Origin of the sequence: Agathobaculum sp. Marseille-P7918, from assembly GCF_964248325.1 — a bacterium.
Classification (GTDB): domain Bacteria; phylum Bacillota; class Clostridia; order Oscillospirales; family Butyricicoccaceae; genus Agathobaculum.
On record NZ_CAXTXI010000008.1, the window covers coordinates 115,007 to 157,192 of the forward strand.

Genomic DNA, 42,186 nt, shown 5'->3' on the forward strand with positions numbered 1-42,186 from the left:
TTGGCAGATGTTGTCTGGAAACTCCATTCTACCACAGAGGTAAATCACTATGGATTTTCTCTGTCCAACTTGATTTTACAATCAACCATATAAAATTTGTGTAGAAATAATACACAATACATATAGTGGTTCGAACGCGAACTGCGGCTGCTGATCGGGATTCGGGACAACTGCGAAAAGATCGTGCTGACCAACGGCCGGCTCACGCTCGGGAATTACAACGGCATCAAGGTTTAAGGCAACACCGCACAAAGGAAAAAATGTGATATAATAAAGCTATGGATAAGCAGATGAGTCTGTCGGGCCTGAGCGATGAATTGAGTCAGGTGCGGACAAAGAAGAAAGAATTCCTGAGTCAGATAGAGCGCATTGTCCCATGGGGAGAGTGGATCAAACTCATTCGGCCGCACTATTACAAAGGAGAGCGCGGCAATAAGCCCTACGATCTGGAACGGATGCTGCGGATTTATCTGGTGCAAAACCTGTATGATCTGTCGGACATGGCAACAGTAGCGGAAGTGATCGACAGCCGAGCATTCTCGGAATTCTGCGGAGTGGAATCGAGCAATCAGGTGCCGGACGGCGATACGCTGGGCCGGTTCCGGAATTTGCTGCTCCGCAGCGGGCTGCAGGAGAAGTTGTTTGCGCAGGTGGTATGCCTGCTGCAGGAAAAAGGCCTGCTGCTGAAGAAGGGAACCATAGTGGACTCTACCCTGATCGCAGCGCCGTCGTCGACAAAGAACAGGGAAAAGAAACGGGACCCGGAAGCGCACCCGGTGAAAAAGGGGAACAGCTGGCATTTTGGCTATAAAGCACACATCGGGGTGGATAAAAACAGCGGGCTGGCGCACACAGTAAAGGTCACCAGCGCCAACATCCACGATGTAACGATGGTGCCGGAGCTTTTGACCGGCGAAGAGGCCAGCGTATATGGAGACAGCGGCTACCTGGGCGCCGAAAAACGGGAAGACGCCATTCTTTTCAATAGCAAGGGGAAACGGGTCCGTTATAAAATCAACAGACGGCCCTCGCAGATCAAGCACGCAGACAATCGTTCCCTCGCACAAATCAAACGCCGTGAACGGGAGAAATCCTCCGTACGGGCCAAGGTAGAGCATGTCTTTGCTGTAGTAAAAGGCCAGCTTCGATACCGGAAAACAAGGTACCGGGGTCTGCGAAAACAGATCGCCAAACTGAATATCCTGTTCGCGCTGGCGAATCTGATCCTGGCTGACAGGCGGTCCTGCCTGACGGCTTAAATCAGTGCGCCTGCATCGCTGATGGAATGGCCTACTATGCCCTGCCGGATGGAATCTTCCCGCAGGGCTTTTCCTTTGGCGTGTTCTGCGGTGTTGCCTTAAAACCTGACGGCTGGCTAATGGAGGCGGTATAAAAATATCTGCGTGTAATTGCTCGATATGATGCGAGTCTGTCTCAAAACCTTCAAGTATTGCCACCGGTTGCAAAACGCAGCGTCATAAGCCATAATAGGGGTATCAAAACCTATATTCAAAACTCGCGGTGTCAAAACCGGGAAAACGGGGGAATTTACATGACATTCGGCTACGCGAGAGTCTCGACCAAGACGCAGGCGCGCGACGGCAACAGTCTGGACGCGCAGCAGACGGCGCTGACGGCGGCGGGCGCGGAAAAAATTTACACGGACACCTTCACCGGCACGAAGATCGAGCGTCCGGAGTTCGACAGGCTGCGGGCGCAGCTGCGAAAAGGCGATGTGCTCATCGTGACAAAGCTCGACCGCCTCGCGCGGTCGGTGTCGCAGGCGTCCGGCCTCATCACCGAGATGATCGACGAGGGCATCACCATCAACGTGCTCAACCTTGGCATCCTGTCTAACGACTCGGTCAACACGCTGCTGCGCAACGTGCTGCTGTCGTTCGCGCAGTTCGAGCGCGACATGATCGTCCAGCGCACGCAGGAGGGCAAGGCGGTCGCGCGCGCCACCGACCCGAATTTCCGTGAGGGCCGTCCGCCCAAGTTCGATGCCGAGCAGCTTGACCACGCGATGACCCTGCTCGAGGACCATTCCTACGCGCAGGTCGTCAAATTGACCGGCATCAGCAAGTCCACGCTCATCCGGGAGAGGAAGCGGCGCTGTCAGTTCGGCGAGCCGGAAAAATAAAGGAGCCTCCATCGCCGTGCGTGGAAGCTCCTTTTGGGTAAAGTAGGGTGATATGATTTTCAACAACTGAGATCTGGAAAACAAACAGGAGGAGTCGGATATTTGTTTATCCGGTCATGAAGATTGGGTAAATACACGCCGATCGCTGGAGCGGTTTCATACCTGCTGTCTCAGACAGTGTATTCACGCATCACAGACTTGCGGCAATATTCCAAATAACCTGCAGGGCATTCTTCACCGCGAGTAATACGTTTCGTACGTCCTCCTCTTTATCGCGATATGCCATGTCGCGACAATCCTTAATCGTTCCGTCGATGGGATCAAATCCCATCGTCCAGATGTCAGTATAAGGACTATCCACGGAAATTGACCTCTCAATGCCAACCTGATTCAGGCTGAAAAACTGATTGGGCGCCAGTGCTTTCATGCGTTCATATACACCGTATCCATTTGCACCGTTGGCTTCGGTAAACGTCAGGAGCAGCGTTGTCAGGGCATATTCCATCGTTGCTGCTGCACGTTCATTGCCCAGTTCACGCGCCCGTTTGTTCAATGGCTTAATCAGTGTCATGTACGGCAGCACGCTGCCGAGCAGCTCACCGCCATTCTCTTTGGCGATAGTCGGCAGATATTTCACCGCATATTCCAAAAGCGCATAAACTGCGTTTACATCCGCTTCCGTGCAGCCGAGGTTCTCCGCTTTTTCCAACAGAGATACCAGCAGAATCACCATAGATTTTACGCCGTTCTCCGGCAGAGTACCTGTCGACAGCACTGCAAGCGCCTTTGACGCTTCAACATCTTCCAGACTGGCGTTTTTTACGATCTCTCCCATGGACATCGTAAGTTGACAGGTGCCTGCGGCATCCCGGTATTGAATCCACTTTCCATTGCCATAAGCACAGGCGGCAATATCTCTCAGCTTGAACAGTCCGCTTTTCAGCGACTGCTCTGCTGTAATCGTGCGGGGCATTCGTTTCAGCATAATATTAACTGTGTCTCCTTTCCTGAGTTTACGGTTCTACATTCGTTCTGCGCAGTTCATCCTGCACTTCGTGAATATCTAATTCCAGCGGCTTTTTGTTCTGCGCAACACACATCGCGGCAACAATACCCATAGCATGCCCCATATTCATTACAATCGGCATTACGCGATAGCTGGAGTGTGCCTTATGCGTACCCGAAATATTGCGTCCGTTCAGCAGAATACCCTCCACCGTCTTTGGTACAAAGCAGCGCAGTGGGATCGTATACGGCTTCGGCTGCTTGAACGCCTTGTATTCACCATTGGCATCCAGCCCGGCGCCTTCTACATTGTGCAGATCAAAGAAGAAATTCGACTTGGTAACTACCCAGTCTTCAAAGGTACGAGCCTGCGCAATATCCTGCTCATTCAGCTGATAATTCGCCTCAAACCGGCGGGTTTCACGCACACCGATCACATCGGCGCTGTCGATCAGATAACAGCCCTCATATCCCGGCACATGGCGGCGCAGAAATGCAATAATCTCGGGAATCTGTTTTCTGCATACGTATTCAGCACGATTCAGATCTCTTGCATTTGTGCCGTCCACATCGGTCATATTGCTCATGTTGACCGTAACAATGCCTGGGAGCGACGAAGGATACAGCAGGATATGACCTGCCGGAGAGGGTAATTCCTGACGACCGAGTGTTTGCAGATCGCCTTCCGGCAGCTGGACCGTATCCTCAAAGCCCCAGAAGAACATGGCGCGATCCATATCTACGCCGGCAACCTTGAACATGATCGTCATCGGCTGCATACCGCCGTCCGTCGAACGTCCCTTTTCAAACGGAACGCCCGCACGTGCGGCCACGTCGCCGTCGCCGGTCGAATCGATCACCATTTTGCTCAGGATCGCTTCCCGGCCGGATTTGCTCTCTGTGATTACACCCGCAACGCGGTTTCCCTCCATAATGACATCGCTGAAGCCTGTGTACAGCTGTACATTAACGCCGGCCTCCATCAGCATATCCAGCATCAGAATACGCAGTTTTTCCGGATTGATGACCTGCTCTGCTTCACAGTCGCGTGCCTTTGCGCGCAGCTCTTCAAAGCAGCCGCCGTCCTGTCTGCCGGTCCAATGACTCATAATGCCCGTGGTTGCCACGCCGCCGATCGCGCCGTATTGCTCGATCAGCATCGTTTTTCGCCCCATCCGTGCCGCATGCAGCGCTGCACCGAAGCCTGCCGGGCCGCCGCCGACGACTAGCACCTCAGTCTCCGCCGAGATCGGGATCTCTCTGCTGGGTTCTGTGTAAAACTTCATTTGTCTCTACTCCTTGTTTTATTGTGCGTTTTCCTTCTTTTTTCTATCTTTAATCGCCTTGTAGAAGAACATACCGATCGAAAGCGCCGCCAGCGCAAGGAACAGCACACTGAACGGACGGGTGAAAAAGATTGACAACGAACCGTCCGACATAACCATCGAATTACGGAAATTGCTCTCGACCAGGTCGCCTAGCACCACGCCGAGGATGATTGGCACCACGCTAAAGCCCAGCTTGCGCAGAAGGAACGAGAATGCGCCGATAATCACAGCCAGAAGCACGTGGAAGGTGCTCGCCTCGCTCGAATACACGCCAGTGATGCAGTAGACAATGATGATAGCGCTCATCAGCTCATAGGGAATACGGGTGATGTTGGAATACAGCGGCGTGAAAACACGACCGATGACCAGCATTAGAATATTGACAACGACCAGACCGACCATAATGCCGTACAGAATGTCGCTGTGCTCTTTGAACATGGATGGACCGGGCACCATACCCTGTAGCATGAATGCGCCGAGAAGAATGGCCGTGCAGCCATCGCCGGGCACGCCGAGCGTGGTTAGCGGAATCAACGTCGAGCCGGTGGTTGCGTTGTTCGCGGATTCGGTTGCGGAGATACCCTCGATCTCGCCCTTGCCAAAATTATCTCTATATTTGGAGGTCTTTTTGGCCTGATCGTAGCTGATGAAGGCCGCGATACCACCGCCGGTGCCGGGGATCGCACCGATAATCGTACCGATGATAGAGGATACCGTCATCGTGCGAAGACAACGCTTAATTTCTGCCCAGGTCAGCTTTTCATGGTCGAGCTTGAGCTTTTGCTTGCGTGCTGGATCGGTGCGCGGATTGTAATCTGAGCGGCTGAGCAGCTCAGCGATTGCAAACAGGCCGACGAGTGTGACAATCAGCGGGATGCCTGCACCCAGTCTGCGCACACCGAAGGTAAAGCGCATACTGCCGCTCACCGAATCCTGACCAATCAGGGTGATGAAGATGCCAATGATGCCGCCCATAAGGCCTTTGACGATGTTATCGCCCGAAATGCTTGAGATGATCGACAAACCAAACACCGCGATGCAGAAATATTCCGGTGGGCCGAACATCTGCGTGAATTGCGAGATGGCCGGCGCAGCAAACAACAGCACAAGCGCACTGAACAGGCCGCCGAAAAACGAGGCATACAGCGCCATGGTCAGCGCTTTGAGCGGCTTTCCCTGCTTGGTGAACGGATAACCATCCAGTACGGTCGCAGCACTGGATGGTGTGCCGGGCGTGTTGATCAGAATAGCGGTGATCGAGCCTCCATAGGTACCACCGCAATACAAGCCGAGCAGCAGTAGCATTGCCGGTATGGGATCCATGCTATAGGTCAGTGGCAAGCAAAGAATGATCGCGATATCCGCGGTTAGGCCGGGAATCGCACCGATTACGATGCCGGCCAGCAGTCCAATCAGGATGGCGATAAAGCTTTCCAGCGACGCCATCAGAGACAGACCAGTCATAATATTATCAAACATAGCGTCACTTCCCCCTTATGGTAGCGTTACGCTCATCGCCGTAAAGGCGAAATAAGCAACGAAAACATTGGCACTGGCAACTGCATAAAACCACCATTTGCGTGCGCCGAAATACAGCAGGATGCAGTTGGAGAGCACCAGGGAAGAAATGATAAACCCTGCATACGGTAAAATAATTGCGTAGATCAACAGCATCAGAATGTAAATCAGCGGCTTGAGCTTGAGCAGTTTTTCTCGGCTGAACATCGCGCCCGAGATCATGTATTCGGTTTTCTGCTTGGACAACACACCTTGCGCCAGTAGTATTGCGCTGCAAAGGATCATTCCGCGGATCATCAGCGTTGGCACAGTTGCAGCAGTAACTGCACCGGTTTCAAAGGTTTTGATCTGTGATGGGATCATAATATGCAAGATGATCGAAATGATTAGAAACAGCGCACCGGTTATCATATTGGAATTGAGTTTGATTTTCAAAAGATTCACCTCTTTCCAGATGTATCGTATGCGCACGTAAAATATAGTTACGCTGCGCCTACATCATTGCTGTTAATTATGATTCGATCATATCGACATAGGCATCCATACTGGTCATCTGATCCTCAATGAACTGGGTGACCTCAGCGCCATCCGCATCCCAGAGCGGATAGCCCATTTCTTCCATATACGAGAGGAATTCCTCATCGGCATATACCTCATCGAGCATCGCGTTAAGCTTGTCGATGATCTCCTGCGGTACTTCCGAGCGGACTGCCAGACAGTCTACACCCATAAACTCCACATCGACATCCCAATTCTTGATGGATTCTACCGTGCCGTACGGGGTTTCTACTGCTTCCGGGTAGAAAGTGGCGACCGCCGTGATATTGCCCTCTTCCTGATGTGAGTAATAAGCCGGCGGCGTACCCAGGCCGCAGTCAACCTGTCCGGAAACTACCGCGTTGATGGATTCAGCCTCGCTGCTCATAACGACCGGCTCGGCTTCGATCCCCAGCGTTTCAAACATTGCAGACGCAACAACATATTGGTCGCCGCCCGGGCCAGACGAAGTAGAATACTTGATCTTGTTGGTCTTGCCGTACTCAATCAGATCCTCAAAAGTCTGAATGCCAGATTTGTTCGGATTGGTCAGGATCATTAGCGAAACCGTGCGGATGCCGCGCAGCATCGTGAAATCATCCAGATCATAATTGACATCGATGAATTTGGGAGTCAGCGAGAACAGCGGACCGTTGGTCACAACCATGGTATAGCCGTCCGCCTCGGCGTCCAGTGCATCAGACATACCAATAGTGCCTGAAGCGCCTGTGTGATTTTCTACAATGATCGGCTGATCAAAATAATTCTTGGCCACCTCCGAGATCTTGCGTGTGATGACGTCTGCACCGCCGCCAACACCCCACGGACAGATGACGGTCACTGGACCGTTCGGATAATCTTCCGTGCTGGCCGCGCTTTCGCCGCCATTGTTTGCGTTGCTGCAACCGAACAAGGCTGTGGTCATCATGACCCCCGCCATCAGCATTGCGGCGATTCTTCTCTTTTTCATTTGTACTCCTTCTTTCCTTTATATTTGCAACGCAAAATGCGTTTGCATACGTATTCATATACGGAGAAAATGAATTCTCCAATTTATTCGGGACAAAAAGTATCACGAATGATTAATTTGCTGCTCAGTACATGGCGATAGGAGTTTGGCAATCTGCCTTCTGTCATTGCCAGGATCCAACGAACCGTGAGTTCAATGATGCTGTCGTAGTCGATGCCCACCGTGGTCAGATTTGGCCGGAACCACTTTCCCATAGGAATATTATCCGATCCAATGATTGCAACATCCTCCGGTACACTAATACCGCACTGCCGCAACCCCTCCAACACGCCCAGAGCCATCATATCATTCTGCGCAAAGCAAGCTGTTCCCGGCTGGAACAGTTCGCGATGTGCCAACGTCACAGCGGTTGCTTCCTCTAAGTGGTAATTGGCACACAGAATATGGCTGTCAGGCAACCCGTGTCCATATTGATGCAGAACTTGGGTAAAGCCAGTGTGTTTGTGGATCACATCGATTCGATCCGATGGGCCGGTTAACTCCACAAAGCGGGTGTATCCCGCCTCGCAAAATGCGCGCCCAACCAAACTGCCAATCAGAGTATGACTCGGAGCGATCATAAAGGGTACATCGGACGATTCATTCGTGTCGTAGATAAAAATATAGGGGATTTTGGTTTCAACAAGCAGATTCTGCACGCGTTCGCTCACCTGCGGCCGATTGAAAATTAGGGCGTCAAACCGGCGGTTACTGATGCTCTTTTCGATAGCAAAGCGCTCACCAAACTTGCGATCATCAAACACCGGAACCAGATCCAGACCTTCTTTTGCAAGATGCATACGTATGCGATAGTAAATATCAGATTGAATATAATGGTTTGCAAAGCCGGTAAAGTCCTCAGAGAACACATATCCGATTAAGCCGGTGCGGTTGGTTTTTAACCCCCGTGCGTTAGTGTTAAACTGAAAGGAGTATTCTTCCGCCAGCTTTTTAACTCTTGCCTTGGTTTCTTCTGAAACCAGCGGACTGTCATTCAGGCAACGGGAAACCGTTGATTGCGACACACCAGCTAATTTGGCAAGTTCGACGGAAGTAATCGTTTTCAACTGTTTTCACCTCTTTGCATACGTATGAATTGCTTGTCTTATATATAGCATATTTGCAAAATAAACACAATAGCTAAGCGAACATTTGCAATTATTTCGTTAGTATTATCCAAATTCTCATAGCTGTTTTTAGTACTCGTGCTCGTACTGAAACCCGATCGGACCCTGTTCGAGCTTCAGAAGCACTTTTCCCTTACGGCAGCAAAAATCAAAAGATATGATATGCACCTACATAAATAATGTACCCCCCTGCGACAATGATTCTTGCGAAACAACCAATTTAGTCATTCCCGTTGCATTGCGCTCGTCCCAGGGGGGCACGATCTGTGTAGATACCCTACATTATTTGTGTAGGGTGTGTTTTGAGAGACCTCTTTTGAAAGGCATATTTTATTCGTGAAATATACTATTTTGTCGTATTCATTTATTTTGGCGATTGATAATATTCAGAATTATGTTTCGGATAAAAACAGGTATCTACACAAATAATGCATCCTGCCTGAACGAATGAGCTGTATCCAAACATAGCCGATGCCTTAAAGATTTCGGATATAATTCGTGATCGCGGTGTCCTCGCGGCTGTGGCCGAGCGCGATGCTGATGATGCCGACCGCACGGCGGTCAAGGCGTTTTCTGCGCTCACTGCCGCGGCAGATGTAGATCTCGGAGCGGTATTTCCCGTCGGAACAGCGTATCTTTTTGCGGTAATCCAGCTGCTCGATTGGCCGCGCGTACTGCTTATAAATAAACGTCGCGTATTCCGAACGATAGCCGTGAATGTCGCAGTTGGTGCTGACATACTGCCACACTTTTTCACTTGGCGGCGTCGCTTTCATGCGCCGCACGACCGCATCTTTGTGCGGCCCGACGATGGGAGATAAGCGCGTTTTACCGCCTTTGTCGCGGCGATGCAGGATGAAGTAATCCTGCTCCGGGAAGGTTTTCAAACCCACAAGCAGTGCTTCCGCGAGCGCTTCATTACCTGCTTCCTGCGCTTCAGCGAATGCCGTTTCGGCCTTTGCGCGGTCGTATAAGTCACTGCCCGTCAGCCGCTCCAGTACGCTGCGGCGGAAGCCGCAGGCCTTGCAGAAGTTGATGAGTTTCTCGTTTGCTTTCTCTGAAAAATGCGCGTCGCGCTTTTTTACTCCGCGGCTGCGCGTGATATTTTCCTTTAATCTTCTCGGCGGCTGAAAGCGATTTTCATCGTCCAATTTTATCTGGTACAACTTATTCAGCGCGGCCTCTTCGGTTTGAATCGTCCACGCGGAAAGGCCTTTGTCTACGCGGGTTTGCAGCCATTCCGGCACAAATTTTTCTGCTTTTTTCAGCGTTTTTACTTCGGGATGTTCTTTCTGAATCCATTTGATAAAATATTTTATGTGCTTGAAGTACGTCTGGTAGGTCGAAAAGCTGTAAATTTTTCGAGCAAAATCCTCTGGATTTTCGAGTTTATCAAGGCGTTTGCTGTTACCGAACGCCTGCATTTTTTGCAGTTTGTCATACGCTTGTTGATGCAATGTACGGTTATTCTTTCCGTCTTTTTTCTTGTGTCCCATAGTGAAATTCCCTTTATTTATCCCTGAATTTTTGTTAAAACTTTCGTCGCCCTTTGAATTTTCATCATCAGGCACGCACTCTTTTTTGCTCTTTGAGCGAGGTCTTATGCACGACCTCAAGGCACTCTTTTACGTCTTATGCACGACGTGAAGCTTCTTTTTTCCAGTGCTTCCAAACTGATCTGTTTTATTAAATTCTGACTGTTCTTTTTTGTGGTTTGATGAAGTTTTTACCTTAAAATTTTCGAATGTTGGCGGCATCATTTACGAAGATCGCAGCGATGGTGATGCTGAGCCAGACGACCATAAAAGCACAATTTCCGTTACTGGAGACGACAGTGCATTTTACAGTTATCAGGAATCGGACACCTCTGCAATGGGGATTGAAAAGTCTGAATCCGAATGGGATGAATCCGGTTCGATAGAAACCTTCTATGTTCTGAATATGAACATCGTGGATGCAGTCAAAGCCTATGGTATCAACGAAAAACTGTTCCCAACTTGGGTACCGGAGGGCTTCACGCTGGATTACGTTAAGGTCACCCGGGATTATTTTTATAACCAGACAGACTTTATGGCAAATTATCTGCATGAAGACGGCGTACGAGAATTCGCCGTCTCCTCCCGCACTTTGACCGAGGGCCAAGATGGTTCCATCATTGAAAAGGATGACCGACCAGTTGAAAAATATACTGTAAATAATGTAGATTGGTATGTCATGCACAATTTATCCCGCGTAAATGCAGCAGCTATGATTGGTAGCCGTGAAGTTAGTTTCTGGGGCGATGTATCAGTCGATGAGATGAAACAAATTATTGATTCAGTGTATGAAGGAGTATAAATAATGTATAGAAAAGTTAGGAAAATCATTTCTTTACTACTTTTAGCTGTGTTTGTGATGCCGCACTCTGCCTTTGCTGTAGATTCTGATATTCAGCCATATGCAAGCATCTCTTTTAAGATCAAAGATGCATCCTTAATTGAATCCAATGGAACATTAGCTATTGATTATTATGTTCAAGCCAATACAAGCGTCAGCAAAATCGGCGTCAGCTCTATTACCTTACATGATGCGACTGCAGGAACAGCCAAAAATTATAGTGGTATTACTACATCGGGTAAAATGACAAATGGACGTAAAGTTTTAGGTTCGGGAGTAAGTGGCCATCGGTATTATGCCACTGTTGTTCTTTGTGCATTTAACAGCAATGGAAGCGGCGCAACCTATACTGTTACGACAAACTACGTTACTGTATAAACTATAAAAAGCGGAATAGCTTTGACTATTCCGCTTTTTCTATTAAATTATCTTCCAGTTCCCATCAACCTGTCTTAGCTGCAACGCGAATTGTGACACCTGCGTCATCCCCGTCCGCTGGTCAAGATACTGCACCGCCACATTCGCCGTCACAGCATCGCCGTTCTTGGTAAAGACCGGATTCACCAGCCCCGCAAACACATAGCTATCGTTTCCAATCACCGGCAACGCATCGCCGCTGACATAGTAGGAAAGCTCCTGTTCGGTTGCCGCCGGATACAATGTGAAAAACGTGGTCAAAAACTCCGTGATCTCTGTGCTTTCCTGCGCGGATACTGTACCATCCGGCTCGGCGGCTTTGGGAACGTAGTCAGACTTTTGGGGCTTGCCCGTGATTGTCGGGCTTTGGATGATAACCATATCGCCGGTATCGTCTACATACACAGAAACCTCATAAACAGATGTTACAGTGCTGCTTTCCTCCCCGTTTATGACATTTTGCAACACAGAATAGACAATTTTATACACTTTATCCCCAGTTTCTTCCACAGACCAAATCTGCACGTCCTGTACAGTGGACGCCGTCGGCACATCACTGCGTACCGCGTCCGCATTCAGGGCTTGCAGTTCGTCCGTGAGATAATATTTCAGGTTTTCCGTCCGTTGCTCTATCGAATCCGCAGACTGTTCCCATGAGTAATACACCTTGGCGAAATTCGTGACAAAGCTCTCTATCGCGTTCGTGTCCGTGACTTCCTCCTGCACCACCGTCGTTTCATGGACGGTGTGCGTATCCACCGCTGTAAAATCCTTATACACCGCAAACGTAAACGCGCAGATGAGCAGCGCCCACAGCACAATCACCACCGGCCGCCGCGTCCCAATATTCAGGACGCGCGGCTTTTTCTGTTTCTCCTGCACTTGTTTCTTGTTATTGAACATGTTTAACCACCTTTCGTCATTCAATGTCCTACCCGTCCGGCGCAGACCAGATGCGCCTGCCAATAGGCACTGGTCAAGTCTGCGAACCCAATCGGGTTTCCAGCGTGGTACATCCGGTTATCACCCACATAAATCCCAACGTGCGTGATATAATCGCCGCAGTTATATGTCCCCTGAAAGAACACCAGATCGCCGGGCTGGGCATCCTCGAACGGGATATGCTGGGTCGCGTCGTACTGCGCCTGTGCGGTGCGCGGCAGCGTGATGCCCGCTGCGCCGTAGCACCATTGCGTCAGGCCGGAGCAGTCAAAGGAAGTAGTCGGGGACGCACCGCCGTAGACATATTCCCAGCCCTGGTATTTCAGTGCTTCGTTCATAATCGCCTGCACGGTCGCGTTGTCGTACTGCGCAGCATACAAATACTGCGATACCAGCCGGACATAGAACATATTGCCATAGTTGTAGCGCCAGCCGCCGTTTTCCGCGACTGAAATTTCGTTTTTATAAGGCACGCGCACACCGCCGGACCTTTCCTCTGCGAATGCCTGCGCCAGCTCGAAGCTGTATCTGCCGCCGTGCGACGTAACATAATCCAGAAAACCGCCGCCGTAGTTATATGCCTGTATCACGCTGCTCAGATCGCAGCCGAGCCGGTCTGCGTTGGCAAGCAGTTCCGAGAAATACTTGCAGCCCTGCGCAATAGATTGCTCCGTGCCGAGCGAGTTCGGCGGCAGCCCCATAGATTCCGAGGACTGCATTACGTCCTCCAGCGTGCCGCCGGATTCCACCTGCATGATCGCAAGTAGGACATTGACATACTCGGAAATGCCGTACTGCGCCGCGTACCGCTCCACCATTGGCTTGTGCGCCAGCACCGCCGCAGACAGGTTTGCACCACCATAGTAAATGCCACTCCCACCGCTGTCCTCATCGGATGCAAACAGGAGCGCAACCAGCAGGAGCAGGCAGAAAAAGGCAGCAAACAGCCCTGCAAGGGGCAGCGCAAGATATTTCAGCTTCATTTACTGCTGCCCCCATTCTGCTTGCCGCCCGCTTTGCCGGTATGCCCCATGCCATCGGGCTTGTTCCGCATCGTCACCGGCTGTTTGTGCTGCACCGCACGTTTATCGGCGGGTTTGGAAACCTGATTTTTCTTTTCCGGCTTCTTGGGCGCAGCAGTTTTCACGGCTGGGCGCACCGTATCCTGTTTGCCCTGCACCGCCGCAGTGTGCTTTACCTGTGTTGGTACAACCGGATTATCCGCCGCATTCTGCATGACCACTGGACGGTTTACCACATCCTGCCTGCGGCTTTCCGCATGGACGGGCTGTTTTGCCGCTGTGATATTCTGCCTGTCCGGTTGCTTCATACGTTCGCCTGCATCCGTATGAGCGACCGCCGGACGTTCATGCGGCTGGGCTGCCGGTTTGCGTGCTGTGCCGCTGGAAGCCTGTGCTATGCCCGCCACATCCACCGCCGCAGGCCGTCCCTGTCCGGCCGGAGCAGGCTGTTGTTTGGGTGTGACGCTCTGTACTTTCCCCTCCTTTGGCGCACTGGCCGCAATGACCGGCCTTTCATGTGCCTGCGGGACAGCAGGATGTTTTGTTTCCTCCTGTGCCGCTGCCGTTGCCGGACGGCTGTGCGCCGTGCTGCTAACCTTGGCAGTCTCCGCATTGGTCTTGTCCGCCGGAGCGGGAAGTACCACCGCCGGAGCATCATACCGGCCATCATGGGACGGCGAGTTACCCTCTTGCGGCGGTGTAGCGGTGCCGCTTCCTGAGCCGCCGCTGGGTAAGCCCCTTATAGGAGCTTCCGGCAAGCCGTGTACCGCTCCCGCCTGTGACGCCCCGTTGTCTGTGCTATTTGGCCGGGTATTGCGGTACCGATAGGCGCCGCCTGCCGTACTCGCCGAGCTACCGGAACGCCTACTTTGTTCACTTCCTGCGCTGTTCGGCCTGCTGGCCGCCGCGCGCATTGTCCGGTTGAGCCTGTGAAGCTGATGGTGCAGGAACATCCGCGGGCGGTGCATGATATACCGGCCCATGCCGCGTGCGCCGTCGTCATGGAGGGAGAACATGCTGAGCAGGTCACCCAGCTTGAAATAAATCCCCGCGAACACGACCACCTGCAAAAACGCAATGATAAAGAACGGATAGCCGCTGGAAATACGGTACAGAATGGTAGAAATGCTGAAAGCCACCGTGATAATAAGCGTAATGCCCGCCCGCGCCAGGATCGTATTGAACAGCTTGATTACCGCGCGCCTGCTGCTGCCCTCGAACGTCGGAACCATGCTGAGCACGAACGACACCGGCAGGAACATGGCATAGATGATGAAAAGCACCTGTGAGAAGATCATCATGCCAGTAAGCAGGAACACGAACACCGAAATGCCGATATTAAACAGGAACAGGAAAAACACTGTGCCGAGCCGGTTCACCGTTTTCGTGACCGTGAGGTTGGTATTCCCGTTGTCCTCGATCTCGGCCTTGACGGCGTTTTCCCGGTCCTCACCGTTGTTCCCGCTGGGACTGGCTGAAAGCAGGCTTTCAATACGGTCTGCGCCGATCGTGTCCGTGTCCGTATCCCCGAATTGCAGGAGCAGCCACGGCTGCTTTACCTGGATGGAAAACAGGCTGTCCCGGATGAGCGCAACACTGTTCCCGCCGCTGTTCTCCACATCCGGTAGGACGATCTTTGTCCCCACGCTCAAACTCGCTGTGCTGACATCCTCGGAAAACTCGTTCAGGCGCTTCACACAGTCCGGCGCATAGGCGATCAGCGCACCGGACAGCACGAAGATCAGCACCATGTTCATCACCGCACGCACGGCCTTTGTCGTTTCCCTTTTGATCAGCCCGACATAGGCCACATACGCGCCGACAATCAAGATGATAAGCAGGAGGAAGCCCGCATAAAACCCATCCGAGGAAAGCCCGCTGGGCGAAATGCCTGCGATAGACTGGATGTTCCGGCCGATCTCGTCCGCCGCATCCGAAATGAAATCCAGCCCGTATGCTTCCTGCACCAGATAACCGGACGCATTGGAAAGATACAGGTTGATTGTCCAGATAAAATTCGTGATGCAGTACAGGCCGTACATGACCTGCTTGCCGATGCCGTCTATCCAGTTCCACGGCAGCCAATCCCACCCATTATCAACATAAAAGTCAAGCTGGTAGTTTTCCAGCGGGTAGCGGCTGTACTCGTGCGCCGCATCCACCGTATCATCCACCAGCCCAACCGCGCCCGCAGACGAGCAGAACGCCAGAAACAGCAAAACGGCAATCACAAGGATACAAGCACCTGTGACTGCCGTCTTTTTAAACATAACCGTATTCACTTGTTTGTACGTCATACTGCCACCCCGGCTTTCATCGGCGGCTTTGTGTCAAAACCAAACAGGAAATCCGCAAACACCGGATGGAACTGCACGACGCCCACATGCCCATATAAGTCCTGCATCAGGCATTGGCCGTTTTCGAGGTTCCGCAGCCGCTTCTGGTTGTTTTCGTCCTCCGGGTCAAGGCCGAAAAACTCCAGCGTCTTTTTGATCTCAACAATATCCGTACTGCGGAACGCGAATTTCAGGCCGATGTTGTTTTTCAGGCTTTCGTCTGCGAGGTCTGCCGCGTTCTGCGTCACAAAGTAAACCGCCGCGTTCATGGCGCGGCCTGCGCGCACCAGCTTGTTTGCCAGCGTCTTGCCCTGCGCCACGTTCAGGAACGACCATGCTTCATCCAAATCAACGATCTTAAACACACTCCGGTCTGTGTGGATGAAGTCGAGCGCAAAGGTGCTGATGACAATGAGCATGGCGACAGACAAAAGCTCCATCGTCGTATATTCCTCAAAGCGCGTGCCTTTGTCCGGCAGCACAAGGTCGGCTACCTGTATGATGTTAAGCTGCTTTTCAAGACTGATGGACTTTTTGATGTTCCCATCCGAGAACAGCAGATGCGCGAAGTCGTAGTCCGTGAAACTCTCAATGTGGTCTGCGATCGCCGTTGCCGCCGCATTGTTTTCCTTGCGGAGTTCCTCTATCACACAGAGCAGGCCGCGCCGCTTGCCGTTCGTGACCGTGCGCACCGCCCGCCGCAGGATGGGGAACCGCTCGCCGTCCCGCGAGGAAATGCCGGTTAAAAACGTCAGAATATCTATCGCAAGGCTTTCCGCGTCCTTGGGGCGGCGCATGATGACATACGGGTCCAACATACCGCGGTTATCCTCGTCCGAGGTCAGGTTTACAATATTGATCTCGTCCGCGATCTCAGGGAAGTCACGCTTCCAGTTCCCGCGCTCGGCTTTCGGGTCTACGATGAGCGCCCGCGCGCCGTACAGTACCGCATAATACACCAGCAGGTTATTGGCAAAGCTCTTGCCGCCGCCGAGCGAGCCGAGGAACGCCGCAGACAGCGCGTTCGTGACCGAGCCTTTCACGCCTTGGCTCGCAAGCGCGGGCTGCAAGTAGACGTTCCTTCCTGTATCCACGCCATAGGCGAGATAGATACCGTCCTTTTCCCCGAGCATCTGCGCCGCGCCGAAACCGAGACCGGCAAGGAAATCGCTCGTGACGTACTGGATATAGTCGTTCATATACCGCTTACTTGCCGGGATAAACTCATGGTGCAGGCCGATCATATCGCCCACCGGACGCACCAGCTTGACGTTCATATCGTCATAGAAATCCCGTACTGCATTGCACCGCCGTTTGAGTGCTTCCTCGTCCGGCGCGGTGACACGCACCACATAGGACAGCTTGTACATGGCTTCCTTGCTTTGCCCCAGCTCGGTTTCCAGCTCATTCACGCTGTCCAGTGCTTCCGCGACCGATGTGCTGGTCTCGTCCCCACTCTCCCACGCATGGTTGTCCAAGTCCTTGAGTTCTTTCTTTTTGTTCCGTACCGTGGACAGGGCTTTCCTGTTGGTGATAATCTCAACATTCATGCTGGTATCGACCGGGAACGTGAATTGCTGCTGTTGATAATAGAAAATCTCGGACGACGGGAAATCCAATTCACCGACCACATCCGAGATCGTGAAATAAGCGGAATAGGTTTCCGTTTCCTCTTGTACAATGCGCAGATACCGCCCGTGTTCTTCCAGCAGACAGCGCGTGGGCTTAATCAGATCGTACCGCTTGACGATAGTTTCACCCTTTAATTTCTTTTTGGGTAAATGAAATTCATAATCCTCGTATGCTGTACCGGAACGCCCGTATAAGTGTTCCAGCAGATAGCCGAAATCGTTTTTATCCAGCTGCCGCACCTTGAAGCGGCGCGAAATCTTACTTTCCAGCAGCTTTTCCATCTTCTGATAGCGCAGTATCTCATCATTCGGCATTGACGCGAAATCGCCCATCAGGGTATGGTTCACATCCCGCAGGAAACCGGAAAACAGGTTTGCCGCCTGCCGCCCGATATTCCCGCTGTCCTGCTCGTTCAGCAGCAGCTTGAAGCCGATATGGAACCGGAAGTCCACCTGATTTTCCCCGATCATGGAGACAAGTGCTTCGGTCTGGCCGTCTATGCGGCGCAGCGCCGCTTCCCGCAGGTTTCCGGAAGCATACGCCTTGGACCGCTCCTGCGCCGCACGGATGCTGGATTCCGTGCTGATCTGCAGGGCGTGTATCTTACCGTCCCTGTTCTGGGCGATAAGCTGACGGAACGCATCGTGTACCGCTTCTTTCTGTTCCACACTTAAAAACGAGTAGTTGTATGGGATAAGCTCATAGTACGCGAAGCACTCCCCGTCATGGTTCCAGACAAGGTTGTTTTCGATATATTTAATCGGATACTGCATCTACTATCACGCTCCTAACCGCCGTAATGGGTTTTCCTGTTTTCTCTCTGCGAAATTTTACTGCCTTGCCTGCAAAGGTCTGTTTGGGGCGAAGCAAATAGGCCGTGTACGACTTGACAAAGCTGAACGGCTTTTTGCCGTCCCATGTCTTTTGGCTCATAAACCATGTGATACCGGCAGGGATGCCGAAATACTTGAGCAGCGCGCCGTCTATCATGGAGAGCGGCGGCAGTTCGCCCAGCGCCAGCACCGCAAACTCACAGGCGACAAACCATGCCATTTGCGAAAAGGTGATGGGGAACGGCAGGCGCATGTCGCTGATTGCGTAAATGACTTTCTCAACAGACCAAATACTGCTGTAACTTCGTATTTTCTTCAATATATCAACTCCTATTTGAATATATGGTAAGAGGGGGCGAGGAACGAGGCCCACGCCGCCTGCGTCTTTCCTCGCCCCCTGCGCCGGTTATGGATAACTGCCTTGCAGTTACCCACAGCCGGACGCACCCCCACACCATTCTCACAGCGGCGGGCGAAAGAGAAAACGGTTAAACTGCGATCTCAAACACTCCATTCCTCGTTTCAACAAACGTACCCTCATACGACAAATCACGCCCGTACGCTTCATAGTCTATATAATTTTGCAGGTGCACAGGAATTTCGCCCAGCGCGCCTTCTTCCACCATCTCACGAGCTACATCCGCCATGTCCTCACAGCCCGACCACAGGATAATATCGTCTGCGTGATCGCACAAGTCCTCAATACTGCTGAAATATCCTTGCAGTTCTTTCAGGTTGTCTTGAATATACTCCGGCAAATCCTCCACCATTTCACACAGGCGGTTGACTTCCTCAATAGGCGTGTACTCGTCTATATCAAAGGGCAGCTCGTAGTCGTGGATGGCATATTCCTCATAATATTCGTTCAGGCCGATGCACTCCGCCATTTCGTCATAGTCTATGGGCGGTTCAAACCACGCGCCCACCAGCTCGCCCTCGTTGTATTTGCCGAGGTTCGCTACATATACCCGCATTTCTTCCATAACAAAAATCACCCCCTGTCATGCAGGCATGAAAAAACGGCTGGTCTCACTTGAAAACCAACTGTTACATCAAACTCAAAAGCCCATAAGATAAGGAACGGACACACCGAAATACACCGCGAGCCTGTCCCATACTTCCTGATCTCTCGGCATACTGCTTCCATTTTCGTAGTTTGTAAGCATACTCTGTGATACACCTACCAGCGAAGCCAGTCTTTTCACCGTGATTCCACGCGCTCTGCGCAATGGTTTAATCCTGTTTTGACGATAGCGCACATCCATACCCCTTTCCTTACGCGCCGATAATCTGATTGAACAGGGTCAGGAGCACGTCCTTGACGCCCGCTGCATTGAATACAAGGCCGACCGCGATCAGCGACACGACAAGGAAGCCGATCAGCTTGGAAAACTCGCGCTTAAAGCCGAGATAAATGCCGATCACCACGATCGCCATGAGCACAAGCGACTGGGCATTTGTAAGAAACCAGTTGTACAGGTTTACACCGAAATTCATAGGTTACATTCCTCCATCCATAAAAAATGCAGCCCTTTACAAGAGCTGCATCCAAAGTTTATTCAAAGTAGTTTTTCATAATCCCGCCCGCCGTAGAAGAAACGCAAAATAAATACGGTTTTCAGGCCTTCGGCTATTTTGTAAATCATAACATAGTTTTTGATCGTAACACGTCGGTATCCGAGCGTTTTCAGCCGCATATCATGGCACCGCTCATACATTTGCGGCATTTTCGCCAAGTTCTCATAGCGAAGGCCTACTTCGTCCAAGAAGTCAGCCGCGGCAGATGGGTTATCCAATTCCTTTGCCATGTAGTTTAGAATTTCATCCAAATCTTGATTGGCAAGGGGTGTACTCTCGACCTTATAGTCCATATTTCGCCCTCAAATCCTTTAAGGCTTGACGCGCATCACCCGTCTTGCCCGCGCGGATTTCATCCTCGGCTTGCGCTAATTTTGTGTATACATCCATCATATACATTTTTTCTTCATACGCTTTCATGCTCATAATAACCATATCGCCATATCCATTTTTGGTGATATAAACCGGTTCAGTTGATTCATTGCACATTTTTGAAATTTCTGCGGTATTTTTCAAATCACGGATTGGTATAATACGCGGCATATAAACCAACTCCTTTCGTGCCATAATTATACCACACCGCATTTCCCGCTGCAAGCTCCTTACACAATAACCACCTCCCCGATTTCCTGAAGCTGCTGTTCAATGATCTTGCGGTGCTTATCTGCCAGCTCGGTTGCCGCAAGCATTTCTTCCATAATATTTGTCCCGCATTTGCGGTCTAACTCAAGCAGCATCTTCCATGACGGCGCGACCTGATGGGACAGCCAGTTCAGCGTTTTTTCAAGGCTGTACGGCTCAGGGTCGGTCGTCAGCTTGAGCCGGTCACGATGTTCCCCAATGAATACCGACCACATATGGTTCAGCGGCCAATCTTCACGCGGCTTGCGGTCATCCCTGTCCACGAACCGGACATACCGGTTGATGATGCCGAATGCAGTATCTTCGGGGCTTTCATTAGACACCAGATCATAAACCGCATAGAAAGCACGTTCGTTTTTCAGCCGTATCTCAAACCGGTTCTTGACTTCCGCATCTTCAACTGGGATGCCTTTTTTGACAAGCTGTTCATATGCTTTTTCATAGATACAGAAATACAGATCGGACTGCATCGAGCCGATATACAGCGTCGCACCCATGCTCTCTTTGTTTTCCTCCCGCAGATGTGCAAGCCCGCCCGTGCGGTACGCCTTGAAACTGCGGAATACCGAAATACATTCCCCGCGGTCGCACTTATCGCACAGATAGGGGATATCCAAAATCCCCGCCCTGTCATTGACCGCAAGGTCTATCCGCTTGAATACCGCATCTTCATCAAGGCATTGCCGGAAAAACTCGTACCAGCTTCTTTGCTGCCCATCCAGATAGGCTTCAAACTGGCGGCAGCCCTTACCCTTGAGTTCGAGCAGCACACCATTTTCCTCCTTTGGAGAAGTCATAACCACAACATCCCCCAGCATATACATACTGGAATAGGAGTAAAGCCCGTGATCTTCCTGCGCCATATATTTCATTTTGAGCCGCAGCACATCTTCGATAATATGCCTTGCATCCATCGTAGGGAAGCGCACCCGCACATAGTCGATCATCAGGTTAAGCGGGTCTGGGTACAGGGTCTTGAGCGCCGCGGTGAGCCGTTTCCTTGTCTTGTCTGTCACCGGCAGCTTTCCGGTTTCCAGGCGGCACAGGTATTCACGCGAAATGCCTGCAACAGCGGCAACCGCCTTGCGCGAAATACCATTGCGTTCCCGTTCTTCACGGAAATGCCAAATCCATTCGTTGTTTTCTATGAAAATTTCTCCTTTCTGTGCTCTGTGACATTGATGCCCGTTTTTGACATAGCTCTCAAAAGCCCAAAATCCAGACGGCATCAGGGTTTCTACTTTGTAAAGCGGCTGGCCATTGGCGATTTGTACCCCCCTGTTAGATACAGGGGGTTCAAGCACGCGGGCGCGGCTTCGCCGCGCCCGCCATCCGCCCTTGCTGCGCTGACGGCTTTCGCGCTACACGCCGCGCGCAGCAGGGCGGGGCGTACAGACAGAAACACCTACGCATGGTACGTCACTTGCAGAAGCATACCGGAAAAGGAAAACCCGACATTCTCATCCGCCGGACGGTAACTGTCCTTCATACAGAACTCCCATACCGCCGCATCCTCAAACCCCAGCCAGACCATTTCGGATACTTTTTTCTGCTCCGGATTATCCCGCAGCTTCGCTTCAAGGAAACGCACGGCAGCAGTGATATTGCTTTCAATCTTCTGCGTCCGTCCGTCTGCTTCCCGCATGGCCTGATTAAATTCCGGTACAGTCAGGTATGGCGCCATACCGTCTGCAAAGCGCAGTTCCCCCATCTCGTTTACATGGAACCATGTTGCAATCTCGTCCTCGTTACAGGGGAAAGTAACCATTTCCGTAATGTTTTCATCCCTACCCACAGTCGTAACCTGACGTTTCACAGGCATTGCCATTTATCTGTCCTCCATTCTTTCACCACTGCCGCTTATTCTTCTGCTCCCCGTAATATATAGTGAGCTCTCCACGATGGAACCATACCTTTGTTTTTTCGTCTACCGGCTGGTAATCGTCTTTCATACACCAGTTCCAGACCGTCGCATCTTCAAAATTGAGCGGCACACTTTCAGACGAGCCGCGCCACTCCGGATTCTGGTCCAACTTATCCATCAAGAAGCAGACCGCCGTGCCGATCATGCTGTTGATCTTCTCCGCACGCGCATCCGCTTCACGGATGATATGGTTAAACCGCGCGACTGACATACGGCTGTCCGGCCGGTCCACAAAATACAGCTCTTTCAGATCGTCTACTTGGAAGCGCTGTAAAACTTCTTCCTCATTGCAGGGGAAGGTCACCATCCCCATAATATTTTCATCTTTGTCCCGCGTAGATAAAGCCCGCTCAATCATATCTTTCATCGAAAATCACGTCCTCCGTATCGTCATTATCCATTGTCTTTCCATCCACTTCCATAATCGGCGCAAACCGCCGTCCAGCCGCCAGCGTGCCGATCTCCCGCAGGAAGTCATACCCTTTGGGAACGACCGGCGTATAGAACTCGGTAATGACGCCTTTTCCCGTATCCGCATAGCCGCGCCCCTTGACATTCTTGAAGAAAAATTCTTTCTTCACTTCGCCGAACATCATGCTGTATCCCAGCTCGGACATGCGCCCCAGCGCAACACGGAAGTTAAACTGGTCACGGATGCCGTCACCGAGATACTTTGCGTCTGGGCGCTGGCAGGCGAGGATCAAAAAATACCCCGCCTGCCGCCCCAGCATAACGATCTGCTTTAGCCTGTTCAGCACGTCCTCGCGCTCGCGCGTGTTCAGCATTTCCATGAACGCAACATATTCGTCGAATATCAGAAAGTGCGGTTCCAAGCCGATATAGGCGTAGTTTTCACCGGTCTTATAGCCCTGCATGGACTTCATGCTTTCGCTGCGCTGCATCATCCCGTCGCAAAAACGGCTGACGCAGGCGGCAATATCCTCCTTGCGGTAATACACCTCCGGCATCACGGCGGACAGGTCCGCCAAATCAGCATTTTTCGGGTCTAAGATGTGCAGAACGGCATCGGTCTGTAAAAGTGCCTGAATGATCGTTAGGATAAAATACGTCTTGCCGCCGCCCGTGCCGCCTGCGATCAGCATGTGCGGGAGCGTATCGTATTCCCACCAGACGTTCTTCATCAGGCGCAGGCGCCCGCCCTCGGCTTTCGCTTCGGCAATCGGGATACGGTTCGCCACCATATCATAAAGCAGGGTATATTCCACATACCCGTCCCGCAGCTCACGGCTGACCAGTTCGCAGTACAAACCGCTTTCCAGCTTGGTTTCCAGATGCAGCAGCGGCTCCTGATATTTCCCCATCGTGATTTCCACCTGAAAATGCAAAAGCCCGTTTTCCATGCGGTAATACATCCGTGGAAAACGGGCGATCTTCGGTTTTGTATCCGCTCTGGGTAAATCCTTAAAAAAGCCGTCCTGCTTTGTCCGTTCGGCCTGCTCGTACCATTGGTTTTCCAGTACCATACGCGCCAGCTTCTGGCGGTGCCTGAGCTGCCGCACAGTGTCCGGAAACAGACGGTATAGCAGGACGAGCACAGCCCCGGCAGCCACCGCCGCAACAATACCACTGAACATCAGATACCCCATGTTCAGATCAATGCCATCGACACCCAGCATGGACAGCCTGCGCCAGTCTGTTTGCAGGATGGATTTCAGGTTGAGCAAAGCGAAAACTGCAAGGGATACCGGCAGCGCCACACAGCAGGCAGACCGGAACATCAAATCCTTATCTGCCGGACGGATGCGCTTGCCGCGATACCGGAAATGCTTCATACCGCTTACGCTTTCTTATCCGGCTGGTTTTCCCTGCGTGGCTGGGCGGGCTGCCCGCTGTTCGGCGTAGAAGCCGGTTCCGGTTTCACCAGCACAATATCATCCGCTTTGAGGTACCAGTCTGCTTCCGCATTGTTGCCGAACGTGGCGTTTGCTACCGTGTTTGCCACAGGATTTACAATATCCACCTCAGCATTATATTCATAATCCCGCAGCGGGACGCTGGCTGGGATACTCACCTGGATCATACGCCGCTGGGTCTTGCTTTTCAGGTCGTAGGTGCGTTCCTTTACCACATCCGAGGGCGTGCCGTCCTCATTCTGCTCAAACACCTCGCGGCGCAGTGCGGAAAACCGCAGCCGTCCGAAAGTCGCCTGCTTGTCGATCACAATTCCATTTGCAAGTCTCATATATTACACCTGTCTTTCTTACGCTTTCACAATGTCGTCTGCATGGAGGATATAGTCCGTAAAGCCGCGGCCGTTCACCGCATAGCCCTCCACGGTGATTTTGGGATTTACCAGCTTGACCGGCTCCATATAATCAAACCGTTTTTCGCCCGCCTTGCCGGATACGACGACCTCAATATCATCCGCGCGCTGCACGTCCGAAAACAGCTTGTACCGCCGGTTCTTCACCACAATGCGGCCATTTTCTCGCTGGGTATCCCCGCGCCGTGCATCCACCTTGCCGCCAAATTCCAGATTGCCGAACGTCTTTTCCATGTTCGGGATTACATATCTCAGTTCCATAAAAATCCTCACTTTCCTGTGTCCAAATTGATAATTGTTTATTGCATAACTTCCGCTATGCCCGCCATGATATACTCCGCGCAGGGCAGCGCGATCGCGTTGCCGAGCGCAAAGCGGCGGGCATGGCCGCTGATAGGTTCATTCTTGCAGCCGTGTGCTGTCCAGCCCTCCGGCAGCCCCATGAGCCGTTCACATTCCAAGGGCGTAAGGTCACGGATAAAACCGTCCTGCTCTTTTCCCTCATGCCAGAATGCGAAGGGCTGGCCTACACTGGCAAGCAGAGTTGGGGAGGGTTCGCCGCTTCTGCCGAAGCACGCGCGGAAGCCTTTTTGATCGCCCTGCTTTGCCATTGACCGCATCCGCCGGAGCTGGAAGGGGCGCACGACGGGTACCTGCCGCCCTGCTTGAGCAGCAGGTATTCGATCTCTGTCGGCGGCGGGCAGCCTGCTTTCACCGCAAGGCGCAGGATACGGGAACACACTGCGGGGCTTAAATAATACTTCTGCGGCACGCTCGCCTGCAAAATCCGCCACGACGAACACCCGCCGCCTACGCTGCGAAAGGGTGGGTTCTCCCCAATACTGGGCGTCCAAGAGCCGCCAAGCGGTGTCAGCCCGTCCCCCTCGCACCATTCCGGCGTGCGCCCAGATACCACTATCAGGCATTGGAATTTCGGTATCTGTGAATGCGTGGAGCACGGCTGCAAAATCCAACCGGTCATTTGAAGAAAGACTTCCCATGACGTTCTCCCAGACAGCGAAAGCTGGATGCCGGTTATCTGTTGCATTCCTCATTTCCTCGATGATTCGCATGGCCTGATAAAACAGGCCGGATTTACTGCCTGCCAGACCGGTACGGTTGCCGATCGCAGACAGATTTTGACACGGTGAGCCGAACGTAATCACATCCACGGGCGGTATTTTGCCGCCGTCTATCTGCGTGATATCGCCCAGATGCAGCATATCCGGGAAATGCCGCCGGGTGACAGATACCGGCGCTCTGGCGATCTCGCTGGCCCACACGGGGACGATGCCACAGCGGGACGCGGCAAGAAGGAACACACCGATACCATCAAACAGGCTGCCGAGTTTAAGTGCGGGCACGACCAGACCTCTTGTGACCCCGCGCCCGCACACCGTCCATGCCGTTCCACTTTGGGGATTTCCCCCGGATGCGGGATAGGCAGTCACAGTGCTCGCCCGGGTCTAAATTCGCCCCGCAGTAGGGGCAGGTGTGATAGTACATAAGCTGTCCTCCTTTGGTTATTGGTTGATGACCCATGTAGATAGAGGAGGTGGTCTGGCACAATATACTCTTTTACTTCTACAAGTCGTCACACAAGTTATCTCATTACACATAATTATCCCGTCCTAAAAGACAAAAACGACTTTCCCATTGTAATGAGAAAGTCGTTCCATTTTGCAAAACGTAGCTTATAATGCACCATTTATAATATGGGTCTAAATTTACTTCTTCGGGCGCCATCGCTGCGCCCATGTTGTTTGCGTCCTTCACGCCCAGCTCAATCATCTTGCCGAACAGCACGTGCGTCACCCGGATGCGTCCCGTGCCCTGTGCGCTCAGTACGGCGGCGCCTGCGGCGGTTGCCGTCCACTGGGCGGTTGGCGTACGCTGACCGCCGTAGGCAAGCGGGAAGCGGTACTGCCGCTCAGCCGAGCAGAAATGCGAAGAGGCAGCCGCGAGCAAACGGCGTGCTGCACCGCCTTCGACCAGACAACCGCCCAAAGCCAGCCCCTGCGCCATGGTCGAACACGCGCCGTACTGTCCGAGATAGGGCGTGTCCGAATCGACCGAAGCGAGAAACGAGCCGGTGCATTGGTTGAGCAGGTCGCCCGCAAGGATGACGTCCAGATCGCCCTTTTGCAGCCCGGCTTTGTGCAGAGCCAGATTGATTGCGGTTTTTTGCAGTGCGCTTTCCGCCAGCTCCCACGACTTCTGTTTCATGCGGTCGTCCTCTGTGACAAAGTCGAAATACGCGCCGAGCGGACCTTCGCCCTCCTTTTTGCCGACCGCGGCCGCATGCGCGATAAGATAAGGGCGGCCCGTCAGGTGCAGCGTGCGCTGCCCGATGCGTTCAATCATGCGCCGCCGCCCCCTCCCAGCAGCACAAGCACCAATCCGTAAATCACGCTGGCCGAAATGCCGTAGGCGAGCACCGGTCCGGCGATGACGAACAGCTTTGCACCTACGCCAAGCACCAGACCCTCGCTTTTAAATTCCATCGCGGGCGAAACGATCGAGTTGGCAAAGCCGGTAATCGGCACAATGGTACCCGCGCCCGCGTGCTTGGCCAGCTTTTCATACAGATGCAGACAGGTGAGCAGCGCGCCGAGAAATACCATGGTGATGGAGGTTGCAGCGGCCGCGTCCGTGGTGTCCAGTCCGCGCCACTGCCAGAAGTTGCTCACCGCTTCGCCTACCGTGCAGATCGCGCCGCCGAATAAAAATGCCTTCAAACAGTCGAGTGGCAGCGGCGACGGCGGACTTTTCTGTTCCAGCAGACGCTGATAGCTCTGCTTATCCAGCTTCATAATCATGCTCCTTCCGGTTTTTGTGCTATTTTGTGCAGAAAGATGGAAGGTATGCATCTGGCATTAGAAAATAAACGAAAATTGGACATTTAAAAGATGCCATAGAAAGGGTAAGATGTTATCACTACGAAAGAGGGGAAAACAATATGGAAAATCAAAAACACAAAATTAGCTTATATCACATGGTAGCGATCGGCCTGATGGCAGCGGTGGTCTTTGTGGTGACCATGTATTTGTCCATCCGCATTCCGACGCCGACCGGAACCACCATGATCAAACTTGCCAACGCGTTTATCCTGCTGTGCGGCTTGCTGATCGGGCCGGTGTGCGGCGGGCTGGCCGCAGGCTTTGGCTCGATGCTGTTCGACCTGATGACGCCGGAGTATGCACCGGAAGCGTGGATCACCTTCCTGCGCTTTTTCCTGATGGCATGGCTTTGCGGATGGATCGCGCATGCAGGGCAGGCAGCGGCAAACAAGTTTTCACGCAATCTGATTGCCTGCATCGTCGCGGCGGTGGTTTCCTCCGTGTTTTACATGCTCAAAGGCATTGCGGAGCTGATGATCGGGGGCAGCGCGTTTGTTCCGGCGTTTATCGCCAATATCCCGAAGCTACTTACCTCCCCTCCGAATATTGTGATCGCGGTGGTAGTGGCCATGGCGCTGCTGCCTGCACTGCAAAAAGCGCTGCGCTCCACTTCGTTTGCGCAGCATATCGGGCATTCCGCATAAGAAAAAACAAACCGCTCCACGGCGCTTTTACGCGCTGCGGGGCGGTTTTCTATTATCCCAGTTTTTCCTTGCGCTCGCGGCCGTCGCGCAAAAGTGCGGTGAGCTGCTCGCGGTCGCCCACGCGGATGGCGCGGCGGTATTCGTCCAGATGCCGGATGATTTCGTCAATTTCCTGTGCCAGTGGCTCGGCATTGCACAGGAACAGCTCACTCCACATGGTCTCGTTGAGTTTTGCCACGCGCGTCAAATCCTTGTAGCTGCCTGCGGAGTAGCCGTTGTGCTTGTCCGCCTCCGGGCTTTTGATGTAGGCCGAGGACACGACATGCGCAAGCTGCGAGGTAAACGCTATCATTTTGTCGTGCTGCGCGGCAGTGCAGCGCACAGTCTGTCCGAAGCCAAGCGACATGAAATATGCTTCGAGCTGCTCAAGCACGCGCTCGGTGCTGCTTTCTGTCGGCACGAAAATCATACTTGCACCGTCAAACAGCGTCGGCAGCGCAAAATCCAGACCGGAAAATTCGCGGCCTGCCATCGGGTGTCCGCCGACAAAATGTACGCCGGCGTCCAGCGCAGCCTTATCGAGATGATCGACCATAAACTGTTTGACGCCGACCATATCAACCACAACGCAGCCCTTCTTGAGCTTGGGCATGTTTTCCAGCAGCCAGTCAACAGTCGCCTGTGGATACAGGCCGATGATGACTAGATCGGCTTCCTTATAGAGCGCTTCGGTGGCGATAGCGTCAATCGAGCCGTCTGCGAGCGCTTGCTCGGCGGTGCGGTGGGTGCGGTTCCAGCCGAGGACGCGGCTGAGTGTGCGCGCTTTGATGGCCTTGGCCATCGAGCCGCCCATCAGGCCAAGCCCTGCGATGAGTACGGTGTCAAACATATAGGGGTCACTCCTTATTTCTGGGGTTTACGCGGCAGATATGCCGCCAAATCGGGGTAATGCGGCAAATGATGAACACAATCAGCGCACCGGCGAGGTTGAGTATCAGGTCATCCACGTCGCACGAGCCTGCACCGGTGTAGACCTGCGTAACCTCGACCGCCGTGATGCCGAGGGTCAGCGTTGCCGCGAAGAAAAAGATGCTGCGCTGCCAGCGGAACAGCGCGGGCAGAAACACGCCCATGGGCGCGAATGCAACCAGATTGCCCAGCAGGTTGAGAATCACCAGCCGCAGCGAGATATTGCCGTAACCGTAGGCAATCAGGTAGTTTTTAATCGTGCGCAGCGGTTCCAGATTGACCTTTTCCAACGTCGCGTGCATCGACAGACCGCGGCCGAAAGCGTTGTCAAAAAACAATACGTTCGCTAGCACCCACAGATAATACCAGAACAGCAGCAGCATGTAGTCGTGCCGCCGTTTGCTGCGGGCGCCCTTGGGCACGCCGTAAAACAGTGCAATGCCGAGCAGCACGACAAACGCTGCGGCAAATGCAAATTTCTGCTCCGGCCCGACGATATATTCCGGCGCCAGCTCGTAATAGAGGTTAAAGCAAAGCAGGGCGGCGGTCGCAACGACCGTCAGCCTGCGAATCAGGGTTTTCAAAACAGGTTATTCCCTTTCTTACAGGTTTTCCGCTTCGCGCAGCCAAAGTGCGGCGCACGCGTCCGACGGCATACGCCAGTCGCCGCGGGGCGACAGCGTGATGGTGCCGACCTTGGGGCCGTCCGGCAGGCAGGAGCGCTTAAACTGCTGCGAGAAGAAACGGCGCAGGAAGGTGGTCAGCCATTTCCGGATGGTCGCGTCGTCATACGCCCCCGCAAAGGTCTTGCGTGCGATGCGGTAGATTTTGCGCGGCGAATAGCCGAAGCGCAGCATATAATAAAGGAAAAAGTCGTGCAATTCGTATGGGCCAACCAAATCCTCGGTTTTCTGGCTGATTTCGCCGTCCTTGGGCGGCAATAGCTCGGGGGAGACCGGCGTGTCCAGCACGTCGCACAATACGTCCGAAAGCTCGCCCAGCGTGCGATCGGCCTCGTAGGCCACCAGATAACGCACCAGCGTCTTGGGGATGGAGGCGTTGACGCCGTACATGCTCATATGGTCGCCGTTATAGGTCGCCCAGCCGAGCGCCAGCTCGGACAGGTCACCTGTGCCGACCACCATGCCGCCGTGTTTGTTGGCGAGGTTCATCAGCACCAGCGTGCGCATGCGTGCCTGTCCGTTTTCAAACGTCACCGAGAGGTCGTCCTTGCTCTGGTCGATGTCGGCAAAGTGCTGGTCGACCGCGGCCTTGATGTCCACGGTCTGGAGCGTTACGCCGTAAGCATCCGCCAGCTTTTCTGCATTGCCGCGCGTGCGCGCGGTCGTGCCGAAGCAGGGCATGGTCACCGCGAGGATGCCCTTGCGGTCGAGTCCCAACATGTCAAAGGCGTGCACGGCGACGATGAGCGCAAGCGTGGAATCCAGTCCGCCCGACAGGCCGATCACTGCGGTTTTCGCGTGCGTATGGCGCAGACGGGTGGCAAGACCGGTGGCCTGCAGAGTCAGAATCTCCTCGCAGCGCTCGTCGCGCAGCGCCTTGTTCGCAGGCACGAACGGGGTGCGCGGGAAACTGCGGTCGGTGAGATCGCAGTCTGCGACAGGCAGACGGAAGGAAAATTCACCCGTCGGCACACTCTGGAAGGTATTCATGCGCTGCCGCTCATGCGCCAGACGCTGCAAATCAATGTCGGCATAGGTGATGCCGTGGGTGAACATGCGGCTTTCGGCCAGCAGCGCGCCGTTTTCCGCAATCAGGTTGTGTCCTGCGAACACTAAGTCCTGCGTGGATTCGCCAAAGCCCGCGTCTGCGTACAGATAGGCGCACAGCAGACGACCGGACTGCTGCCGCACGAGGTCGCGGCGATAGGCGGCCTTGCCGATGATTTCATCCGAAGCGGACAGGTTGGCGATGATATATGCGCCGCCCTGCGCCAGCATGGTCGAGGGCGGATTGGGCACCCAAAGGTCCTCACAAATCTCTACGCCGAAGGTAAACAGCGGCGCGTCCTCACAGGTGAACACCTGCCCGGTCACGACTGGCACGCAGACGGCCTCGCCGCTGCCGTTCCGCACGGTTACGCCCTCCATGCCGTCCAGCAATTCTCCGGAAACGAAGTGACGCTGCTCATAGAATTCGGAATAGTTCGGCAGGTGCTGCTTGGGTACGAAGGCCAGTATCTCACCCCCGCACAGAACAGCAGCGCAGTTGTACAGCTTGCCGCGCACGCGCAGCGGCAGTCCGACCAGCACGACAGCCTCTAACTTAGCTGTCTCGCGGCAGACCGTTTCGAGCGCATCCAGCGCACCGTCCAGCAAAACCTCCTGCAAAAACAGGTCGCCGCAGGTGTAGCCGGTCAGGCAAAGCTCGGGGAACACGATTAGGCGTGCGCCCTTGGCGGCGGCCTGCTTTGCCTGCTCTATGATTTCGGAAGCGTTATAGGCGCAGTCCGCCACGTGCAAATCGGGCGTTGCGGCAGCGATTTTGACAAATCCATCCTGCATTCCAGTATTCCTCCAGATAATTCAGATATGGTTAGTATACCCTCTTTTGCCCCGATACGCAAGGGATTTTGCCTTGTGGCGGCTGTAGGCGACACGGAAAGACAAAAAAGCGCCGTCCGCCTGCCGGAAAGGCAGGGAGGACGGCGATATGCCATTTGGAGAGATGCATTCAGCCGACACAGCCGAACAGGAACGCCGCGCCCGACAGGAGCACCAGTCCTGCGATATTCGCCAGCGTAAACACCAGCAGATAGCGCGGCAGCGAGGCGTTTTCCGCGCGTAAGTACAGCTTAAGCGAGATGAGACTCGCCAGCGATGCGATCGGCGTACCCAGTCCGCCGACATCCACGCCCGCCAGCAGCGCGCGCCAATTGTCGGTAAAGCCTGAGAGCAGCACCGCCGCAGGCACATTGCTGATGACCTGACTGGCCAGCACGCTGGTCCAGTAGGTGCTGCGTCCGAGCAGCAGCTCGAGCGCGCTGCGCACCGCGTCAATGCGGCCAATGTTGCCTGCGAAAATGAAAAAGCAGACAAAGGTGAATAGCAGCGCATAGTCCACGCGCGCGAACAGACCGCGCGCAAACAACAGCAGACACAGGGCAACCGCTGCGGTCGTGATGCCGTAATGCAGCACATGTACGACCGACAGCAGACACAGCACGAACAGCAGGCACAGCAGGGCAAACAGGCGCGGCTGCGCAATGTGCTCCTGCTGCGGGAACGTGATTTCGATGGTCTCACCCCGTGTCCACAGCGCGGCGGCGGACAGCGCGACCAGACTGACCAGCGTCAGCGGCAGCACCACGCGCAGGAATGCGCCGAAGCTCAGCCCGTAATACGAGCAGAGGAATAGGTTTTGCGGGTTGCCAACCGGGGTCGCCATACTGCCGAGGTTGGCGGCCAGCGTTTGCAGCACGACCACACGAATCAGCGCCTCCATGCGGCCGATATGGCCGAGCACCAGCACAGTGAACGGCACAAAGGTGATGAGCGCCACATCGTTGGTGATCAGCATGGAGCAGAAAAACGGCAGCAGCACCAGCGCAAGATATAGCAATCGCAGTTGTTTGCGGCCGGTCAGCAGGCGCTGTGCCAGCACGGTGAACAGGCCGCACTGCTGCAGGCCCGCGACTACCGCCATCAGGCAGAACAGCAGGCAAAGTACGCGCAGGTCAATATAGCCGGCATAGGCGGCGTCAGGCGGCACGGCCAGCATGGACAGCAAAGCGCACACGAGTGAAATGACCAGTACGGCTTCACGTCGGGCAAAGCCGCCCAGTTTCGTCAGAAAGGGATGCATGACAGGGCCTCATTTCCGGAATCATCCATATCCAATAACGCAGAAGAACAAAACAAACGGCAGGTATTGCTTTTAGCAATACCTGCCGGGTTTCAGACAGCTTGCAGCCCTGAAAGGGCCGGCCGAGCAATCGGAAAATTACTTCAGCTCAACCTTAGCGCCAGCAGCCTCGAGCTTCTCCTTGATCTCGTTTGCTTCAGCTTCCGGAGCAGCTTCCTTGATGGTCTGCGGAGCGGAGTCAACCTTCTCCTTGGCTTCCTTCAGGCCCAGGCCGGTGATCTCACGAACAACCTTGATAACGTTGATCTTGGAGGAACCAGCGTCAACCAGAACAACGTCGAAATCGGTCTTAGCGTCGGCAGCAGCAGCGTCACCAGCGCCAGCAGCAGCACCTGCAACGGCAACCGGGGTAGCGGATACGCCAAATTCTTCTTCCAGAGCCTTTACCAGCTCGGAGAGCTCCATAACCTTGAGCTCTTTTACAGCTTCCATAATCTCAGCAACAGTCATGGGATTAAACCTCCATTATAAGTTATTTTTAAAATTTGTTTGATTACTCCGCAGCGGGAGCCTCTTCAGCGGGAGCTTCCTCCGCAGCCGGAACCTTAGCGGCAACCAGATCGGCTACCTTCATTTCCTCGTTGCCCTCAGCCTTCTTAACGATAGCATCGCAGGCAATAGCAAGCTGCATAATGGGGAAGTTGAAGCTGTACAGTACCTGAGCGATAAGGACTTCCTTGCTCGGCATGTTGGCCAGCTTCTTGACCTCGGCCTCATCGATTACCTTGCCTTCCAGGTAACCGGCCTTGATCGTGAAGTTCTCGTGGGTCTTGGCGAAGTCACCCAGAATCTTAGCGGGTGCGATCACGTCGTCCGTGGTCGAAATCGCCAGCGCGGAAGTGCCGTTCAGGTGCTCTTCCAGAGCGTCAAAGCCCAGTTCCTTCGCCGCAAAGCGGATCAGGGTGTTCTTGATGACCATATACTCAACGCCTGCTTCACGCAGCTGACGGCGGAGCTTGGTATCATCCTCAACGTTGATGCCCTTGTAATCGACCAGCACGCCGGCCGGAGAATTCTTGATCTTCTCTACCAGAGACGCAACCAGAGCCTTCTTCTCTTCCAGAACCTTTGCATTCGGCATCTTTTTCACCTCCTAAAAAATAAAAGTACCCTCCCGGTGCAAAGACACAGGGAGGGTACACAGAAAACCCATAAAAGTGGTAATTATCCATTCCGTGTTGACCTCGGCGGGCGGCGGAAACGCCTTTAAAGCCTTACGGCTGCCTGCTGTCTTTGACCAAGCTCATATATTATATCGAACAAACAGGAAAATGTCAAGAAAATTTATAAAATAAAATTTACATAAAAAGTTTTTTGTGATGATTTAGGGGAAGTGTTTAAAAGACGTAAATAAACAGGCTTTATGATTGTGCATGATACAAAATTGTGTTAAACTAAGATTGAAAATTTTATACAAGGGGGAATACCATGCGAACCTTATATAAACGAGTGCTAAGCCTTGTGTGCGCCGGACTGATGCTGCTGCCGGTGGCGGCCGGCGCGGCGGGCGGCACGCAGCGGCAAAGTATGGCGATCGGCGGCACAATGGTCTATCTGGAAATGGGCGCAGGGCGCACAGGTGAAGTCACACTGGCCAATAACCGCCTGTTCCAGACGCAGTCGGCTTCCGGCCATGTCAGCGCCAAGGCATCCGAGGGCGGAAAAACCGTGGTTGCTTCCATCAACGGCGGCTATTTTGACGCTTACAGCGGCGGCGCGACGGTTTACGCAACGGTCATTCAGGGCGGCGAAGTGGTCAATGGCGGCGGCGAAAAACCAACGCTGGTCTTTACTTCTTCCGGCAAGCCGTTGATTGACCGTGTCAAGATTGAAACGAAAATCGCCTTCCGCGGTGAGGACAGCGCAACCGTCACGGCATACTCGGTTAACGACTACAACGCGAACAACGCATGGGCAAGCTATCTGCTGACTCCGGTATACGGCCGGGCGGTGAACGTCGCGTCCGGCGCGCGCGTCATCACCATTCAGGACAGTGTTGTAACAAACATTCAGGTTGGCGGCACGGTACCCGCGCTGAACTGGGGCACAACCGTGCTGGTTATCAACCAGAGTGCATGGAACAACATGGTGACTTACACGCTCGAGCCAAAGATCGGCAACGACGCAGTGCGCAAAACGGTATATACGCCGCAGCATGACAGCGCTTCCGAGTGGACGGATATCGTCAACGGTGTGGGCGCAGGCCCGCTGCTGCTCAAGGACGGCGTCAACGTCTGTGATCAGAACAGCGATTTTACCGATCCCAAGCAGTCTCCGGATTACGTTTCCTCCCGTTCGTTCGCGGCAATTATGAGCAACGGGCAGCTGGTGCTGGGCAGTGCGTCGAGTGCGTCCATGCGCAGTATCGCCAATTATCTCAAGGGTCTCGGCGCGGTTGACGCGATGGCGCTGGACGGCGGTGCATCAACCTTCCTGAGCATCGGCGGTTCGACCGTGCAGAGTGCGGGCCGCAACCTGACCAATGTGCTGCACATTGTGGATTATTCGTCGGGGACGCTGCCCAAGGGCATCCAGCCGCGCGATTTTGATACGCCTTCCGGTTGGGCGGCGCAGACGGTTGTCGATGCAGCGAACGCAGGTATTGTACCGGATACCCTGCAAAGCGGTTATCAGAAGAACATCACCCGCAAGGAATTCTGCCAGATTATCGACGCTCTGCTGCATAAAAAGATGACGGATTACGATAATGCGCTCTATCTGACCGGTATTTCGTACGATGATGCCCGTGCAGCACTGACCGACACATGGGATGCAAGCGTCCTCGCCTGCTATCGCTTCGGCATCATCAATGGCGTAGGCAACAACAAATTCAGCCCGAACGAGAGCCTGACCCGCGAACAGGCGGCCAAGATCCTGATGGGCGCGGCTAACAAGATCAATCTGCCCGGCAGTGAGGCAAATAATTCGTGGGCAGATGCTTCTCAGATCTCGTCGTGGGCGCATGAGGGCATCAACTTTGTCGTCGGCGCAGGCATCATGAACGGCACCGGTGAAAACAGGTTCGATCCGCAGGGTCTGTTCACCCGCGAGCAGGCGATTGCAACAGCATACCGCATGCTGTAACAATCGGATAAATGCAATAAAAAAGCACGCTGTTTCCAGCGTGCTTTTTTATTGTTTATGAAATCTGCATCAGACAGATGCTTACGCCATCAGCTTGGCAGCATTGACCTTGACGCCGGGGCCCATGGTGGAAGCCACAACACAGGAACGGACGTACTGGCCCTTGGCAGCAGCCGGCTTCGCCTTGATGATAGCACCCATCAGTGCATCGAAGTTGTCCTGCAGCTTCTCTGCGCCGAAGGAAGCCTTGCCGATCGGGCAGTGGATGATGTTGGTCTTGTCCAGACGATACTCGATCTTACCAGCCTTGGACTCCTGAACTGCCTTAGCAACGTCCATGGAAACGGTGCCGGCCTTCGGGTTCGGCATCAGGCCCTTAGGACCGAGCACGCGGCCCAGACGGCCAACCAGACCCATCATGTCCGGGGTAGCGATAACAACGTCGAACTCAAAGAAGTTCTCCTTCTGGATGCGCTCCATCAGGTCCTCAGCGCCAACGATGTCTGCGCCGGCAGCCAGAGCCTCGTCAGCCTTTGCGCCCTTAGCGAAAACAGCAACGCGAACATTCTTACCGGTACCGTGCGGCAGTACGATTGCGCCGCGAACCTGCTGGTCTGCGTGACGGGAGTCAACGCCCAGCTTGACGTGCAGCTCGATGGTCTCGTCGAACTTGGCCTTGGCAGTGGAAATAACAGTGGCAAGCGCTTCTGCCGGATCGTACAGCTTGGAACGATCAATGGTCTTTGCGCTGTCTACATACTTTTTACCTTTATGCACAATAAATCCTCCTTAAGTGGTAATGCGGGAATAGGCTAAACCTAACCCTCCCACTTTGACCGGCGCCTGCAAAAAGCGCGGTCAAAATCCATTCAGCTTAACTTAAAACTTATTCCTCGACGGTGATACCCATCGAACGGGCGGTGCCTGCGATCATGCTCATCGCAGCTTCCAGAGAAGCAGCGTTCAGGTCGGGCATCTTGGTTTCCGCAATCTTCTGGCAGTCAGCCTTGGACAGCTTGGCAACCTTGGTCTTGTTCGGAACGGCCGAACCGGACTCGATGCCGCAGGCCTTCTTAATCAGGACCGGCGCCGGGGGAGTCTTGGTGATGAAGCTGAACGAACGGTCGGCATAGACCGTGATAACAACCGGGATAATCATACCGGCATCGTTCTTGGTGCGCTCGTTGAATTCCTTGGTGAACGACATGATGTTCACACCGTGCTGGCCGAGAGCCGGACCTACCGGGGGAGCCGGGGTTGCCTTGCCTGCGGGAATCTGGAGCTTAATATAACCTACTACTTTCTGTGCCATGTTGAAAGGTTCCTCCTTCAATAAATGTGGTAATTGGCGAGTCCCTTCTGCGGGAGCTCTCCCACTTGCCGCGCGCTTTCAGCGCGCATTTCCGGCGATATGCCGAAAGAATGTTTTACTCGTCGAGCGTCTCGACCTGGTCGAGTTCCAACTCAACAGGGGTTTCGCGGCCGAACATGGAAACCGTGACGTTAACCTTGTTCTTATCCGCTTCCACCGACGATACTACGCCGATAAAGCCGGCCAATGCGCCGTCGATGACGCGCACGCTGTCGCCGGGTGCGTAGTTTACCTCGATCTCACGCTTCTCCACGCCCATCGCGGCGATTTCATCGTCCGTCAGCGGGATGGGTTTGGAGCCGCCGGACTTGTCCTGTCCGACAAAACCGGTGCAGCCGCGGGTATTGCGAACCAGATACCAGGTTTCGTCAGTCATAACCATTTTGACAAGCACGTAGCCAGGAAAGAGCTTGCGCTCCACCTCGCGGCTTTTGCCGTCCTTGACCTCCGTGACCGTTTCGGTCGGGATGTTGACGGCGGGGATCAGGTCATGCAGCTTGCGGTTTTCGACCGCTTTTTCGATCGAAGAGGCCACTTTGTTTTCGTAGCCGGAGTATGTGTGCACCACATACCATTTTGCAGCGTCTGACATAAATGCCTCCTTTTAGGCGGCGAAAGCGTTGAGCAGCGTCTGGACGCCGAGACCGAACACGATATCGAGGACCCAGATGAAAATACCGATCAGGATGACGCAGGCAATCACAACCAGCGTGTTGTTCACCGTCTGCTGGCGAGTGGGCCATACAATCTTACGGCACTCGCTCTTCAGCTCGCGGAACCACTTGCCGATACGCGCAAAGAGACCGGGCTTTTTCGCCTTGGTTTCTTCAGCCATGAAGCTACTTCCTTTCTCTTACTTCGTTTCGCGGTGCAGCGTGTGCTTCCGGCAGAAACGGCAGTACTTGTTCATTTCCATACGGTCCGGGTTGTTCTTCTTGTTCTTCATTGTGTCATAGTTTCTTTGCTTGCACTCGGTGCAGGCCAGCGTAATTTTCACGCGCATAAATAACGGCACCTCCTTTTAATATTCGTCCCTTCCCGTGCCCCTTTGGCCGGGCGCGGGACAATTTGCCTCCCTTTGCCAGTGTTCCGGGCCCTTTTTCCGAGACACGCGAAAAATGGGCGCAAAAAAAGAACCTGCATAGGTTCTTAAAGTATAGCATGGAGAAAACCGGCGGTCAAGGGTTTTTGAGAAAAAAGTGCTGGTTTTTTTGCATTTTTGTGATATACTTAGCTTATTACACAACATATAGGAGTATTCGCATGCGTATTTTGGGTATTGATTACGGGGATGCGCGCACCGGTCTTTCGATTTCGGATGCGTCGGGCTTTCTGGCCGGTTCGCCCAGCGTCATCCACGAATGGAATTACGACAAGCTCTTGGACAAGCTGACGGACTTCATCGCGGAAAACAAAATCGAGGAGATTGTGCTTGGCTGGCCGAAAAATATGGACGGCACGGCGGGAGAGCGTGCGCACAAGTGCGAAGCGCTGGCCGAAACGCTCAGAGAGCGCACCGGGCTGCCCGTAACGCTGTGGGACGAGCGTCGCACGACGGTTGCGGCGCACGACATCCTGCACCAGACGGGCAAAAAGGCGAAAAAGCACCGCCAGACGGTTGACGCGGTCGCGGCGAGCCTGATTTTGCAGGGCTATCTGGATTTCAAACGCCGGCAAAGCTGAACAACAAAGGGAAAAGAGGGAAACCCCGTGTGGGTTTCCCTCTTGCTTTTTATTTATACGGGTTGTCTGCCTTGAGGTAGCAGCACTTTTTGTACTTCTTGCCGCTGCCGCACGGGCACGGGTCGTTCGGGCCGACCTTCTTACCCACGCGCTTGGGCTCGGCCTTGACCGAACCGTCGCTCGCGCCGGCCGCGCTCGTTTCCTTGGCGACCTGCTCACGCTTGGGTTCCTCACGGGTGCGCACCTGCGCCAGGAAGATCATGCGTACGGTGTCCTCGCGGATGGCGTCGATCATCGCGTCGAACATATCGAAGCCCTCGCGCTTGTACTCAACAACCGGGTCATGCTGACCGTAAGCGCGTAAGCCAATGCCGTTGCGCAGCTCGGTCATCGCGTCGATGTGGTCCATCCACTTGGTATCGACGTTCTTGAGCAGCACCACGCGCTCGAGTTCACGCATGATCGGTGCGCCGATGGCCTGCTCCTTGGCCTCGTAGACCTTGTGCGCCTGATCGGTCAGCACATTGGTCAGCTGAGCGGCGGTCAGATCGTCGCATTCTTCGGGCGTGAAGGTGCAGTCCTCGGGCCGCAGGAACATGCCGATAAACGGACGGCGTGCCTGCTCGACCATTTCCGGGGTGATGAGGTGGTTCTCGCCGACTGCGGCGTGTACTGCACGCGCAATGGTATCATCAACCATATGCAGGATATTGTCTTTGATATCCTTGCCCTCCAGCACCTGCAGGCGCTGACCGTAGATGGTCTGGCGCTGGGTGTTGAGCACGTCGTCGTATTCCAGCACGTGCTTACGGGTGGCAAAGTTGCGGGATTCAATCTTTTTCTGTGCGTTTTCGATTGCACCGGACAGGATTTTCTGGTCGATCGGCTCGTTTTCATCAATGCCGAGCGAATCCATCATATTCTGAATACGCTCCGAACCGAACAGACGCATCAGGTCGTCCTCCAGCGAGATATAGAAGCTGGATTCACCCGGGTCACCCTGACGGCCGGCACGGCCGCGCAGCTGGTTGTCGATACGGCGGGATTCGTGCCGCTCGGTGCCCAGAATATACAGGCCGCCTGCCGCACGCACCTTTTCGGCATCCGCGTCGGTCTCCTTCTTATACTTCTGATAGAGTTCCTGGAACTTCTCGCGGATGGCGAGCACCTCGGGATCGTCGGTTTCCGCGTGGCCGTTGGCCTCATACAGCAGCTCCGGCGTATAGTCGCCCTTTTTCAGCTCGTCAAGCGCCATGGTTTCCGCATTGCCGCCGAGCATGATATCCGTACCACGGCCGGCCATGTTGGTCGCAATCGTAACCGCGCCCGACTTGCCCGCCTGCGCGACGATATCCGCCTCGCGCTCGTGATACTTTGCGTTCAGGACGGTGTGCTTGATGCCCTTGGCCTTGAGCAGCTTGGACAGCTCCTCGGATTTTTCAATCGACACCGTGCCGACCAGAATCGGCTGGCCCTTGGCGTGGCAGGCCTCGATGCGTGCAATCGTCGCATGAATCTTACCGCGCTCGTTCTTGTAAACCGCGTCCGGGTTGTCCTTACGGGCGATCGGCTTGTTGGTCGGGATTTCGATGACGTCCAGCTTATAGGTGTGGCGGAATTCCTCCTCCTCGGTCAGCGCGGTACCGGTCATGCCGGACAGCTTGCCGTACAGACGGAAGTAATTCTGGAAGGTAATCGTGGCAAGCGTCTTGCTTTCATGCGCAACCTTGACGCCTTCCTTTGCCTCGATAGCCTGATGCAGGCCCTCATTGTAGCGGCGGCCGAACATCAGACGGCCGGTGAATTCGTCAACGATGATGACCTGACCGTCGCGCACCACGTAGTCCACGTCGCGCTGCATGACGCCGCGCGCTTTGATGGCCTGATTGATGTGATGCTGGAGCGTGGTATTGGCCGGGTCGGACAGGTTTTCCACACGGAAATACTGCTCCGCGCGTGCGGTGCCCTTGGGGGTAAGCGTTGCGGTGCGCGCCTTTTCGTCGACAATGTAGTCCGCGTCGATGTCGTCCTGCTCTTCCTTGGCGTCTACTTCCTTGACGCGCAGGCACTTGAGGCCCGCGGCAAAGCGGTCGGCCATTTCGTACAGCTGGGAGGACTTTTCGCCCTGACCGGAAATAATCAGCGGGGTACGCGCCTCGTCAATCAGGATGGAGTCGACCTCGTCGACGATGGCAAATGCATGTCCGCGCTGCACCATGGCCTTTTTGTAAATCGCCATGTTGTCACGCAGATAGTCGAAGCCGAATTCGTTGTTCGTGCCGTAGGTGATGTCTGCTTCGTACATCGCCTTGCGCTGGCCAGGATCGACCTCATGGATGACCAAACCGACGGTCAGCCCAAGAAAACGGTAAACCTTGCCCATCCATTCGCTGTCGCGCTTGGCGAGGTAGTCGTTGACCGTGACGATGTGCACGCCCTTGCCGGTCAGTGCGTTAAGATAGGCGGGCAGGGTCGCAACCAGCGTTTTGCCTTCGCCGGTTTTCATCTCTGCAATACGGCCCTGATGCAGCACGATGCCTCCGATGACCTGCACGCGGTAGTGCCGCATGCCAAGCACGCGCCACGCGGCTTCGCGGCAGGTGGCAAATGCCTCGGGCAGCAGGTCGTCAAGCGATTCGCCGTTCTGGTAGCGGGCCTTAAATTCATCGGTTTTGGCACGCAGCTCGGCGTCGGTCAGCTTTTTATACTGTTCTTCGAGCGCATCGACCTTGTCCGCAATGGGATAGATCTTTTTCAGCTCGTGCGAGGAATGAGTGCCGAAAATTTTGGTGAAAAGGTTAGCCATTCTTGATTCAGCCTTTCAAAAGGGACAAAAGTCCCGTTCATTCATACAGAAAATATTATAGCACACAATGGGCGGGAAACAAACAAATTTTTTGTAAACGAATATCATGGCGCTGTAGGAGTACAATACATCTTGGACAGTTGAATAAAAAAGGGATGAAGGATAGGGCCACATCGGTTAAAGTTGAGTT

46 protein-coding genes and 1 other annotated feature are annotated in these 42,186 nt (G+C 53.8%); of the genes, 7 read left to right on the top strand and 39 right to left on the bottom strand.

The annotated features are described in order from the left end of the window. Positions 1-290 precede the first annotated feature (290 nt). Both ACESSO_RS11645 and ACESSO_RS11650 read left to right on the top strand, forming a co-directional pair. Complete coding sequence (locus tag ACESSO_RS11645) at positions 291-1,259, top strand: IS5 family transposase (RefSeq protein WP_373165587.1); 969 nt, start codon at positions 291-293, stop codon at positions 1,257-1,259. A gap of 191 nt (positions 1,260-1,450) precedes the next feature. Continuing rightward, positions 1,451-2,143 carry a recombinase family protein gene (locus tag ACESSO_RS11650; protein ID WP_373165518.1) on the top strand — a complete coding sequence of 231 codons (693 nt, stop codon included), beginning with the start codon at positions 1,451-1,453 and terminating at the stop codon, positions 2,141-2,143. A 190-nt stretch (positions 2,144-2,333) separates the two neighbouring features. Here the strand turns inward: ACESSO_RS11650 and ACESSO_RS11655 are convergent, their stop codons facing one another. From ACESSO_RS11655 to ACESSO_RS11685, 7 genes are all read right to left on the bottom strand, one after another. Next, positions 2,334-3,128 carry a hypothetical protein gene (locus tag ACESSO_RS11655; RefSeq protein WP_373165520.1) on the bottom strand — a complete coding sequence of 265 codons (795 nt, stop codon included), beginning with the start codon at positions 3,126-3,128 and terminating at the stop codon, positions 2,334-2,336. A gap of 28 nt (positions 3,129-3,156) precedes the next feature. Then, positions 3,157-4,434 carry an FAD-dependent oxidoreductase gene (locus ACESSO_RS11660; RefSeq protein WP_373165521.1) on the bottom strand — a complete coding sequence of 426 codons (1,278 nt, stop codon included), beginning with the start codon at positions 4,432-4,434 and terminating at the stop codon, positions 3,157-3,159. Between the two features lie 18 nt (positions 4,435-4,452). Next, a complete protein-coding gene (locus ACESSO_RS11665; RefSeq protein WP_373165523.1) occupies positions 4,453-5,955 on the bottom strand; it encodes a tripartite tricarboxylate transporter permease in 1,503 nt (500 codons plus the stop codon). 15 nt (positions 5,956-5,970) lie between these two features. Then, a complete protein-coding gene (locus tag ACESSO_RS11670) occupies positions 5,971-6,429 on the bottom strand; it encodes a tripartite tricarboxylate transporter TctB family protein (protein WP_373165526.1) in 459 nt (152 codons plus the stop codon). 76 nt (positions 6,430-6,505) lie between these two features. Continuing rightward, a complete protein-coding gene (locus ACESSO_RS11675; RefSeq protein ID WP_373165528.1) occupies positions 6,506-7,501 on the bottom strand; it encodes a Bug family tripartite tricarboxylate transporter substrate binding protein in 996 nt (331 codons plus the stop codon). 83 nt (positions 7,502-7,584) lie between these two features. Next, a complete protein-coding gene (locus ACESSO_RS11680; protein WP_373165529.1) occupies positions 7,585-8,607 on the bottom strand; it encodes a LacI family DNA-binding transcriptional regulator in 1,023 nt (340 codons plus the stop codon). A 536-nt stretch (positions 8,608-9,143) separates the two neighbouring features. Further along, positions 9,144-10,163 (bottom strand): site-specific integrase, encoded by a 1,020-nt coding sequence (locus ACESSO_RS11685; RefSeq protein WP_373165531.1) that lies wholly within the window; start codon positions 10,161-10,163, stop codon positions 9,144-9,146. A 211-nt stretch (positions 10,164-10,374) separates the two neighbouring features. Here ACESSO_RS11685 and ACESSO_RS11690 point away from each other — a divergent pair, with 211 nt between their 5' ends. Continuing rightward, the gene (locus ACESSO_RS11690; RefSeq protein WP_373165533.1) at positions 10,375-11,004 is read left to right on the top strand and encodes a DUF4367 domain-containing protein; all 630 of its coding nucleotides are present in this window, start codon (positions 10,375-10,377) and stop codon (positions 11,002-11,004) included. 3 nt (positions 11,005-11,007) lie between these two features. Further along, positions 11,008-11,421, top strand: a complete 414-nt coding sequence (locus ACESSO_RS11695) for a hypothetical protein (RefSeq protein ID WP_373165535.1) — start codon at positions 11,008-11,010, stop codon at positions 11,419-11,421. A 42-nt stretch (positions 11,422-11,463) separates the two neighbouring features. On the opposite strand, the gene ACESSO_RS11700 is transcribed toward ACESSO_RS11695, so the two are convergent. The 20 genes from ACESSO_RS11700 to spoVAC all read right to left on the bottom strand — a co-directional run bounded on the left by ACESSO_RS11700 (position 11,464) and on the right by spoVAC (position 27,466). Continuing rightward, the gene (locus tag ACESSO_RS11700) at positions 11,464-12,363 is read right to left on the bottom strand and encodes a conjugal transfer protein (protein ID WP_373165536.1); all 900 of its coding nucleotides are present in this window, start codon (positions 12,361-12,363) and stop codon (positions 11,464-11,466) included. A 20-nt stretch (positions 12,364-12,383) separates the two neighbouring features. Beyond that, positions 12,384-13,385, bottom strand: a complete 1,002-nt coding sequence (locus ACESSO_RS11705) for a lysozyme family protein (protein WP_373165537.1) — start codon at positions 13,383-13,385, stop codon at positions 12,384-12,386. Further along, entirely contained in the window at positions 13,382-15,721 is a 2,340-nt protein-coding gene (locus tag ACESSO_RS11710) for a CD3337/EF1877 family mobilome membrane protein (protein ID WP_373165539.1), read from the bottom strand. The genes ACESSO_RS11705 and ACESSO_RS11710 overlap by 4 nt, the downstream gene beginning before the upstream one ends. Further along, positions 15,718-18,165 (bottom strand): ATP-binding protein, encoded by a 2,448-nt coding sequence (locus ACESSO_RS11715; protein ID WP_373165541.1) that lies wholly within the window; start codon positions 18,163-18,165, stop codon positions 15,718-15,720. The genes ACESSO_RS11710 and ACESSO_RS11715 overlap by 4 nt, the downstream gene beginning before the upstream one ends. Then, the gene (locus tag ACESSO_RS11720; protein WP_373165543.1) at positions 18,149-18,544 is read right to left on the bottom strand and encodes a conjugal transfer protein; all 396 of its coding nucleotides are present in this window, start codon (positions 18,542-18,544) and stop codon (positions 18,149-18,151) included. Before ACESSO_RS11720 ends, ACESSO_RS11715 begins: the two co-directional genes overlap by 17 nt. Positions 18,545-18,713: 169 nt before the next feature. Next, positions 18,714-19,208 carry an antirestriction protein ArdA gene (locus ACESSO_RS11725; protein WP_373165544.1) on the bottom strand — a complete coding sequence of 165 codons (495 nt, stop codon included), beginning with the start codon at positions 19,206-19,208 and terminating at the stop codon, positions 18,714-18,716. 75 nt (positions 19,209-19,283) lie between these two features. Next, positions 19,284-19,490 carry a helix-turn-helix domain-containing protein gene (locus ACESSO_RS11730; RefSeq protein WP_373165546.1) on the bottom strand — a complete coding sequence of 69 codons (207 nt, stop codon included), beginning with the start codon at positions 19,488-19,490 and terminating at the stop codon, positions 19,284-19,286. A gap of 10 nt (positions 19,491-19,500) precedes the next feature. Continuing rightward, a complete protein-coding gene (locus ACESSO_RS11735) occupies positions 19,501-19,722 on the bottom strand; it encodes a hypothetical protein (protein ID WP_110436175.1) in 222 nt (73 codons plus the stop codon). A 62-nt stretch (positions 19,723-19,784) separates the two neighbouring features. Next, a complete protein-coding gene (locus tag ACESSO_RS11740; protein ID WP_373165549.1) occupies positions 19,785-20,096 on the bottom strand; it encodes a type II toxin-antitoxin system RelE/ParE family toxin in 312 nt (103 codons plus the stop codon). Further along, on the bottom strand, positions 20,086-20,370 hold the full coding sequence (locus tag ACESSO_RS11745; RefSeq protein ID WP_373165551.1) for a type II toxin-antitoxin system Phd/YefM family antitoxin: 285 nt from the start codon (positions 20,368-20,370) through the stop codon (positions 20,086-20,088). The genes ACESSO_RS11740 and ACESSO_RS11745 overlap by 11 nt, the downstream gene beginning before the upstream one ends. A gap of 35 nt (positions 20,371-20,405) precedes the next feature. After that, positions 20,406-21,674, bottom strand: coding sequence for a replication initiation factor domain-containing protein (locus ACESSO_RS11750; RefSeq protein WP_373165552.1), 1,269 nt, complete (start codon positions 21,672-21,674; stop codon positions 20,406-20,408). A 176-nt stretch (positions 21,675-21,850) separates the two neighbouring features. Next, complete coding sequence (locus ACESSO_RS11755; RefSeq protein WP_373165553.1) at positions 21,851-22,273, bottom strand: hypothetical protein; 423 nt, start codon at positions 22,271-22,273, stop codon at positions 21,851-21,853. Positions 22,274-22,292: 19 nt separating this feature from the next. Beyond that, entirely contained in the window at positions 22,293-22,736 is a 444-nt protein-coding gene (locus ACESSO_RS11760; protein WP_373165555.1) for a hypothetical protein, read from the bottom strand. Then, entirely contained in the window at positions 22,720-24,162 is a 1,443-nt protein-coding gene (locus ACESSO_RS11765; RefSeq protein WP_373165556.1) for an FtsK/SpoIIIE domain-containing protein, read from the bottom strand. The genes ACESSO_RS11760 and ACESSO_RS11765 overlap by 17 nt, the downstream gene beginning before the upstream one ends. Before the next feature lie 5 nt (positions 24,163-24,167). Then, a complete protein-coding gene (locus tag ACESSO_RS11770; protein WP_373165558.1) occupies positions 24,168-24,572 on the bottom strand; it encodes a YdcP family protein in 405 nt (134 codons plus the stop codon). 18 nt (positions 24,573-24,590) lie between these two features. Beyond that, positions 24,591-24,914: a YdcP family protein gene (locus tag ACESSO_RS11775; protein WP_373165560.1), complete on the bottom strand. Its 324-nt coding sequence runs from the start codon at positions 24,912-24,914 to the stop codon at positions 24,591-24,593. Between the two features lie 38 nt (positions 24,915-24,952). Next, the gene (locus ACESSO_RS11780; protein ID WP_373165561.1) at positions 24,953-26,017 is read right to left on the bottom strand and encodes a DNA cytosine methyltransferase; all 1,065 of its coding nucleotides are present in this window, start codon (positions 26,015-26,017) and stop codon (positions 24,953-24,955) included. Further along, a complete protein-coding gene (locus ACESSO_RS11785) occupies positions 26,004-26,159 on the bottom strand; it encodes a hypothetical protein (RefSeq protein WP_373165562.1) in 156 nt (51 codons plus the stop codon). Before ACESSO_RS11785 ends, ACESSO_RS11780 begins: the two co-directional genes overlap by 14 nt. A 105-nt stretch (positions 26,160-26,264) precedes the next feature. Further along, positions 26,265-27,017, bottom strand: coding sequence for a hypothetical protein (locus ACESSO_RS11790; RefSeq protein WP_373165563.1), 753 nt, complete (start codon positions 27,015-27,017; stop codon positions 26,265-26,267). Beyond that, positions 27,014-27,466 (bottom strand): stage V sporulation protein AC, encoded by a 453-nt coding sequence (gene spoVAC, locus ACESSO_RS11795; RefSeq protein WP_302667017.1) that lies wholly within the window; start codon positions 27,464-27,466, stop codon positions 27,014-27,016. The genes ACESSO_RS11790 and spoVAC overlap by 4 nt, the downstream gene beginning before the upstream one ends. Positions 27,467-27,612: 146 nt before the next feature. Between spoVAC and ACESSO_RS11800 the strand changes: the two genes are divergently transcribed. Next, positions 27,613-28,197, top strand: coding sequence for an ECF transporter S component (locus tag ACESSO_RS11800; RefSeq protein WP_373165565.1), 585 nt, complete (start codon positions 27,613-27,615; stop codon positions 28,195-28,197). Positions 28,198-28,249: 52 nt separating this feature from the next. Here ACESSO_RS11800 and ACESSO_RS11805 read toward each other — a convergent pair whose 3' ends face one another. The 6 genes from ACESSO_RS11805 to rplJ all read right to left on the bottom strand — a co-directional run bounded on the left by ACESSO_RS11805 (position 28,250) and on the right by rplJ (position 34,132). Then, complete coding sequence (locus ACESSO_RS11805) at positions 28,250-29,086, bottom strand: prephenate dehydrogenase (protein ID WP_373165567.1); 837 nt, start codon at positions 29,084-29,086, stop codon at positions 28,250-28,252. A gap of 7 nt (positions 29,087-29,093) precedes the next feature. Continuing rightward, a complete protein-coding gene (locus ACESSO_RS11810; protein ID WP_373165569.1) occupies positions 29,094-29,750 on the bottom strand; it encodes a VanZ family protein in 657 nt (218 codons plus the stop codon). A gap of 18 nt (positions 29,751-29,768) precedes the next feature. Continuing rightward, a complete protein-coding gene (locus ACESSO_RS11815; protein WP_373165571.1) occupies positions 29,769-31,691 on the bottom strand; it encodes an NAD(+) synthase in 1,923 nt (640 codons plus the stop codon). 169 nt (positions 31,692-31,860) lie between these two features. Next, a complete protein-coding gene (locus tag ACESSO_RS11820; protein WP_373165573.1) occupies positions 31,861-32,991 on the bottom strand; it encodes an SLC13 family permease in 1,131 nt (376 codons plus the stop codon). A gap of 138 nt (positions 32,992-33,129) precedes the next feature. Then, entirely contained in the window at positions 33,130-33,501 is a 372-nt protein-coding gene (rplL, locus tag ACESSO_RS11825; RefSeq protein WP_297283565.1) for a 50S ribosomal protein L7/L12, read from the bottom strand. Positions 33,502-33,544: 43 nt separating this feature from the next. Then, positions 33,545-34,132, bottom strand: a complete 588-nt coding sequence (gene rplJ, locus ACESSO_RS11830) for a 50S ribosomal protein L10 (protein ID WP_373165574.1) — start codon at positions 34,130-34,132, stop codon at positions 33,545-33,547. A gap of 10 nt (positions 34,133-34,142) precedes the next feature. Next, positions 34,143-34,306 (bottom strand) — a sequence feature (ribosomal protein L10 leader region). Positions 34,307-34,479: 173 nt separating this feature from the next. On the opposite strand from rplJ, the gene ACESSO_RS11835 reads away from it, so the two are divergent. After that, positions 34,480-36,135: an S-layer homology domain-containing protein gene (locus ACESSO_RS11835; protein ID WP_373165575.1), complete on the top strand. Its 1,656-nt coding sequence runs from the start codon at positions 34,480-34,482 to the stop codon at positions 36,133-36,135. An 81-nt stretch (positions 36,136-36,216) separates the two neighbouring features. Here ACESSO_RS11835 and rplA read toward each other — a convergent pair whose 3' ends face one another. The 5 genes from rplA to rpmG all read right to left on the bottom strand — a co-directional run bounded on the left by rplA (position 36,217) and on the right by rpmG (position 38,510). After that, a complete protein-coding gene (rplA, locus tag ACESSO_RS11840; protein WP_373165577.1) occupies positions 36,217-36,912 on the bottom strand; it encodes a 50S ribosomal protein L1 in 696 nt (231 codons plus the stop codon). Positions 36,913-37,021: 109 nt separating this feature from the next. Beyond that, positions 37,022-37,447: a 50S ribosomal protein L11 gene (gene rplK, locus ACESSO_RS11845; protein ID WP_373165578.1), complete on the bottom strand. Its 426-nt coding sequence runs from the start codon at positions 37,445-37,447 to the stop codon at positions 37,022-37,024. 115 nt (positions 37,448-37,562) lie between these two features. Then, positions 37,563-38,099, bottom strand: a complete 537-nt coding sequence (gene nusG, locus ACESSO_RS11850; RefSeq protein ID WP_373165580.1) for a transcription termination/antitermination protein NusG — start codon at positions 38,097-38,099, stop codon at positions 37,563-37,565. Between the two features lie 12 nt (positions 38,100-38,111). Further along, complete coding sequence (secE, locus tag ACESSO_RS11855) at positions 38,112-38,342, bottom strand: preprotein translocase subunit SecE (protein WP_302666095.1); 231 nt, start codon at positions 38,340-38,342, stop codon at positions 38,112-38,114. Between the two features lie 18 nt (positions 38,343-38,360). Beyond that, a complete protein-coding gene (gene rpmG / locus ACESSO_RS11860) occupies positions 38,361-38,510 on the bottom strand; it encodes a 50S ribosomal protein L33 (protein ID WP_125116025.1) in 150 nt (49 codons plus the stop codon). Positions 38,511-38,770: 260 nt separating this feature from the next. Here rpmG and ruvX point away from each other — a divergent pair, with 260 nt between their 5' ends. Continuing rightward, positions 38,771-39,190, top strand: a complete 420-nt coding sequence (ruvX, locus tag ACESSO_RS11865) for a Holliday junction resolvase RuvX (RefSeq protein ID WP_373165581.1) — start codon at positions 38,771-38,773, stop codon at positions 39,188-39,190. A gap of 49 nt (positions 39,191-39,239) precedes the next feature. Here ruvX and secA read toward each other — a convergent pair whose 3' ends face one another. After that, entirely contained in the window at positions 39,240-41,996 is a 2,757-nt protein-coding gene (gene secA / locus ACESSO_RS11870; RefSeq protein WP_373165582.1) for a preprotein translocase subunit SecA, read from the bottom strand. Between the last annotated feature and the right edge of the window lie 190 nt (positions 41,997-42,186).

What these genes read in the sequence shown, in the direction of transcription:
- ACESSO_RS11645 (WP_373165587.1), top strand. Translation starts at nt 291, where the DNA reads ATGAGTCTGTCGGGCCTGAGCGATGAATTGAGTCAGGTGCGGACAAAG.
- ACESSO_RS11655 (WP_373165520.1), bottom strand. Translation starts at nt 3,128, where the DNA reads ATGCTGAAACGAATGCCCCGCACGATTACAGCAGAGCAGTCGCTGAAA.
- ACESSO_RS11660 (WP_373165521.1), bottom strand. Translation starts at nt 4,434, where the DNA reads ATGAAGTTTTACACAGAACCCAGCAGAGAGATCCCGATCTCGGCGGAG.
- ACESSO_RS11665 (WP_373165523.1), bottom strand. Translation starts at nt 5,955, where the DNA reads ATGTTTGATAATATTATGACTGGTCTGTCTCTGATGGCGTCGCTGGAA.
- ACESSO_RS11675 (WP_373165528.1), bottom strand. Translation starts at nt 7,501, where the DNA reads ATGAAAAAGAGAAGAATCGCCGCAATGCTGATGGCGGGGGTCATGATG.
- ACESSO_RS11685 (WP_373165531.1), bottom strand. Translation starts at nt 10,163, where the DNA reads ATGGGACACAAGAAAAAAGACGGAAAGAATAACCGTACATTGCATCAA.
- ACESSO_RS11695 (WP_373165535.1), top strand. Translation starts at nt 11,008, where the DNA reads ATGTATAGAAAAGTTAGGAAAATCATTTCTTTACTACTTTTAGCTGTG.
- ACESSO_RS11700 (WP_373165536.1), bottom strand. Translation starts at nt 12,363, where the DNA reads ATGTTCAATAACAAGAAACAAGTGCAGGAGAAACAGAAAAAGCCGCGC.
- ACESSO_RS11705 (WP_373165537.1), bottom strand. Translation starts at nt 13,385, where the DNA reads ATGAAGCTGAAATATCTTGCGCTGCCCCTTGCAGGGCTGTTTGCTGCC.
- ACESSO_RS11710 (WP_373165539.1), bottom strand. Translation starts at nt 15,721, where the DNA reads ATGACGTACAAACAAGTGAATACGGTTATGTTTAAAAAGACGGCAGTC.
- ACESSO_RS11715 (WP_373165541.1), bottom strand. Translation starts at nt 18,165, where the DNA reads ATGCAGTATCCGATTAAATATATCGAAAACAACCTTGTCTGGAACCAT.
- ACESSO_RS11725 (WP_373165544.1), bottom strand. Translation starts at nt 19,208, where the DNA reads ATGGAAGAAATGCGGGTATATGTAGCGAACCTCGGCAAATACAACGAG.
- ACESSO_RS11730 (WP_373165546.1), bottom strand. Translation starts at nt 19,490, where the DNA reads ATGGATGTGCGCTATCGTCAAAACAGGATTAAACCATTGCGCAGAGCG.
- ACESSO_RS11735 (WP_110436175.1), bottom strand. Translation starts at nt 19,722, where the DNA reads ATGAATTTCGGTGTAAACCTGTACAACTGGTTTCTTACAAATGCCCAG.
- ACESSO_RS11740 (WP_373165549.1), bottom strand. Translation starts at nt 20,096, where the DNA reads ATGGACTATAAGGTCGAGAGTACACCCCTTGCCAATCAAGATTTGGAT.
- ACESSO_RS11745 (WP_373165551.1), bottom strand. Translation starts at nt 20,370, where the DNA reads ATGGCACGAAAGGAGTTGGTTTATATGCCGCGTATTATACCAATCCGT.
- ACESSO_RS11750 (WP_373165552.1), bottom strand. Translation starts at nt 21,674, where the DNA reads ATGCCGTCTGGATTTTGGGCTTTTGAGAGCTATGTCAAAAACGGGCAT.
- ACESSO_RS11755 (WP_373165553.1), bottom strand. Translation starts at nt 22,273, where the DNA reads ATGGCAATGCCTGTGAAACGTCAGGTTACGACTGTGGGTAGGGATGAA.
- ACESSO_RS11760 (WP_373165555.1), bottom strand. Translation starts at nt 22,736, where the DNA reads ATGAAAGATATGATTGAGCGGGCTTTATCTACGCGGGACAAAGATGAA.
- ACESSO_RS11765 (WP_373165556.1), bottom strand. Translation starts at nt 24,162, where the DNA reads ATGAAGCATTTCCGGTATCGCGGCAAGCGCATCCGTCCGGCAGATAAG.
- ACESSO_RS11770 (WP_373165558.1), bottom strand. Translation starts at nt 24,572, where the DNA reads ATGAGACTTGCAAATGGAATTGTGATCGACAAGCAGGCGACTTTCGGA.
- ACESSO_RS11775 (WP_373165560.1), bottom strand. Translation starts at nt 24,914, where the DNA reads ATGGAACTGAGATATGTAATCCCGAACATGGAAAAGACGTTCGGCAAT.
- ACESSO_RS11785 (WP_373165562.1), bottom strand. Translation starts at nt 26,159, where the DNA reads ATGTACTATCACACCTGCCCCTACTGCGGGGCGAATTTAGACCCGGGC.
- ACESSO_RS11790 (WP_373165563.1), bottom strand. Translation starts at nt 27,017, where the DNA reads ATGATTGAACGCATCGGGCAGCGCACGCTGCACCTGACGGGCCGCCCT.
- spoVAC (WP_302667017.1), bottom strand. Translation starts at nt 27,466, where the DNA reads ATGAAGCTGGATAAGCAGAGCTATCAGCGTCTGCTGGAACAGAAAAGT.
- ACESSO_RS11800 (WP_373165565.1), top strand. Translation starts at nt 27,613, where the DNA reads ATGGAAAATCAAAAACACAAAATTAGCTTATATCACATGGTAGCGATC.
- ACESSO_RS11805 (WP_373165567.1), bottom strand. Translation starts at nt 29,086, where the DNA reads ATGTTTGACACCGTACTCATCGCAGGGCTTGGCCTGATGGGCGGCTCG.
- ACESSO_RS11815 (WP_373165571.1), bottom strand. Translation starts at nt 31,691, where the DNA reads ATGCAGGATGGATTTGTCAAAATCGCTGCCGCAACGCCCGATTTGCAC.
- ACESSO_RS11820 (WP_373165573.1), bottom strand. Translation starts at nt 32,991, where the DNA reads ATGCATCCCTTTCTGACGAAACTGGGCGGCTTTGCCCGACGTGAAGCC.
- rplL (WP_297283565.1), bottom strand. Translation starts at nt 33,501, where the DNA reads ATGACTGTTGCTGAGATTATGGAAGCTGTAAAAGAGCTCAAGGTTATG.
- rplJ (WP_373165574.1), bottom strand. Translation starts at nt 34,132, where the DNA reads ATGCCGAATGCAAAGGTTCTGGAAGAGAAGAAGGCTCTGGTTGCGTCT.
- ACESSO_RS11835 (WP_373165575.1), top strand. Translation starts at nt 34,480, where the DNA reads ATGCGAACCTTATATAAACGAGTGCTAAGCCTTGTGTGCGCCGGACTG.
- rplK (WP_373165578.1), bottom strand. Translation starts at nt 37,447, where the DNA reads ATGGCACAGAAAGTAGTAGGTTATATTAAGCTCCAGATTCCCGCAGGC.
- nusG (WP_373165580.1), bottom strand. Translation starts at nt 38,099, where the DNA reads ATGTCAGACGCTGCAAAATGGTATGTGGTGCACACATACTCCGGCTAC.
- secE (WP_302666095.1), bottom strand. Translation starts at nt 38,342, where the DNA reads ATGGCTGAAGAAACCAAGGCGAAAAAGCCCGGTCTCTTTGCGCGTATC.
- rpmG (WP_125116025.1), bottom strand. Translation starts at nt 38,510, where the DNA reads ATGCGCGTGAAAATTACGCTGGCCTGCACCGAGTGCAAGCAAAGAAAC.
- ruvX (WP_373165581.1), top strand. Translation starts at nt 38,771, where the DNA reads ATGCGTATTTTGGGTATTGATTACGGGGATGCGCGCACCGGTCTTTCG.
- secA (WP_373165582.1), bottom strand. Translation starts at nt 41,996, where the DNA reads ATGGCTAACCTTTTCACCAAAATTTTCGGCACTCATTCCTCGCACGAG.